55 protein-coding genes, 1 pseudogene and 2 riboswitches are annotated in these 56,564 nt (G+C 70.4%); of the genes and pseudogenes, 36 read left to right on the plus strand and 20 right to left on the minus strand.

The genetic code is table 11. The annotated features are described in order from the left end of the window. Positions 1-189 precede the first annotated feature (189 nt). Positions 190-1,665: a hypothetical protein gene (locus tag ACIRP2_RS04540; protein ID WP_404246461.1), complete on the minus strand. Its 1,476-nt coding sequence runs from the start codon at positions 1,663-1,665 to the stop codon at positions 190-192. A 138-nt stretch (positions 1,666-1,803) separates the two neighbouring features. After that, positions 1,804-2,001, minus strand: coding sequence for a hypothetical protein (locus ACIRP2_RS04545; RefSeq protein WP_404246463.1), 198 nt, complete (start codon positions 1,999-2,001; stop codon positions 1,804-1,806). Positions 2,002-2,161: 160 nt separating this feature from the next. Here ACIRP2_RS04545 and ACIRP2_RS04550 point away from each other — a divergent pair, with 160 nt between their 5' ends. Continuing rightward, on the plus strand, positions 2,162-3,136 hold the full coding sequence (locus ACIRP2_RS04550) for a carbohydrate kinase family protein (RefSeq protein ID WP_404246465.1): 975 nt from the start codon (positions 2,162-2,164) through the stop codon (positions 3,134-3,136). 15 nt (positions 3,137-3,151) lie between these two features. On the opposite strand, the gene ACIRP2_RS04555 is transcribed toward ACIRP2_RS04550, so the two are convergent. Further along, positions 3,152-4,534, minus strand: coding sequence for a cysteine desulfurase/sulfurtransferase TusA family protein (locus ACIRP2_RS04555; RefSeq protein ID WP_404246467.1), 1,383 nt, complete (start codon positions 4,532-4,534; stop codon positions 3,152-3,154). Positions 4,535-4,803: 269 nt separating this feature from the next. Between ACIRP2_RS04555 and coxB the strand changes: the two genes are divergently transcribed. From coxB to ACIRP2_RS04575, 4 genes are all read left to right on the plus strand, one after another. Continuing rightward, on the plus strand, positions 4,804-5,766 hold the full coding sequence (coxB, locus tag ACIRP2_RS04560) for a cytochrome c oxidase subunit II (protein WP_404246469.1): 963 nt from the start codon (positions 4,804-4,806) through the stop codon (positions 5,764-5,766). Next, positions 5,763-7,499: a cytochrome c oxidase subunit I gene (gene ctaD, locus ACIRP2_RS04565; RefSeq protein ID WP_404246471.1), complete on the plus strand. Its 1,737-nt coding sequence runs from the start codon at positions 5,763-5,765 to the stop codon at positions 7,497-7,499. Before coxB ends, ctaD begins: the two co-directional genes overlap by 4 nt. Further along, positions 7,496-7,894, plus strand: coding sequence for a cytochrome c oxidase subunit 4 (locus ACIRP2_RS04570; protein ID WP_404246473.1), 399 nt, complete (start codon positions 7,496-7,498; stop codon positions 7,892-7,894). The genes ctaD and ACIRP2_RS04570 overlap by 4 nt, the downstream gene beginning before the upstream one ends. A gap of 118 nt (positions 7,895-8,012) precedes the next feature. After that, positions 8,013-9,269: an Ig-like domain-containing protein gene (locus tag ACIRP2_RS04575; RefSeq protein WP_404246475.1), complete on the plus strand. Its 1,257-nt coding sequence runs from the start codon at positions 8,013-8,015 to the stop codon at positions 9,267-9,269. Positions 9,270-9,323: 54 nt separating this feature from the next. Here the strand turns inward: ACIRP2_RS04575 and ACIRP2_RS04580 are convergent, their stop codons facing one another. Then, positions 9,324-9,722, minus strand: a complete 399-nt coding sequence (locus ACIRP2_RS04580; protein ID WP_404246477.1) for a hypothetical protein — start codon at positions 9,720-9,722, stop codon at positions 9,324-9,326. Between the two features lie 187 nt (positions 9,723-9,909). Between ACIRP2_RS04580 and ACIRP2_RS04585 the strand changes: the two genes are divergently transcribed. The 6 genes from ACIRP2_RS04585 (at position 9,910) to ACIRP2_RS04610 (ending at position 17,039) form a co-directional block, all read left to right on the plus strand. Then, positions 9,910-10,530 carry a heme-copper oxidase subunit III gene (locus ACIRP2_RS04585; protein WP_114244128.1) on the plus strand — a complete coding sequence of 207 codons (621 nt, stop codon included), beginning with the start codon at positions 9,910-9,912 and terminating at the stop codon, positions 10,528-10,530. A 62-nt stretch (positions 10,531-10,592) separates the two neighbouring features. After that, complete coding sequence (locus tag ACIRP2_RS04590; RefSeq protein ID WP_351078264.1) at positions 10,593-11,402, plus strand: c-type cytochrome; 810 nt, start codon at positions 10,593-10,595, stop codon at positions 11,400-11,402. Continuing rightward, positions 11,399-12,451: a Rieske 2Fe-2S domain-containing protein gene (locus ACIRP2_RS04595; RefSeq protein ID WP_351078261.1), complete on the plus strand. Its 1,053-nt coding sequence runs from the start codon at positions 11,399-11,401 to the stop codon at positions 12,449-12,451. The genes ACIRP2_RS04590 and ACIRP2_RS04595 overlap by 4 nt, the downstream gene beginning before the upstream one ends. Then, complete coding sequence (locus tag ACIRP2_RS04600; protein WP_376209755.1) at positions 12,448-14,097, plus strand: cytochrome bc complex cytochrome b subunit; 1,650 nt, start codon at positions 12,448-12,450, stop codon at positions 14,095-14,097. The genes ACIRP2_RS04595 and ACIRP2_RS04600 overlap by 4 nt, the downstream gene beginning before the upstream one ends. 124 nt (positions 14,098-14,221) lie before the next feature. Beyond that, positions 14,222-15,286 (plus strand): anthranilate phosphoribosyltransferase, encoded by a 1,065-nt coding sequence (gene trpD / locus ACIRP2_RS04605; protein WP_404246480.1) that lies wholly within the window; start codon positions 14,222-14,224, stop codon positions 15,284-15,286. An 83-nt stretch (positions 15,287-15,369) separates the two neighbouring features. Further along, a riboswitch (SAM riboswitch) is annotated at positions 15,370-15,487 on the plus strand. A gap of 175 nt (positions 15,488-15,662) precedes the next feature. Continuing rightward, a complete protein-coding gene (locus ACIRP2_RS04610; protein WP_404246482.1) occupies positions 15,663-17,039 on the plus strand; it encodes an aminotransferase class V-fold PLP-dependent enzyme in 1,377 nt (458 codons plus the stop codon). 82 nt (positions 17,040-17,121) lie between these two features. Here ACIRP2_RS04610 and ACIRP2_RS04615 read toward each other — a convergent pair whose 3' ends face one another. Beyond that, positions 17,122-17,403: an Lrp/AsnC family transcriptional regulator gene (locus tag ACIRP2_RS04615; RefSeq protein WP_093543818.1), complete on the minus strand. Its 282-nt coding sequence runs from the start codon at positions 17,401-17,403 to the stop codon at positions 17,122-17,124. After that, positions 17,400-18,152, minus strand: coding sequence for a rhomboid family intramembrane serine protease (locus ACIRP2_RS04620; RefSeq protein ID WP_404246484.1), 753 nt, complete (start codon positions 18,150-18,152; stop codon positions 17,400-17,402). Before ACIRP2_RS04620 ends, ACIRP2_RS04615 begins: the two co-directional genes overlap by 4 nt. Positions 18,153-18,317: 165 nt before the next feature. Between ACIRP2_RS04620 and ACIRP2_RS04625 the strand changes: the two genes are divergently transcribed. The 5 genes from ACIRP2_RS04625 (at position 18,318) to ACIRP2_RS04645 (ending at position 23,802) form a co-directional block, all read left to right on the plus strand. Further along, positions 18,318-18,560: a hypothetical protein gene (locus ACIRP2_RS04625; RefSeq protein ID WP_404246486.1), complete on the plus strand. Its 243-nt coding sequence runs from the start codon at positions 18,318-18,320 to the stop codon at positions 18,558-18,560. Between the two features lie 37 nt (positions 18,561-18,597). Beyond that, the gene (locus tag ACIRP2_RS04630) at positions 18,598-19,959 is read left to right on the plus strand and encodes an NYN domain-containing protein (protein WP_404246488.1); all 1,362 of its coding nucleotides are present in this window, start codon (positions 18,598-18,600) and stop codon (positions 19,957-19,959) included. A gap of 285 nt (positions 19,960-20,244) precedes the next feature. Beyond that, on the plus strand, positions 20,245-21,273 hold the full coding sequence (locus ACIRP2_RS04635) for an NlpC/P60 family protein (protein ID WP_404246490.1): 1,029 nt from the start codon (positions 20,245-20,247) through the stop codon (positions 21,271-21,273). 238 nt (positions 21,274-21,511) lie between these two features. Continuing rightward, positions 21,512-22,543, plus strand: coding sequence for an NlpC/P60 family protein (locus tag ACIRP2_RS04640; protein WP_404246492.1), 1,032 nt, complete (start codon positions 21,512-21,514; stop codon positions 22,541-22,543). Positions 22,544-22,560: 17 nt separating this feature from the next. Then, the gene (locus tag ACIRP2_RS04645) at positions 22,561-23,802 is read left to right on the plus strand and encodes a hypothetical protein (RefSeq protein WP_404246494.1); all 1,242 of its coding nucleotides are present in this window, start codon (positions 22,561-22,563) and stop codon (positions 23,800-23,802) included. Here ACIRP2_RS04645 and ACIRP2_RS04650 read toward each other — a convergent pair. After that, positions 23,759-25,067, minus strand: a pseudogene (locus tag ACIRP2_RS04650) (glycosyltransferase 87 family protein). The gene ACIRP2_RS04645 and the pseudogene ACIRP2_RS04650 overlap by 44 nt on opposite strands. Before the next feature lie 106 nt (positions 25,068-25,173). Here ACIRP2_RS04650 and ACIRP2_RS04655 point away from each other — a divergent pair. Further along, positions 25,174-26,316 carry a glycosyltransferase family 4 protein gene (locus ACIRP2_RS04655; RefSeq protein WP_404246496.1) on the plus strand — a complete coding sequence of 381 codons (1,143 nt, stop codon included), beginning with the start codon at positions 25,174-25,176 and terminating at the stop codon, positions 26,314-26,316. Between the two features lie 119 nt (positions 26,317-26,435). Here ACIRP2_RS04655 and ACIRP2_RS04660 read toward each other — a convergent pair whose 3' ends face one another. Beyond that, entirely contained in the window at positions 26,436-26,903 is a 468-nt protein-coding gene (locus ACIRP2_RS04660; protein ID WP_404246498.1) for a spore-associated protein A, read from the minus strand. A 132-nt stretch (positions 26,904-27,035) separates the two neighbouring features. Next, on the minus strand, positions 27,036-28,832 hold the full coding sequence (locus tag ACIRP2_RS04665; RefSeq protein ID WP_404246500.1) for an AMP-dependent synthetase/ligase: 1,797 nt from the start codon (positions 28,830-28,832) through the stop codon (positions 27,036-27,038). A 280-nt stretch (positions 28,833-29,112) separates the two neighbouring features. Between ACIRP2_RS04665 and ACIRP2_RS04670 the strand changes: the two genes are divergently transcribed. The 6 genes from ACIRP2_RS04670 to ACIRP2_RS04695 all read left to right on the plus strand — a co-directional run bounded on the left by ACIRP2_RS04670 (position 29,113) and on the right by ACIRP2_RS04695 (position 34,198). Beyond that, positions 29,113-29,919 (plus strand): metallophosphoesterase, encoded by an 807-nt coding sequence (locus tag ACIRP2_RS04670; RefSeq protein ID WP_404246502.1) that lies wholly within the window; start codon positions 29,113-29,115, stop codon positions 29,917-29,919. A gap of 107 nt (positions 29,920-30,026) precedes the next feature. Continuing rightward, positions 30,027-30,476 carry an SRPBCC family protein gene (locus ACIRP2_RS04675; RefSeq protein ID WP_404246504.1) on the plus strand — a complete coding sequence of 150 codons (450 nt, stop codon included), beginning with the start codon at positions 30,027-30,029 and terminating at the stop codon, positions 30,474-30,476. A gap of 4 nt (positions 30,477-30,480) precedes the next feature. After that, positions 30,481-31,803 (plus strand): ArsA family ATPase, encoded by a 1,323-nt coding sequence (locus ACIRP2_RS04680; RefSeq protein WP_404246506.1) that lies wholly within the window; start codon positions 30,481-30,483, stop codon positions 31,801-31,803. Positions 31,804-31,886: 83 nt separating this feature from the next. Beyond that, complete coding sequence (locus ACIRP2_RS04685; RefSeq protein ID WP_404246508.1) at positions 31,887-32,345, plus strand: DUF5304 domain-containing protein; 459 nt, start codon at positions 31,887-31,889, stop codon at positions 32,343-32,345. A gap of 74 nt (positions 32,346-32,419) precedes the next feature. Next, on the plus strand, positions 32,420-33,361 hold the full coding sequence (locus ACIRP2_RS04690) for an ROK family glucokinase (protein ID WP_376209780.1): 942 nt from the start codon (positions 32,420-32,422) through the stop codon (positions 33,359-33,361). Between the two features lie 78 nt (positions 33,362-33,439). Beyond that, entirely contained in the window at positions 33,440-34,198 is a 759-nt protein-coding gene (locus tag ACIRP2_RS04695) for an endonuclease/exonuclease/phosphatase family protein (RefSeq protein ID WP_404246510.1), read from the plus strand. Between the two features lie 192 nt (positions 34,199-34,390). On the opposite strand, the gene ACIRP2_RS04700 is transcribed toward ACIRP2_RS04695, so the two are convergent. Together ACIRP2_RS04700 and ACIRP2_RS04705 are read right to left on the minus strand one after the other, a co-directional pair. Next, entirely contained in the window at positions 34,391-35,095 is a 705-nt protein-coding gene (locus tag ACIRP2_RS04700) for a hypothetical protein (RefSeq protein ID WP_404246512.1), read from the minus strand. Beyond that, on the minus strand, positions 35,088-35,867 hold the full coding sequence (locus ACIRP2_RS04705) for an alpha/beta hydrolase (protein ID WP_404246514.1): 780 nt from the start codon (positions 35,865-35,867) through the stop codon (positions 35,088-35,090). Before ACIRP2_RS04705 ends, ACIRP2_RS04700 begins: the two co-directional genes overlap by 8 nt. 194 nt (positions 35,868-36,061) lie before the next feature. Here ACIRP2_RS04705 and ACIRP2_RS04710 point away from each other — a divergent pair, with 194 nt between their 5' ends. From ACIRP2_RS04710 to ACIRP2_RS04730, 5 genes are all read left to right on the plus strand, one after another. Continuing rightward, positions 36,062-36,805: a lysophospholipid acyltransferase family protein gene (locus ACIRP2_RS04710; protein ID WP_351078209.1), complete on the plus strand. Its 744-nt coding sequence runs from the start codon at positions 36,062-36,064 to the stop codon at positions 36,803-36,805. 51 nt (positions 36,806-36,856) lie between these two features. Beyond that, positions 36,857-38,080: a MacS family sensor histidine kinase gene (gene macS, locus ACIRP2_RS04715; protein ID WP_404246516.1), complete on the plus strand. Its 1,224-nt coding sequence runs from the start codon at positions 36,857-36,859 to the stop codon at positions 38,078-38,080. Beyond that, positions 38,077-38,769: a response regulator transcription factor gene (locus ACIRP2_RS04720; protein WP_361442366.1), complete on the plus strand. Its 693-nt coding sequence runs from the start codon at positions 38,077-38,079 to the stop codon at positions 38,767-38,769. The genes macS and ACIRP2_RS04720 overlap by 4 nt, the downstream gene beginning before the upstream one ends. A gap of 143 nt (positions 38,770-38,912) precedes the next feature. Next, positions 38,913-39,941, plus strand: coding sequence for a 6-phosphofructokinase (locus ACIRP2_RS04725; RefSeq protein ID WP_404246518.1), 1,029 nt, complete (start codon positions 38,913-38,915; stop codon positions 39,939-39,941). 146 nt (positions 39,942-40,087) lie between these two features. After that, positions 40,088-41,089 (plus strand): 2-hydroxyacid dehydrogenase, encoded by a 1,002-nt coding sequence (locus ACIRP2_RS04730; protein WP_404246520.1) that lies wholly within the window; start codon positions 40,088-40,090, stop codon positions 41,087-41,089. Between the two features lie 40 nt (positions 41,090-41,129). Here the strand turns inward: ACIRP2_RS04730 and ACIRP2_RS04735 are convergent, their stop codons facing one another. Then, on the minus strand, positions 41,130-43,061 hold the full coding sequence (locus tag ACIRP2_RS04735) for an anthranilate synthase family protein (protein WP_404246522.1): 1,932 nt from the start codon (positions 43,059-43,061) through the stop codon (positions 41,130-41,132). Positions 43,062-43,153: 92 nt separating this feature from the next. After that, on the minus strand, positions 43,154-43,240 hold the full coding sequence (locus tag ACIRP2_RS04740) for a trp operon leader peptide (RefSeq protein ID WP_402284672.1): 87 nt from the start codon (positions 43,238-43,240) through the stop codon (positions 43,154-43,156). Between the two features lie 73 nt (positions 43,241-43,313). Here ACIRP2_RS04740 and ACIRP2_RS04745 point away from each other — a divergent pair, with 73 nt between their 5' ends. Then, positions 43,314-44,660, plus strand: coding sequence for a class II 3-deoxy-7-phosphoheptulonate synthase (locus ACIRP2_RS04745; protein ID WP_376285928.1), 1,347 nt, complete (start codon positions 43,314-43,316; stop codon positions 44,658-44,660). 168 nt (positions 44,661-44,828) lie between these two features. Beyond that, on the plus strand, positions 44,829-45,137 hold the full coding sequence (locus ACIRP2_RS04750; protein ID WP_404246524.1) for a bacterioferritin-associated ferredoxin: 309 nt from the start codon (positions 44,829-44,831) through the stop codon (positions 45,135-45,137). 198 nt (positions 45,138-45,335) lie between these two features. Here the strand turns inward: ACIRP2_RS04750 and bfr are convergent, their stop codons facing one another. Then, the gene (gene bfr / locus ACIRP2_RS04755; RefSeq protein WP_383969698.1) at positions 45,336-45,815 is read right to left on the minus strand and encodes a bacterioferritin; all 480 of its coding nucleotides are present in this window, start codon (positions 45,813-45,815) and stop codon (positions 45,336-45,338) included. Positions 45,816-45,969: 154 nt separating this feature from the next. Here bfr and ACIRP2_RS04760 point away from each other — a divergent pair, with 154 nt between their 5' ends. Further along, entirely contained in the window at positions 45,970-46,602 is a 633-nt protein-coding gene (locus ACIRP2_RS04760; protein ID WP_404246527.1) for a sulfite oxidase-like oxidoreductase, read from the plus strand. Positions 46,603-46,632: 30 nt separating this feature from the next. Here the strand turns inward: ACIRP2_RS04760 and ACIRP2_RS04765 are convergent, their stop codons facing one another. From ACIRP2_RS04765 to thiO, 6 genes are all read right to left on the minus strand, one after another. Beyond that, positions 46,633-47,232 carry a DUF4396 domain-containing protein gene (locus ACIRP2_RS04765; protein WP_404246529.1) on the minus strand — a complete coding sequence of 200 codons (600 nt, stop codon included), beginning with the start codon at positions 47,230-47,232 and terminating at the stop codon, positions 46,633-46,635. A 140-nt stretch (positions 47,233-47,372) separates the two neighbouring features. Beyond that, positions 47,373-48,230: a deoxyribonuclease IV gene (locus tag ACIRP2_RS04770; RefSeq protein WP_404246531.1), complete on the minus strand. Its 858-nt coding sequence runs from the start codon at positions 48,228-48,230 to the stop codon at positions 47,373-47,375. A 6-nt stretch (positions 48,231-48,236) separates the two neighbouring features. After that, a complete protein-coding gene (gene pknB, locus ACIRP2_RS04775) occupies positions 48,237-50,153 on the minus strand; it encodes a Stk1 family PASTA domain-containing Ser/Thr kinase (protein ID WP_404246533.1) in 1,917 nt (638 codons plus the stop codon). A 152-nt stretch (positions 50,154-50,305) separates the two neighbouring features. Continuing rightward, entirely contained in the window at positions 50,306-51,100 is a 795-nt protein-coding gene (locus ACIRP2_RS04780) for a thiazole synthase (protein ID WP_376209808.1), read from the minus strand. 2 nt (positions 51,101-51,102) lie between these two features. Continuing rightward, positions 51,103-51,369, minus strand: coding sequence for a sulfur carrier protein ThiS (thiS, locus tag ACIRP2_RS04785; RefSeq protein WP_404246536.1), 267 nt, complete (start codon positions 51,367-51,369; stop codon positions 51,103-51,105). Further along, a complete protein-coding gene (gene thiO, locus ACIRP2_RS04790) occupies positions 51,366-52,547 on the minus strand; it encodes a glycine oxidase ThiO (protein WP_404246538.1) in 1,182 nt (393 codons plus the stop codon). Before thiO ends, thiS begins: the two co-directional genes overlap by 4 nt. Beyond that, a riboswitch (TPP riboswitch) is annotated at positions 52,545-52,658 on the minus strand. (Overlaps the previous gene by 3 nt.) 51 nt (positions 52,659-52,709) lie before the next feature. Between thiO and ACIRP2_RS04795 the strand changes: the two genes are divergently transcribed. The 5 genes from ACIRP2_RS04795 to metF all read left to right on the plus strand — a co-directional run bounded on the left by ACIRP2_RS04795 (position 52,710) and on the right by metF (position 56,546). Next, complete coding sequence (locus tag ACIRP2_RS04795) at positions 52,710-53,054, plus strand: hypothetical protein (protein ID WP_404246540.1); 345 nt, start codon at positions 52,710-52,712, stop codon at positions 53,052-53,054. Positions 53,055-53,082: 28 nt separating this feature from the next. Further along, entirely contained in the window at positions 53,083-54,336 is a 1,254-nt protein-coding gene (locus tag ACIRP2_RS04800) for an NAD(P)/FAD-dependent oxidoreductase (RefSeq protein WP_404246542.1), read from the plus strand. Positions 54,337-54,407: 71 nt separating this feature from the next. Further along, a complete protein-coding gene (locus tag ACIRP2_RS04805) occupies positions 54,408-54,773 on the plus strand; it encodes an Rv2175c family DNA-binding protein (RefSeq protein WP_351078164.1) in 366 nt (121 codons plus the stop codon). Between the two features lie 102 nt (positions 54,774-54,875). Continuing rightward, complete coding sequence (gene thiE / locus ACIRP2_RS04810; RefSeq protein WP_404246544.1) at positions 54,876-55,529, plus strand: thiamine phosphate synthase; 654 nt, start codon at positions 54,876-54,878, stop codon at positions 55,527-55,529. 99 nt (positions 55,530-55,628) lie between these two features. Next, the gene (metF, locus tag ACIRP2_RS04815) at positions 55,629-56,546 is read left to right on the plus strand and encodes a methylenetetrahydrofolate reductase [NAD(P)H] (protein WP_376280304.1); all 918 of its coding nucleotides are present in this window, start codon (positions 55,629-55,631) and stop codon (positions 56,544-56,546) included. The last annotated feature ends 18 nt before the right edge of the window (positions 56,547-56,564 follow it).

Consider the following 56,564-nt stretch of genomic DNA (forward strand, 5'->3'; position numbering starts at 1 on the left):
CGTGCCCCTCCGGGCGCCCGGCGCCCGCCCGTCCCCGCGGAACCGGACCCGGGGCGGGGGGGGGCCCCCCCGGGCGGGGGGGGGGCCCCCCCCCCCGCCCCCCCCCCCCCCCGCCCCCCCCCCCCCCCCCCCCCCCCCCCCCGGCCCCCCCCCCCCCCCGCCTCTGTGTCGTGTGTACGGGGCCGGACGTCAGTCGCGGGGCACGTCGCCGCCCGACGCCGCGTCGACCACGGTCCGGTCGCCGAGCGGCGCGTCCAGCGTCACCGTGCGGGTCAGCTCCTTGGCGATCATGACGCAGACCTTCTTCCCGGCCGGCTTCGCCTCCGCCACCGTCACCCGCACCGACTTCCCGTCCTCGCTCGCACTCGCCGTGTACGTGCTGCACGCCCCGCCCCAGAACGTCACCGACAGCGTCCGCCCGTCGGCGCTGTACGACAGGATCTGCCGCGAGGTCTTCGCCGTGTCCCCCGGGGGCGGGGTCGTCGCCGACGGTGCCTCCTTCGTCAGATACGCGGGGTCCACGGCGATCTGCGACACGGTCCCGCCCGTGCCGCCCGTGGCCGGCCGCAGCGAGAAGAGCCAGGACGGTACGAGCGTCTGCTTGCCCGCCACGTACCGCGCCGTGAGGCCGAACACGGCCCTGTCGACCGTCACGGTCGTCGTCGGCCGTTCCGCCCCGGTCCGCGCTCCGCAATGGATCTGCGGCGACTTCAAGCCGTCCTGCAGCGGTACGGGGGTGGCGCACCCACCGATGTCCGCGCGCCCGTCCGTCCGGGACGTTGCCCCGTTCAGCTGCTTCAGCGCCTCGCCCGCGCTGATCACCGGATAGCTGTCGCCCTTCTTCAGGGCCTTCAACTGCCCGCTGCCGCCGACCACTTCACCGTCCGAGCCCACCTGGATCCCGGTCGACCAGCCATAGGTGGGAAGTCCGTCCACCACCGGGTCGGCGTTCACCACCCTTACCGAGCCCATGAGTTGCCGGGTGTCCAGTGCGGCGTCGTCCTGCCCCACCGCCTTCAGGATCGGTGCCGCGGCGGCCCTGGCGGCGCCCTCGCCCACCGGGGAACCGCTGCCGCCGGGGACCGTCTTCGTGCCCGAGCAGGCCGAGACGCCCTCGCAGTTGTCCGTACCGCCGGAGCCGTACCGGGCGAAGCTCCAGGTGCCCGGCGCCTGCTTGTTCACCCGGAGGGCCGGGCCGGAGCCGTCCTTGTCCGACCCCACCTTCCAGGACGTGCCCTCCGTCCGCGGTGTGCCCTCGAGGCCCAGCGCCTTCGCCAGCCGGGACACCTCCGCCGCGGAGACGGTGCCCTCGGCGTGCTGCACCGCAGCCGTGCCCGGCCCGTCGGGAAGCTTGCCGGCGGCGCGATAGGCCACCCGGCCGCCGTGCGGGTCGGGCTCGCCCGGTGCGATGCCCGGTGAGGACCCGTCGGGCGCACCCGGGCCGCCCGCGGGCTCGTCCAGGGCCAGCAGGTCAGGGGTGCGCCCCCCGTCGGCCGCCGTGCTGCTGCTGCTGCCACCGCTCCGGCCGTCGCCGTCCGCCGCGGTCGCGGCCCAGTACGCGCCGCCGCCCCCGGCCAGCAGTACGGCTGCCGCCACCGAGGCCACGGCGAGCGGCGAGCGCCGCCGGGGGCCGGTCACGTCGTTGTCGGGTCGCTCGGTGCTCACCGGATCGCTCCTTCGCCTGCTTTGCCGTCACAGACCGTCACCGGCCTGCCCTCCGTCCCGCGGGTGGGGACATCGGTGGGACGGGGCACACGGGCACGCGGTTCCACCGGGGGCGGGGCCGCGACCGGAGCGCCGGGCTCAGTCGCCGTACTCCGACATGGCGTCGATCAGCCGCGCGGAGGCCGGAGGCACGGTCACCCCGTGAATGAGGGACGGTGCGACCGGAACGGGCGCGGGCTTCGCGGGAGCCACCCAGTGCGGAGCCATGCGGGCGCAGTCACCGCGCAGCTCGGCCAGACTGATCTCGGACTCGCGTGGAGCGTTGTGGTTCGACATACGCGCACCGTAGACATCACACGCCTCGGGAAGAAAGCCCTACTATCGGGTAGTTTTGCCCCCTTCAGGGAGAGTGCGAGAAACGGGTAGCGTGAACTGTCACGCCGCCCCGGGAACACCGTCACCCGTTCCCCCCGATCTCCGCAGGAGCAGTCTCCCCGTGCGAATCGCAGTCACCGGCTCCATCGCCACCGATCACCTCATGACCTTCCCCGGCCGTTTCGCCGACCAATTGGTCGCGGATCAGCTGCACACGGTCTCGCTGTCCTTCCTGGTCGACAACCTCGATGTGCGCCGGGGCGGTGTCGCCGCCAACATCTGCTTCGGCATGGGCCTGCTGGGCACCCGCCCGATCCTGGTCGGTGCCGCGGGGTCCGACTTCGACGAGTACCGCGCGTGGCTCGACCGCCACGGCGTCGACACCGGGTCGGTGCGGATCTCCGAGGTCCTGCACACCGCCCGCTTCGTCTGCACGACGGACGCGGACCACAACCAGATCGGTTCCTTCTACACGGGCGCCATGAGCGAGGCGCGGCTCATCGAGCTGAAGTCCGTCGCCGACCGTGTCGGCGGCCTCGACCTCGTCTCGATCGGCGCGGACGACCCGGAGGGGATGCTCCGCCACACCGAGGAGTGCCGCTCGCGCGGCATCCCGTTCGCCGCGGACTTCTCGCAGCAGATCGCGCGGATGGACGGCGACGAGATCCGGATCCTCCTGGACGGCGCCACGTACCTCTTCTCCAACGAGTACGAGAAGGGGCTCATCGAGACCAAGACCGGCTGGACCGACGCGGAGATCCTGGCCAGGGTCGGTCACCGGGTCACCACGCTCGGAGCCCGCGGCGTGCGGATCGAGCGGGTCGGCCACGAGCCGATCGAGGTCGGCTGCCCCGAGGAGGAGATCAAGGCCGACCCGACCGGTGTCGGCGACGCCTTCCGGGCCGGATTCCTCTCGGGTCTCGCCTGGGGCGTCGGCCTGGAGCGCGCCGCCCAGGTCGGCTGCATGCTCGCCACCCTGGTCATCGAGACGGTCGGCACCCAGGAGTACACCCTGCGCCGCGCCCACTTCATGGACCGCTTCACCAAGGCGTACGGTCACGACGCCGCCGCCGAGGTCCGCGCGCACCTGGGCTGATCCCGAGGGGGAGTCTCAGATCAGCCGGCGGACCACATGGGCCGAGCCGCGGTCCGCCGGCTCCTCGCCCACGTACTCCTGCCCGCGCATCGCGCACCAGGCCGGGATGTCCAGCCGTGCCGCCTCGTCGTCGGAGAGCACGGTCACCGTCCCGCCCAGCGGTACGTCCCCGATCACCTTCGCGAGCTCGATCACGGGGATCGGGCAGCGCTTCCCGAGGGTGTCGACCACCAGGGACGCGGAGGCGGCGGGAGAGGGGGGAGTCGAGACGGGCGCCCCCAGCCTCTCCCGTACCCCTGCCACCACCCGGGGCAGTACGTCCAGGAAGCGGTCGACGTCCTCGTCCGTGGTGCCGGTCGGCAGCGACACCCGTACGTTCCCCTCCGACAGCACCCCCATGGCCCTGAGCACATGGCTCGGGGTCAGCGTGCTGCTGGTGCAGGAGGAACCGGACGACACGGAGAATTCGTACCGGTCCAATTCATGGAGCAGGGTCTCTCCGTCGACATAGAGACAGGAGAACGTCACCAGATGCGGCAGTCGCCGCACCGGATCGCCGACCACCTCCACATCGGGCACCAGCTGCGGAACCCGGGCCCTGATGCGGTCCACCAGGGCCCGCAGTCGCACGGACTCGGCCGCCGCCTCCGCCCGCACCGCCCGCAGCGAGGCCGCCGCGGCCACGATCGCCGGGATGTTCTCGAACCCCGCGGCCCGCCCCGACTCGCGCTCGTCGGCCGGCCCCTGGGCCGCGAACCGCACCCCCTTGCGCACCGCCAGCAGCCCGACCCCCGAGGGCCCGCCCCACTTGTGCGCGCTCGCCGCCAGCAGCGACCAGCCGTCCGGCACCGGCCCCCAGCCCAGCGACTGGGCGGCGTCCACCAGCAGCGGCACCCCCGCTGCCCGGCAGATCTCCGCGACCTCGGCCACCGGCTGCTCGGTGCCGACCTCGTGATTTGCGGACTGCAGACAGGCCAGCGCGGTGTCCTCGCGCAGCGCCTGCGCGTACGCCGTCGCGCTCACCGCCCCCGACCGGTCCACGGCGACCTCGGAGACCGATCCGCCCCGGGCCTCGTGGGCGGCGGCCGAATGGAGCACGGAGGAATGTTCGACCGCGGAGAAGACCAGATGGCGGCCGACACGCCGACGCCCCGCGAGGGCCCCGGAAATTCCCGAGTGCACCGCACGCGTCCCCGAAGGAGTGAACGTGAGCTCGTCCGGACGGCACCCCGCGGCCTCCGCGGCGGCCTCCCGGGCCGCGTCCAGCAACAGCCGGGCCCGGCGTCCCTCGCGATAGAGCCTGGCCGGGTCGGCCCACCCCTCGTCCAGCGCGGCAAGCAGCGCCTGGCGGGCGACGGGGTGCAGGGGAGCGGAAGAAGCGGCGTCGAAGTAGGGCACGTGGCCACGCTAGCCCGCGCCGGGCCGCCGCCGTCGACGGGCCGGCGGCGCGACCAGGAGAGGGGGCGTCAGATGGCTGCCGGAGGCCCGTACTCCACCCCTTCGGGGTGTCGGACGGCGCGTTGGGCACCCTCCCCGCGCGACCCCAAATAGCGTCCAGTAGGGTTTGGTCCGCATAAACATCCAAACCCCTGCCCGCGTCAGGGCGGCGACCGACCAGAAAGACGGCCGCGCCGACCGCGCGGGCGAGACTCTCGGGAAGGCGCTACGTGAGTCCCAACGGCTCCGACCGCTCGTCGCGGCGCCCGATGCGGCGGAAGCTGCCGCAGGTGCTGACTGCGGGCCTGGTCCTGGCGACCGCCACCGGTTGCACATACAAGGACTTCCCCCGTCTTGGTATGCCTACCCCGGTAACGGAAGAGGCGCCACGGATCCTTTCCCTCTGGCAGGGCTCGTGGGCGGCAGCGCTCGCCACGGGCGTGCTGGTCTGGGGTCTGATCCTGTGGAGCGTCATCTTCCACCGGCGCAGCCGCACCAAGGTCGAGGTTCCTACGCAGACCAGGTACAACATGCCCATCGAGGCGTTGTACACCGTGGTCCCTCTGATCATCGTCTCGGTGTTGTTCTACTTCACCGCGCGCGATGAATCGAAGCTCCTCACGCTCTCCCCCAAGCCCGCCCACACCATCAACGTGGTCGGCTACCAGTGGAGCTGGGGATTCAACTACATCGAGAACGTGGACGGCTCGACCGCCACGGGCAACAAGATCCCCAAGGAACTCGACGCCATCCCGGACAGGTTCCGGAAGGACTTCCCCAAGGGTGCGGAAGGCGTCTACGACTACGGCATCCCGGGAACGCGGAACCCGCAGAACGGCAATCCGGGTCCGACCCTGTGGCTGCCGAAGGGCGAGAAGGTCCGCTTCATCCTGACTTCGCGTGACGTCATCCACTCCTTCTGGGTGGTGCCGTTCCTCATGAAGCAGGACGTCATTCCGGGCCACACCAATGCCTTCGAGGTGACTCCCAACCAGGAGGGCACCTTCATGGGCAAGTGCGCCGAGCTCTGCGGCGTCGACCACTCCCGGATGCTCTTCAACGTCAAGGTCGTCTCCCCGGAGCGCTACCAGGCGCACCTCAAGGAGCTGGCGAAGAAGGGCCAGACGGGCTACGTGCCGGCCGGCATCGAGCAGACTGACCCGGCCAGGAATGCGGAGACGAACAAACTGTGAGCATCCTCAACGAACCTCAGGGTGCCGCGGCAGCAGACGACTCGTACGAGGACGAGCTGCCGGTCCGGCGCAAGCAGCCGGGAAACGTCGTCATCAAGTGGCTGACCACCACTGACCACAAGACGATCGGCACGATGTACCTGGTCACATCGTTCGCGTTCTTCTGCATCGGCGGTCTGATGGCGCTCTTCATGCGCGCCGAGCTGGCCCGTCCCGGCACGCAGATCATGTCGAACGAGCAGTTCAACCAGGCGTTCACGATGCACGGCACGATCATGCTGCTGATGTTCGCGACGCCGCTGTTCGCCGGGTTCGCGAACTGGATCATGCCGCTGCAGATCGGCGCGCCCGACGTGGCGTTCCCGCGGCTGAACATGTTCGCGTACTGGCTGTACCTCTTCGGCTCGCTCATCGCGGTGGCCGGGTTCCTCACCCCGCAGGGTGCGGCCGACTTCGGCTGGTTCGCCTACTCCCCGCTCTCGGACGCGGTCCGTTCGCCGGGCGTCGGCGCCGACATGTGGATCATGGGTCTGGCCTTCTCCGGCTTCGGCACGATCCTCGGCTCGGTCAACTTCATCACCACGATCATCTGCATGCGCGCTCCCGGCATGACGATGTTCCGCATGCCGATCTTCGTCTGGAACGTCCTGCTGACCGGTGTGCTGGTCCTGCTGGCCTTCCCGGTCCTCGCCGCCGCGCTCTTCGCGCTGGAGGCGGACCGCAAGTTCGGTGCGCATGTGTTCGACGCGTCCAATGGCGGCGCATTGCTCTGGCAACACCTCTTCTGGTTCTTCGGCCATCCAGAGGTGTACATCATTGCCTTGCCATTCTTCGGAATCATTTCCGAAGTGATTCCGGTGTTCAGTCGGAAGCCGATGTTCGGCTATATCGGCCTGATCAGCGCGACGATCGCCATCGCGGGCCTCTCCGTGACCGTGTGGGCGCACCACATGTACGTCACCGGCGGTGTGCTGTTGCCGTTCTTCTCGTTCATGACATTCCTCATCGCGGTACCGACCGGTGTGAAGTTCTTCAACTGGATCGGCACGATGTGGAAGGGATCGTTGTCCTTCGAGACACCGATGCTCTGGGCCGTCGGCTTCCTGATCACCTTCACCTTCGGTGGTCTGACCGGCGTGATCCTGGCGTCGCCGCCGATGGACTTCCACGTCTCGGACTCGTACTTCGTCGTCGCGCACTTCCACTACGTCATCTTCGGCACCGTGGTCTTCGCGATGTTCTCCGGATTCCACTTCTGGTGGCCGAAGTTCACCGGCAAGATGCTGGACGAGCGGCTCGGCAAGATCACGTTCTGGACGCTGTTCGTGGGCTTCCACGGCACGTTCCTGGTGCAGCACTGGCTGGGTGCCGAGGGCATGCCGCGTCGTTACGCGGACTACCTCGCCGCGGACGGTTTCACCGCACTGAACACGATCTCGACAATCTCCTCCTTCCTGCTCGGTCTGTCGGTGCTGCCGTTCTTCTACAACGTGTGGAAGACCGCCAAGTACGGCAAGAAGATCGAGGTCGACGACCCGTGGGGCTACGGCCGTTCGCTGGAGTGGGCGACCTCCTGCCCGCCGCCGCGGCACAACTTCCTCACGCTGCCCCGGATCCGTTCCGAATCCCCGGCGTTCGACCTGCACCACCCGGAGATCGCGGCGCTCGAACAGCTGGAGCACCACTCCGAGGATGACAAGGCCCTCGCTGGTGGCAAGGAGGCCGGCAAGTGAAGATCCAGGGCAAGATGTTCATCTGGCTGAGCGTCTTCATTCTCGCCATGGCCATCACCTACGGCGTGTGGTCGAAGGAGCCGGCCGGTACCACCGCGCTCGTCCTGGCCTTCGGCCTGAGCATCATGATCGGCTTCTACCTCGCCTTCACGGCGCGGCGGGTCGACGCCATGGCCCAGGACAACAAGGAAGCCGATGTCGCGGACGAGGCCGGCGAGGTGGGGTTCTTCTCCCCGCACAGCTGGCAGCCGCTCTCGCTGGCGATCGGCGGCGCCCTGGCCTTCATGGGCATCGTCTTCGGCTGGTGGCTGCTCTACTTCTCGCTCCCGGTCATCCTGATCGGTCTGTTCGGCTGGGTCTTCGAGTACTACCGCGGTGAGAACCGCACCCAGTGATTTCGCGTCACCGCTCCACCTGACGGGGGGCCTGTACTTCTCCACCAAAGGAAGTACAGGCCCCCCGTTTGGAGTCACATAGCGCGCTGATAGGGATGAATCTTCATAGCGTGTGTTCATGAACCACACGCCGCGCTTCCGCCCCGTAGTGAGCAGCACTCTGCTGGTCGTGACCCTGGTCGCAGGTGTGACCGCATGCGGAGGGTCCGACGGCCACCCGCTCGCGGCGAAACCGTACGACGCCGTGGACGAGATCTCCGCCAACGTCTCCGACGGCGACGAGAAGGTCGACTCCGACAAGTCGCTCGAACTCACCGTCGACGACGACGACGGCCGGATCACGGACGTCACGGCCGTGGACGCGGCAGGACGCCATCTGGCGGGCGAACTCGACGCCGACGGGAGGCGCTGGCACGCCACCTCCCCGCTCGCCGCGGGTACCCGCTACACGGTCCGCGTCAGCATGGAGGACGGCGACGGCGATCCGGGCACCCGCACGCTCTCCTTCGGGACCACCTCCGCCAAGAAGTTCCTGAAGGTCGCCTTCGGCCCTCAGGCGGGCACCTACGGCGTCGGACAGCCCATCACGGCGGAACTCAGCGCTCCGATCAAGGACAAGGCGTCCAGGGCCATCGTGGAGCGCGCCCTGCGGGTCCGTTCCACGCCCGCCGTGACCGGCTCCTGGTACTGGGTCGACGACAAGACCCTCCACTACCGTCCCAAGGAGTACTGGCCCGCCAAGGCCACCATCGACGTCACCAGCGGCCTGGCCGGAGTCAAGGTCGCCGGGAGCCTCTACGGGGCCCCCACGAAGGCGCTGAGGCTCACCACCGGCGACCGCATCGAGGCCATCACCGACGCCGCCGCGCACACGATGACGGTCAAGCGCGACGGGAAAGTGATCAACACCATTCCGGTGACCACCGGCAAACCGGGCTTCGCCACCCGAAACGGCGTCAAGGTCGTGCTGAGCAAGGAGTACGCCGTACGTATGCGCGGTGAGACGATCGGCATCTCGCAGAACTCGTCCGACTCGTACGACCTGATGGTCTACTACGCGACGCGCGTGACCTGGAGCGGCGAGTACGTCCACGCGGCCCCCTGGTCCACCGGTTCACAGGGGTACGCGAACGTCAGCCACGGCTGTACGGGGATGACCACCGGCCTGGCCGAGTGGTTCTACAACACCGTGCGCACGGGCGACATCGTCCAGGTCGTCGGCAGCCAGGGCGAGATGATGACGCCGTTCGACAACGGCTACGGCGACTGGAACCTCTCCTGGGCCAAATGGCTGAAGGGCAGTGCGCTGCAGAAGAGCGGCACCCCGGACCACACGGACACGATCCAGGCGGCGCGACTGCGCCCCGAGGTCTGACCGGCCCGGGTGCGCCGCCCCTCGGCGGGGCCGCGGACGGCTCCGCGGCGGGCCTCAGGCCGTGCAGAGCCTGTTGCGCAGCAGAGCGGCCAGGGCGTCCGCGAACTCGACCGGTTCGACCGGCAGGGTCGCCGCGGCGTCCGCACGGCTCCACGTGGCCAGCCAGGCATCCTGCGGGCGCCCCATCAGCAGCAGGACGGGCGGGCAGTGGAAGATCTCGTCCTTGATCTGCCGGCAGACGCCCATGCCGCCCGCGGGCGCCGCCTCGCCGTCCAGCACGCAGACGTCGATGCCGCCGTTGTCCAGTGCTTCCAGGACGGCGGGCAGGGTGGCGCACTCGAGGAACTCCACCGGTGGCACGTCGGCAGCCGGCCTGCGCCCGGCTGCCAGCCTCACCTGCTCACGGGTGTTGGCGTCGTCGCTGTAGACCAGGACCGTGGCGGTCGGCTGCATTGTTCCTCCGTGACATCCGTGTCTTCGGGGCTTTCCGGGCATGAACCGATGCGCGGATCGTACTCCGCCCGATGGCCTGTCAGCACCGCCCGGGACGGCGGTTTCATGGGCCGTTCGGGGAGGGCACACCCTGTTGACACACCGAACGGCACCCCCCGGAGTGAGGGCGGGATAAGGGACCGACATAATGTCGGTCGTGGCGACAGCAACGACAGTAGAAACCGGGCACGCGCACCCGTCGGTCAATCGACCGAACCTCACCAGCGTCGGAACCATCATCTGGTTGAGTTCCGAGCTGATGTTCTTCGCGGCCCTCTTCGCGATGTACTTCACCCTGCGATCGGTGACGGGACCGGACCACTGGAAGGAAATGGCTTCGGCCCTGAACTTCCCGTTCTCCGCGACGAACACCACGATCCTGGTGCTCTCCTCACTCACCTGCCAGCTCGGCGTCTTCGCCGCGGAGCGGGGCGATGTGAAGAAGCTCCGTACCTGGTTCGTGATCACTTTCGTGATGGGTGCGATCTTCATCGGAGGCCAGGTCTTCGAGTACACCGAGCTGGTGAAGAAGGACGGCCTCTCGCTGTCCTCGGACCCGTACGGCTCGGTGTTCTACCTGACGACCGGCTTCCACGGGCTGCACGTGACAGGCGGGCTCATCGCCTTCCTGCTCGTTCTGGGCAGGACGTACGCAGCCAAGAGGTTCACCCACGAACAGGCGACCGCCGCCATCGTCGTGTCCTATTACTGGCACTTCGTCGATGTCGTGTGGATCGGCCTCTTCGCCACGATCTACATGATCAAGTAATCGGGCTCGAACCCGAACCACATCCAGCATCGACGCAGAAGATCCTGACACCGGGGTAATCCGTGAAAAAGCTCTCCGCACGACGACGCCATCCGTTGGCGGCGGTCGTCGTACTACTCCTCGCGCTGGCGGCCACTGGGGGGCTGTACGCCGCGTTTGCGCCCGCGAGTAAGGCGCAGGCCGACGACACCGCCCAGTCCCTTGCCATCGACGAGGGCAAGAAGCTGTACTCCGTCGGTTGCGCCAGCTGCCACGGAACCGGCGGTCAGGGCACCACCGACGGGCCGAGCCTGGTCGGCGTGGGCTCCGCCGCCGTGGACTTCCAGGTCGGTACGGGACGCATGCCGGCGCAGCAGCCGGGTGCCCAGGTACCGAAGAAGAAGGTCATCTACAGCCAGGCCGAGATCGACCAGCTCGCGGCGTACGTCGCGTCGCTCGGCGCCGGTCCGGTCGTTCCGACCAAGAGCCAGGTCAGCCCTGAAGGCGCGGACATCGCCAAGGGTGGCGAACTGTTCCGCACCAACTGCGCGCAGTGCCACAACTTCACCGGCCAGGGCGGTGCGCTGACGAACGGCAAGTACGCGCCCAGCCTCGAAGGCGTGAGCCCGAAGCACCTCTACGAGGCCATGCAGACCGGTCCGCAGAGCATGCCGTCCTTCCCGGACACGACGATGCCCGAGCAGCAGAAGCGGGACATCATCGCGTACGTCCAGACCGTGAACGGCGCCCAGACCGAGAACCCGGGCGGTCTCACGCTGGGCGGCCTGGGGCCGGTCAGTGAGGGCCTGTTCGCCTGGATCTTCGGACTCGGCGCACTGATCGCAGTTGCCATTTGGGTCGCGGCCCACACCGCTAAGGCCAAGAAGTCATGAGTAGCCAAGAGATTCCAGACGAGAACCTGCCCGCTGAGCAGGGCACCGCGCACGGCGCGGTAGAGGTCGCGGACGACCCGTTCGCCGACCCGGGGCTGCCGGCCCACAAGCCGCGCATCCAGGACATCGACGAACGGGCCGCGAAGCGCTCCGAGCGCGCCGTCGCGTTCATGTTCACGCTGTCCATGCTGGCGACGGTCGGCTTCATCGCCTCGTACGTCATCTTCCCGGTCGACAAGATCGTGTACATCTGGCCCTTCGGCCATGTGAGCGCGCTCAACTTCTCCCTGGGTCTGACCCTGGGCGTGGCCCTCTTCACGATCGGCGCGGGTGCCGTCCACTGGGCGCGCACCCTGATGTCCGACGTGGAGGTCGCCGACGACCGGCACGCCATCGAGGCCGAGCCCGAGGTCAAGGCGAAGGTTCTCGCCGACTTCGCGGCAGGTGCCGAGGAGTCCGCGTTCGGCCGGCGCAAGCTGATCCGCAACACCATGTTCGGTGCGCTGGCCCTGGTGCCGCTCTCCGGTGTGATGCTGCTGCGCGACCTCGGCCCGCTGCCGGAGAAGAAGCTCCGCAACACCCTGTGGGCCAAGGGCAAGCAGCTCATCAACATGAACACGATGGAGCCGCTGCGTCCCGAGGACGTCGCCGTCGGTTCGCTGACCTTCGCCATGCCCGAGGGCCTGTCGGAGGACGCGGAGGACTTCCAGAATCAGATCGCCAAGGCCGCGCTGATGATCATCCGCATCGAGCCGAAGAACATCAAGGACAAGCGCGAGCGCGAGTGGGCCCACGAGGGAATCGTGGCCTTCTCCAAGATCTGCACGCACGTCGGCTGCCCGATCAGCCTGTACGAGCAGCAGACGCACCACGTGCTCTGCCCGTGCCACCAGTCCACCTTCGACCTGTCCGACGGCGCCCGCGTCATCTTCGGTCCGGCCGGTCACGCCCTTCCGCAGCTGCGGATCGGTGTGAACAGCGAGGGCAACCTCGAGGCGCTCGGTGACTTCGAAGAGCCCGTCGGTCCTGCATTCTGGGAGCGCGGATGAGTACTGCGACCACGAACACACCCGGTGCCGCGGCACCGGGGAATCGCAAGGCGCCCGCCGGTGAGCGGGTGGCCGACTGGGCCGACGGCCGACTCGGGATCTACTCCCTGGCCAAGGCCAACATGCGCAAGATCTTCCCGGACCACTGGTCCTTCATGCTCGGTGAGATCGCCCTCTACAGCTTCATCATCATCATCCTCACGGGTGTGTATCTGACGCTGTTCTTCCACCCGAGCATGAACGAGGTCGTGTACCACGGCTCGTACGAGCCGATGCAGGGCATTCGGATGTCCGAGGCCTACGCCTCGACGCTGGACATCAGCTTCGACGTCCGCGGTGGTCTGCTGGTCCGGCAGATCCACCACTGGGCCGCGCTGATCTTCCTGGCCGGCATGTTCGTGCACATGATGCGCGTCTTCTTCACGGGTGCGTTCCGCAAGCCGCGTGAGATCAACTGGCTGTTCGGCTTCCTGCTGTTCGTGCTGGGTATGTTCACCGGCTTCACCGGCTACTCGCTCCCGGACGACCTGCTGTCCGGTACGGGTGTCCGCTTCACCCAGGGCGCGATCCTGTCGATGCCGATCGTCGGCACGTACATCTCGATGTTCCTGTTCGGCGGAGAGTTCCCCGGTCACGACTTCGTCGCCCGGTTCTACTCGATCCACATCCTGCTGCTGCCGGGCATCATGCTCGGTCTGCTGGTGGCGCACCTGATCCTGGTCTTCTACCACAAGCACACGCAGTTCGCGGGTCCGGGCCGCACCAACAAGAACGTCGTCGGCATGCCGCTGCTGCCGGTGTACATGGCGAAGGCCGGTGGCTTCTTCTTCCTGGTCTTCGGCATCATCGCCGTCATCGCGGCCATCGCCTCGATCAACCCGATCTGGGCCATCGGCCCGTACCGGCCGGACCAGGTGTCCACCGGCGCCCAGCCCGACTGGTACATGGGCTTCGCCGAGGGTCTGATCCGAGTGATGCCCGGCTGGGAGATCAACCTCTGGGGTCACACGCTGGTCCTGGGTGTGTTCATCCCCCTGATGGCCTTCGGACTGGTGCTCGCGATCATCGCGGTCTACCCGTTCGTCGAGTCCTGGGTCACCGGGGACAAGCGCGAGCACCACATCCTGGACCGCCCGCGCAACGCTCCGACCCGGACGGCCTTCGGCGTCGCCTGGATCACCGAGTACGTCATCGTCTTCATCGGCGGTGGCAACGACCTGTGGGCCACGCACTTCCACCTGTCGCTGAACGCCATCTCCTGGTTCGTCCGGATCTTCATCTTCGTGGGCCCGGTCATCGCGTTCATCGCCACCCGGCGGATCTGCCTCGGCCTCCAGCGCCGCGACAAGGAGAAGGTGCTGCACGGACGCGAGTCCGGCATCATCAAGCGCCTGCCGCACGGTGAGTTCGTCGAGATCCACGAGCCGCTCGGTCCCGAGCAGCTGCACACGCTCACCGCGCACGAGCAGTACAAGCCGGTCGAGATCGGCCCGACGGTCGACGAGAACGGTGTCGAGCGCAAGGTGCCCGCTCTGCAGAAGCTGCGGGCCAGGCTCAGCAAGGGCTACTACGGCGAGGACAACCAGATCGCCAAGCCCACCGTCGAGGAGTACAAGGAGATCACCAGCGGCCACGGTCACCACTGATCGCCTGAACTGATCGCCACAGCAGGAGCCCCGTCCATCCGATGGACGGGGCTCTTCGCTGTCCGCGGCGCTCGATAGGGTGGGCCTTACCCCTTTTATCGGCTGTGGACCCCAGGAGCGGACCATGAACGTTGTGACCCCGGTCGGCGGCGACAGCGTGGCGGACCGTTCCTGGCCCGGCCTGCTGAACCCCCTGCTGCGCGGCGAGAGCCTGACCGCGGAGGACACCGCGTGGGCGATGGACCGCATCATGAGCGGCGAGGCGAGCGATGTGCAGATCGCCGGTTTCGCGGTGGCCCTGCGTGCCAAGGGCGAGACGGTCGACGAGGTGTCGGGCCTGGTGCGTGCGATGTACGAGCACGCCAACACCATCCATGTGCCCGGCCGCACGGTCGACATCGTCGGCACCGGCGGCGACCTCGCCAAGACGGTCAACATCTCCACGATGTCGGCGATCGTCATCGCGGGCACCGGCGCCAAGGTCGTCAAGCACGGCAACCGCGCCTCCTCCTCCGCGAGCGGTTCCTCCGACGTGCTGGAGAAGCTCGGCGTCAATCTGGAGCTCAGCGCGCAGCGGGTCGTCGAGGTCGCCGAGGAGGCGGGCATCACCTTCTGCTTCGCTGTGAAGTTCCACCCCGCCCTGAGGTACGCGGCCAAGGCCCGCAAGGAGCTGGGTGCCCAGACCACCTTCAACATCCTCGGACCGCTCACCAACCCGGCCAGGGTGCGGTCCCAGGCCATCGGCGTGGCCGACCTGCGGATGGCGCCGATCGTCGCGGGCGTCCTCGCGGAGCGCGGCAACTCCGCCCTGGTCTTCCGCGGTGACGACGGCCTGGACGAGCTGACGACGACCGCCACCTCGCGCGTCTGGGTGGTCCGGGACGGATCGGTGCGCGAGGAGGCGTTCGACCCGCGCGACGTCGGCCTGGAGCTGGTGCCGGCACAGGCGCTGCGCGGCGCCGACGCCTCGTACAACGCGGATGTGGCCCGCCGGGTGCTGGCAGGCGAGCACGGACCCGTGCGGGAGGCCGTACTGCTCAACTCGGCGGCCGCACTGGTCGCCCTGGACCCGACGGACGGCTCGCTGAACGAGCAGATCGCGGCCGGGATCGCGAAGGCCGCCGAGTCCATCGACTCCGGTGCGGCGCGGCAGGCGCTGGAGCGCTGGGTGGCGGTCAGCAACGCCTGAGCGGACGGCAGGTGACGTGGGGCGCGGTCCGGATCCTGGACCGCGCCTTGCGCGTTCCCGCACGTATGGCAAGATGCTGCGCAGGTCATGAGTGACAGCGACTACGGCCCCGGCCCGCTGTCCGGCAACCCTCCGTCCGTGGCGGGGTGCCCCGGGTGAAGACCAGGCCGTGGGCAGCGAGGCCCGCGGCAAGCGCGGGCCCCTCGGCATCTGTGAATGCCAACCCCCGGGGTCCTGGTCCCTAGGGAGTCTCTTGTGAGCACGCGAATGCGATAGGGCTTCTCAGCCCTCCTCCGCACACCCCTTTTCACTCTCCGCTGCGCTGTGGCGTAACCGCCGGCGCATGCAATTCGCCTGCCTCTTACGGGAGTTCGCCATGTCTGTCTTCACCGCTGCCGCCGATCAGTCGCTTTGTGCCCCTCTGCCGGTTCTGGGTAAGGATGTAACGGTTCCGCTGGTCACGGGTGGTGAAGTCACCTATGCGGCTCTCGACTACGCCGCCAGTGCCCCGGCTCTCCAGCGCGTCTGGGACGACGTCGCCGCCTACGCGCCCTACTACGGCAGCGTCCACCGCGGTGCCGGGTACCTCTCGCAGCTCTCCACGGACCTCTTCGAGAACAGCCGCGCGACCGTCGCCGAGTTCCTCGGCTGCCGCGCCGACGACCAGGTGATCTTCACCCGGTCGACCACCGACTCCCTCAACCTGCTGGCCGCCGTCGTCCCCGCCGACTGCCAGGTCTTCGTGTACGAGACCGAGCACCACGCATCGCTGCTGCCGTGGCGCGACGCCCGGGTGACCTATCTGAACGCCCCGCGCACCCCGGCGCAGGCCGTCGAGACGCTGGAGCGCGCGCTCGCCGACCGCGACCCCTACGGCCCCGCGCTGGTCTGTGTGACCGGTGCCTCCAACGTCACCGGCGAGCTGTGGCCGGTCAGGGAGCTGGCGGCCGCCGCGCATGCGCACGGTGCCCGGATCGTGCTGGACGCCGCGCAGCTCGCCCCGCACCACCCCGTCGACATCGCCGAGCTGGACGTCGACTGGGTGGCCTTCTCCGGACACAAGCTGTACGCGCCGTTCGGTTCGGGTGTGCTCGCGGGCCGGGCCGACTGGCTGCAGGACGCCGAACCGTACCTGGCCGGCGGCGGTGCCTCCCGCAAGGTCGCCCGCCGCACCGACGGCGGGGTGGATGTCGAGTGGCACTCCACCGCGGCCCGCCACGAGGCCGGTTCCCCCAATGTCATCGGCGTGTACTCCATCGCCTCCGCCTGCAAGGCGCTCACCGAGGCGGGCTTCGACGACCTCGTCGCCAGGGAGCAGCACCTCGTGGCCGCGGTCCGGGCCGGTCTCGCCGACGTCCCCGAGGTCAAGGTGCTCTCGCTGTTCGGTGACGACGCCCCGCGGGTCGGCGTGATCTCCTTCGTGGTGGAGGGCTGGAACAGCTCGCACTTCGCCGCCGCGCTCTCCGCCGAGTACGGCATCGGGGTCCGCGACGGCCTGTTCTGCGCCCATCCGCTGGTCCGCACCCTGCTCGGCAGTGACCCGCAGGAGGTCGGCGAGTGCGGCGCGCCGGAGGCCGGACCGGGCGAGCGGTCCCTCAACGCGATCCGCGTCAGCTTCGGCGCCGGTACGCCGGACGAGCACATCGAGCGCTTCCTGGGGGCGGTCAAGGAGCTGGTGAACGAGGGCGCCCAGTGGAAGTACCGCACCGAGGGCGGCCGCTGCGTCCCGGACCGGGGAGCGGCACAGCTCTGACGGGTGCGTCATGCTTCGGCGGGGGACGGGCCTTCCGGCGTCCGTCCCCCGCCGAAGCGCTACGCCGCGACAGCGGGCATGTCTACGCGTCGAGGCCGATGGCGAAGGCGGCCTCCAGGTCGTGCTGCGAGTACGTACGGAAGGCCACGTGCGTGTCGGTGGCCTCGACGCCGGGGATCTTGCTGATCCGGCCGGGGATGACGTCCGCCAGGTCGTCGTGCTTGGCCACCCGGACCATGGCGATCAGGTCGTACGTACCGGTGACCGAGAAGACCTCGCTGACACTGTCCAGCGCGGCGATGGCCTCGGCGATCTCGGGAATCCGGTCCACGCTGGTTTTGATGAGCACGATCGCGGTGATCACGGCTGGCTTTCTCCCTCGGTGGCCGTGGCTGGAGTCTTCACTCTATCCGCACGCCGATAACGTCCCCAGGCGTAGAGGAAGCCGAGGGCGAAGCCGACCACATGGGCCAGATAGGCCACACCGGGCCCCCCGCTGCCCGCGCTCTGGACCGCCAGCCACTGCAGGACGAACCAGAAGATCAGCACGATCCAGGCAGGGAAACGCAGCGGCAGGAAGAAGAGGAACGGGAACAGGCTGGTGACCCGGGCCCTGGGGAACAGGTACAGGAAGGCCCCGAGCACCGCCGAGATCGCTCCCGACGCGCCGACGAGGGTCTGGTCGGACGTGGCGTGCGCGGCGGCGTAGGCGACCAGGGCGAGATAGCCGCACGCGAGGTAGAAGAAGGTGAACTCGGAACGGCCCATGCGCTCCTCGGCCATCGCCCCGAACACGTACAGGAAGAGCATGTTGCCCAGCAGATGCAGCCAGCTGCCGTGCACGAAGAGGGCGGTGAGCGGGGTGAGCAGGGCGTGCGCGGAGCCGTCCCACAGCTCGCTCGGGATCACGCCCCACCGTTCGAAGTACCCGGCCTGGGCGGCGAGCAGGGCGTCGGCGGTGGCATAGGAGGAGTCGAAGCCGGAGAGCGGGCTGATCAGGAAGATCAGACAGCACAGGGCGATCAGGGCATAGGTCACCACCGGTCCGCGCGAGGTGACCGTCCGTAGGAGTCCGCTGGTCAATCCGGAGTCCGGAGCCCGCCGATCGATCATGAACAGAGCATGACGCAAGCGGAGGGAACGGGACAGAGCGCCTCGCCGTGTCGGGGGGACGGGGTGAGGCCGTAGGGTTACGGCAGGACATCCGCAGTTCGACGGCGCACCGCGAGATCCTTGAAGCAGGCGGCACGACGAGGCTCGACGAAAGAGGACGCAACGATGACGACGGTTCCGCAGATGACCGAGGGGACCCGCTGGCGCTGCACGCTCTGCGGAAACCTCACGCGCTTCGACGTGACACGCTCCTCCAAGGTCGTCGAATACGTCCATCTCGACCTTGCCGGGGAGTCCACCGTCGAGGAACGCGAGGTGGTCAGTGAGACCATCGAGTCGGTGCGATGCCGTTGGTGCAACGCGGTGGACCAGATCGAACTGGTGGACAGGCCGGGTGCCGACTCCTGACGGAGCCGTGCGGACAGACAATTTGGGGTGACGGATGGTGGAGCAGCCCGCTAGCGGCGCAGAGTCGGCCGAGGCGGCCGGCGACGCCGTCGAGGCGCTCGACCGCCCGCTGCCCGAAGGCGTACGACGACGGGTCGTCGCGCTGGTCTCGGACGCGTTCGGCGGGCTGACGATCACCGAACTCCCGGCTCAGTTGAGACAGTACGCCCGCTTCACCCCGACCCGGCGCGCCAAGTTCGCCGGCAACGCGATGGCCGCCGCCCTGGAGGGCGACGCGCTGTTCCGGCAGCGCATCGGCGATCGGCTCAGGGAGGAGCAGCCGGAGCTGACCACCGCGCTGGAGGCCGGTGCGCCGCCGGCCGCCGCCGACCCCGTCGACGTGGCCGCCGCAGCGTACGTGCTGCGCCCGACCGGCTGGGTGAAGCTGGTCGCCGCCGCAGGCGAGGAGGCCCAGCGTGCCGACGCCGAGCGTGCCGACGAGGAGAGCCGCCGCGAACTGGAACGGCTGCGCGAGGAACTCGTCCACGCCCGCTCCCAGACGAAGAGCGAGACCGAGCGGCTGCGCGTCGAGCTGGACGGGGCCCGCAAGGAGGCCGAATCCCTTCAGCGCAAGCTGCGCAGCGCCGTCAACGACGTCAAGCGCGGCGAAGCCGCGTTGCGCCGCAGCCGGGCCGAGACCGAGACCGTACGGTCCGAGGCGGCCGCCCAGGTCTCCGCGGCGGAGAGCGAGACCCGCCGGCTCAAGGCGCGGCTCGGTGAGGCCGAGGCGTCCGTCGAGGCGGGCCGCAGGGCCGCCAGGGAGGGCCGCTCGATCGAGGACATGCGGCTGCGACTGCTGCTGGACACCGTGCTGGACGCGGCCGGCGGGCTCCGCCGCGAACTCGCGCTGCCGCCCTCCTCGATCCGCCCCGCGGACAGTGTCGACGCGGTCGAGCCGGGCAGGATGTCGCCCAAGGACATTGCCGCCAGGGCCCTTTCGGAGACCGATCCGGCTCTCCTCGACCAGCTGCTCGCGCTGCCGCAGGCGCATCTGATCGTGGACGGTTACAACGTCACCAAGACCGGCTATCCGCAGCTGCCGCTGGAGAAGCAGCGGCTGAGGCTGCTGGGCGGTCTCGCGGTACTCGCGGCACAGACCGGTGCCGAGATGACCTGTGTCTTCGACGGGGCCGAACTGGCGGCCCCGGTCCTGCTCGCGCCGCCGCGGGGGGTCCGGGTGCTGTTCAGCAAGCCCGGTGTCACCGCCGATGAACTCATCCGTCAACTGGCCCGTGCCGAACCGCCGGGCCGACCCGTCGTAGTGGTCTCCACCGACCGCGAAGTGGCCGACGGAGTGGCGAAGGCGGGGGCCAGGCCCGTTGCGTCCGTCTTGCTCCTGAAGCGCCTTTCACGCGTCTAGTGACGCTTGCCGGAACTCGGTGGAAATCAGGGAACGGATCGTCAGGCCACCGCTACACCCCGTGTGATGTGGGTAAAGAAGTACCTCCTGTGATGAGATTTTTCTTGCGAGGATTTGAACTGATCACAACTTGGTCACTAGGGTCGGGCCTCGAACCTTCGCACGGTTGATCACCCATCCGGGGTGACGGCGAAGGCACCGCCGAGTCCGTGACGTGCACGGAGCCGGGGCTCTCAGTCCCCCCACAGCCCGGTAGGCGGCTCGAGGAAGAAGGAGCTCGCCTCCGTGGCGTCCCACCGTCGTCCCAAGCAACCGAGCCGCGCCCGTGTGACCGTGCTCACCGCAGCCGCCACCGCGGCCGTGGCCCTGTCCTCCCAGGCGGCCCAGGCCGACCCGAAGCCCTCCAAGAGCGAGGTCAAGGCGAAGGTCGAGAAGCTCAGCCACGACGCCGGCGAGGCCAATGAGCAGTACTACGGCGCCAAGGAGAAGCAGCAGAAGCTGGAGAAGGAAGTCAGGGCGCTGCAGGACAAGGTGGCCCGCGGTCAGCAGGAGCTCAACAAGCTCCGCAACGGCCTCGGTTCGCTCGCCGCGGCGCAGTACCGCTCCGGTGGCATCGACCCGTCGGTGCAGCTCTTCCTCTCGTCCAACCCGGACAGCTTCCTCGACGAGGCCTCGGCCCTCGACCAGTTGACGGCCAAGCAGACCGAGATCCTGGGGAAGATCCAGGAGAAGCAGCGGGTCCTCGCGCAGGAGCGCAAGGAGGCCCAGGACAAGCTCGGTGACCTCGCGGACGTGCGCAAGACGCTCGGCGCGAAGAAGCAGAAGCTCCAGGACAAGCTGGCCGAGGCGCAGCGCCTGCTCAACACGCTGACCGAAGCCGAGCGCGCGAAGATGCGCGAGGACGAGCAGCGTGCCAGCCGCGCCGCCGGCGACCGGGTCGAGCTGGGCAAGGAGGTCCCCGCCTCCGCCTGGGGCGCCGCCGCCCTGAACGCCGCCTCCACCCAGGTGGGCAAGCCGTACGGCCGTGGCGGTACCGGCCCCGGATCCTTCGACTGCTCCGGACTGACCCAGTGGGCCTACGCCCAGGCCAACGTCAGCATCTCCCGGGTCACGTACACCCAGGTCAACGACGGCGTCCACATCGGACGCAGCGCACTGAAGCCGGGTGACCTGGTCTTCTTCAACAACACCTCGCACGTGGCGCTCTACGCGGGCAACAACACCGTCCTGCACGCCCCGTACCCGGGCACGTTCGTCCGCTACGAGTCGATGAACACCATCGGCAGCTTCCAGTTCGGCGTGCGCGTCGGCTGACGACGCCCGAACGGGCGAATTCCCGCGCCCCGCACGGACCGTGCGCCCCGACGGAGACCACAGGTCACCGCCGGGGCGCAGTTGTTTTCGCCGCTCCGCCGTCCGGCGCGGCCCTTGGTCGCTCCGTAACCGCCCGACTACTGTCTGCCTGCCGTGCAGCTCCCGGTCTTCGGTCCGCCCACCCCGGGCGGCAGGGGCTGCGCACGTCTGCGTACAGCGGAAGGGAGTGCGGCGTCCTGTGGTGTCCCATCGCCGTTCCACACAGCCCGGCCTCGGCCGGGGCGCCCGGGTCACTGTTCTGTCGGCCGCGGCGGCGACCGCGGCCGCCACGCTCGGGGCGGCCACCGCGAACGCCGACCCGCAGGACGGCCCCGGGGCCGCCAGGGCCACGGTCGACCGGCTGTACGGCGAGGCCGAGCGGGCCACCGAGCAGTACAACGCGGCCGGTGAGAACGTCGACCGGCTGCGCGGCGAGGTGAACCGGGCCCGGGACCGGGCGGCCCGCGGTCAGGAACGCCTCAACCGGATGCGGACGGCGCTCGGTTCGGCGGCGAGCGCGCAGTACCGCTCGGGCGGCCTCGACCCCTCGCTCGCCCTGCTGCTCTCCTCCGACCCGGACAGCTATCTCGACCGGGCCGCCACGCTGGAGCGCCTGACCGAGCGCCAGGTGGCCGAGCTGCGGGAACTCCGCAAGACCCGGCGCACACTCGCACAGACCCGCGCGGAGGCCGACCGGGCGCTGGCAGAGCTGGAACGGAACCGGGCGGCCGCCACCCGCCACAAGCGCACCGTCGAACGCAAACTCGCCCAGGCCGAACAGTTGCTGCACGCGCTGCCCCGTGCCGATCGGGCGGCCTTCGAACGCGCCTCGCGCTCCGGGCGCGACGACGTGTTCCCGGCGACGGCCGATCTGCCGGCCGGCTCGGCACGGGCGGCCGTCGCCGTCATGGCGGTCCGCCGGGCACTGGGCCACCCGTACGTCTGGGGTGCCAACGGACCCGCCGGATTCGACTGTTCCGGGCTGATGCAGTGGGCGTACGCCCAGGCCGGGGTGAGCCTGCCGCGCACCTCGCAGGCCCAGCGGTACGCGGGGCGCATGGTGCCGCTCTCCGAGGCCCGCCCCGGCGACCTGGTCGCCTACCGCGCGGACGCCGGCCACATCGGGATGTACGTCGGGAACGGCCAGGTGATCCACGCCCCGTATCCGGGTGCCCCGGTGCGCTACGACCCCGTCGGCATGATGCCCGTCTCCTCGGTCACCCGTGTCTGACCCGTACCCTCGACCGGGTGACGGACAGGCGGGGACGCATCGCGGGACGGCGCACGGTGGGAGCTCTGCTCGCCGGGCTGCTGCTCGCCGCCGCCTGCGCGGCCCCCGACGACGGGGCCGCCCCGGAATCCACCGCCCGAGGTGTCCGTGCCGTCCTGGACCGCCGGGCCGCCGCCGTCCTGCACCACGACCCGGACGCCTATCTGGCCGCCGTGGACCCGAGGGCCACCGGGCTGCGCACGGCCCAGCGGCGGGAGCTGGACAACCTCGCGGACGTACCGCTGACCTCATGGACGTACCAGCTGACCGACGTGACGGAACAGGGCAGCGACCAGGTCACCGCGGACGTCCGGCTGCGCTACCGGATCGCGGGGTACGACGCCGCCCCGGTCTCCGCGGACCGGGTGCTCGACCTGCGACGGGACCGGGCTGACGGCCGCTGGTACATCGTCGGCGACCGTGCGGCGGCGGACGGCGGCGGGCTGCTCTGGCAGCAGGGCGACGTCCAGGTGGTACGCGGAAGGCACAGTCTCGTCCTCGGGGTCGGCCGCACGCAGGAGGAGCTGCGCCGTATCGCGGGCACCGCGGACCGCGCCGTGCCCGCCGTCTCCGGCGCGTGGCCGCGGCAATGGGCCGGGCGCGTGCTGGTGCTCGTACCGCACACCGTGGAGGACATGGCGGGTCTGCTGGGGGCACCGGCGGCGAACTACCGGGGCATCGCGGCCGTCACCACCGCACGGACCGGCGGTCCGGACCGGGCCCCCGCGGACCGGGTGATCGTCAATCCGCAGGCGTACGGCATGCTCGGCACCCTCGGGCAGCGGATCGTCCTCACCCACGAGATCACCCATGTCGCCACCCGCACCAGCACCTCCGCCGCCACCCCGACCTGGCTCTCCGAGGGCTTCGCCGACTGGGTGGCCTACCGCGCCGAGGGCCGCACGGCCGTGCAGGCCGCGCCCGAGCTGGCCGCCGCCGTCCGGCGCGGCGATCTGCCCGCCGAACTCCCCACGGACGAGGACTTCGGCTTCGCGGGCGACTCCACGCGCCTGGCGAGGGCGTACGAGGGCGGCTGGCTGGCCTGCGAGCTGATCGCCGACCACTGGGGCGAGGAGAAGCTGCTCGCGTTCTACCGCGCCGTCGGAGGGCACTCGGGGCGGGACGGGGCGGTGGAGCAGGCCATGCAGGAGGTGCTCGCCACGACCCCGCAGGACTTCACGGCACGGTGGCGGGAGTCCCTGCGTTCCCTGCTCGGCTGAGCGCGGCGCGGGATTCAGGAGCCGACGAACTCCGACTCCCGGCCGGTGTCCGGCCGAGGAGACGGTGCTTCGTGGCCCTCGCGCGCGGTCCGGGACGCCGTCTGCCGCCACAGCCGCCGGCAGGCGATCAGTGTCGCCGCGACCAGCAGGCCGTTGCGCAGGAACATCAGCGTCACGCCTGTCGCGTCACCCGCCACCACATGGACGAACCCGAACGGGAACTCCCACTGCGTGAAGCCCGTGGCGAGCAGCACCAGACCGGTCGGCAGCACTATCCGGCTGTCGCGGAAGACCATGCAGACCGCCGCCAGGCCGACCAGCCACAGCATGTACTGAGGACTGATCACCCGGCTGGTGGTGGTGAACAGCAGCACCGCCGTGAACGCCGCGTCGGCCGGAGTGCTCACCCGGAAGTCGCGGGCCCGCAGCCGCCACACCAGCAGCCAGCCGAAGGCGGCGACGGACAGTCCGAGGGCGAGCGTGCTCACCAGCGGCACGTACGGCCCCAGGAACTCCATCGAGCCGTAGTGCAGTTCCACCCGGCCCTGCCAGCCGAACCGCCGCCACACCTGGAAGACCAGTGCCCCGAGCGACTCGACCTCGGTGCCCCGGTCGCGCTGGAAGCCGAGGAAGGCCAGCGCACCGGGCATCGCCAGGGCACAGACCAGGAGCAGCCCGGCCGCCGTCACCGCCGCGGCCGTCCACGCCCGGCGCGTCCCGGGCCCATGCGGGGTACCGGCCAGGACCAGCACCGGCCACACCTTGAGCAGCGCACCGACCGCGGCCAGCGCCCCCAGGACCCTCGGCCGACACGCCCCGGCCAGCAGCGCCGCCACCGCCACCGCCGTCACCATCACGTCGTAACGGGCATACGCGGTCGTACCGAGCAGTGGCACCCCCGCCACCCAGACCCAGGCGCCCGCCGCCCACCGTCCGGCCCGGCGGCCCGCGTACAGCAGCAGCCCCAGCACCAGCCCGTCGCACAGGAATGCGAGGACGAAGAAGGCCGGGGCGTACTCCAGGAAGGGCAGCAGGGCGGGGGAGAGGACGGCCAGCGCGGCAAGAGGCGGATACTGCCAGGTGACGTCGGACCGGGGGTACGTACCGCTCTTCAGGACCTCGGACCAGCCGTGGTAGATCACCGAGACATCACTGGTCACGTCCGGGCCCGGCAGCGCGATCACCTTGGTGACGCAGAGCAGCAGCGCGACCCTGGTGAGGACCCAGACCGCGAGTACGGGCCGCACGCCGGCCGATCCCTTCATGACCGCCTCGTCCGTTCGTCGGTGGGTGCTCGTACGAGGGGCCATGATGCCCGCCATGTCGGTGCGCGTACCGTTCCGACCCGAATGCCCGGTACTGTCGGACCGGATGGACAAGACCCTGATCGTGACCAACGATTTCCCGCCCCGCCCCGGTGGCATCCAGGCATTTCTGCACAATATGGCATTGCGTCTGGACCCCGGACAGATCGTCGTATATGCCTCCACCTGGAAGCGTGGCCCCGAAGGCGCCGCCGCCACCGCCGCCTTCGACGCGGAGCAGCCTTTCACCGTCGTCCGCGACCGCGCGACGATGCTGCTGCCGACCCCACGAGTCACCCGGCGTGCGGTACAACTGCTGCGCATGCACGGCTGCAGGTCCGTCTGGTTCGGCGCCGCGGCCCCGCTCGGGCTGATGGCACCGGCGCTGCGCAGGGCCGGCGCCCGCCGACTGGTCGCCACCACGCACGGGCACGAGGCGGGCTGGGCCCAGCTGCCCGCGGCCCGCCAACTGCTGGGCCGGATCGGCGAGACCACGGACACGATCACTTATCTGGGTGAGTACACCCGCTCCCGGATCGCCACCGCGCTCACCCCGGAGGCGGCGAGCCGCATGGTCCAGGTGCCGCCCGGCGTCGACGAGAAGACCTTCCACCCGGACTCCGGCGGGGACCTGGTCAGGGCCCGGCTCGGGCTCTCGGACCGGCCCGTCGTCGTCTGCGTGTCACGGCTCGTGCCGCGCAAGGGCCAGGACACGCTGATTCTCGCGATGCCCGCGATCCTGGCGCAGGTGCCGGACGCGGTGCTCCTGATCGTCGGTGGCGGACCGTACGCCAAGGAACTCGAGCGGCTGGCGGCCCGAACGGGGGTGGCCGACTCGGTGCGCTTCACCGGGCCGGTGCCGTGGGAGGAGCTGCCCGCCCACTGCGGCGCGGGCGATGTCTTCGCCATGCCGTGCCGCACCCGTCGCGGCGGCCTCGACGTGGAGGGCCTCGGCATCGTCTTCCTGGAGGCGTCCGCGACCGGTCTGCCGGTGGTGGCGGGCGATTCGGGCGGCGCGCCGGACGCCGTGCTCGACGGCGAGACCGGGTGGGTGGTGCGCGGCGGCTCCGTGGAGGAGTCGGCCGACCGGATCGTCACTCTGCTCCGCGACCCGGAACTCCGGCGGCGGATGGGGGAGCGGGGGCGGGCCTGGGTGGAGGAGAAGTGGCGCTGGGACCTGCTGGCCGAGAGGCTCAGGGCGCTGCTCTGAGGCGGCTTCGGCCGGTTCCGTTCAGGCCCGCCCGAACCGGCCCCGCCCTGTGAGCGGCGGTGTGCTCGTACCGGGGCCGGACAGCGGTGTCGCTGTCCGGCCGGTGGAGGCGGGTTGCCTCAGCCGCAGTTGCCCCAGCTCATGCGTCCACCCGTGGCGTTGATGCCGGCCTGTCCGTCCGGACCGGTGTTGATCGTGCCCCAGTACTTCACGCACTTGCCCGCGGCGCTGCCCCGGACCGGGCCGGCGTAGCTGGTGTAGTTGCCCTGATCCACGTACGAGTTGCCGTTCTGGATCATGAGCTGGGCCGTCGTGAAGGTGGCCGAACCGGTGTACGAGGTCTTGACGGTGACGACGCAGTTCTTGCCGTTCCCGCTGCTGTACATCAGATAGACCGTGCCGGCGACCGTGCCACTGCTGAACTTCACCGGAGCGGAGGCGACGACGGAGTAGCTGTAGCCGTCGGCGCCGCAGACCGCGGCCGGGCTGGCCGCGGTGGCCGCGGCCTGGGCCGTGGCGGGCACCGCCACGAAGGCGGAGGCGGCCATGGCCATGATGAGGCCGGCCCGCTTGAAGGCAACGCGCATGGGAGTCCCCCCTGGACTGTGGATCAGCGGTGTGATCCAGACCCTCGCACTGGCCGATTAGCGACACAAGGTCGCGTTTCAGCCAATGGATTTCGGCCTCGGTTGACGGCTGGGGGTTCCGGCAGCCGGCCGTCAGCCCCGGTAGATCGCCTCGATCTCGTCCGCGAAGTCCTTCGCCACCACATTCCGCTTCAGCTTCAGCGACGGCGTGATGTGGCCGGCGTCCTCGGTGAACTGGGAGACCAGGACGCGGAACTTGCGCACCGACTCCGCCTTGGACACCGCCGCGTTCCCGTCGTCCACCGCCTGCTGCACCTCGGCGAGCAGCTCAGGGTCCTCGCGCAGCGACGCGACCGTCGAACCGGCCGGCTTGCCGTGTTCGTCGGCCCAGCGGCCCAGGAACTCCTCGTCCAGGGTGACCAGCGCGCCCACGAACGGCCGGCCGTCGCCGACCACCATGCACTCGGCGACCAGGGCGTGCCCGCGGATGCGGTCCTCGATCACCGCCGGAGCGACGTTCTTGCCGCCCGCCGTGACGATGATCTCCTTCTTGCGGCCGGTGATCGCGAGATAGCCGTCCTCGTCGAGCGTGCCGATGTCGCCCGTGTGGAACCAACCGTCGGCCAGTGCCTCGGCCGTCGCCGCCTCGTTGTTCCAGTAGCCGGTGAACAGGTGCTCGCCGTGCAGCAGCACCTCGCCGTCGTCGGCGATCCGGACGACCGAGCCGGGCAGCGGCTGGCCGACCGTGCCGATCTTCTGCCGGTCCCACGGGTTGAAGGCGGTGGCCGCGCAGGTCTCGGTGAGGCCGTAGCCCTCCAGGACGGTGAAGCCGATGCCGCGGTAGAAGTGGCCGAGCCGCTCGCCCAGCGGCGCGCCACCGGAGATCGCGTACTCGCCGCGTCCGCCGAGCACGGCCCGCAGCTTGCCGTAGACCAGCCGGTCGAAGAGCTTGTGCTTGAACTTCAGGCCCATGGACGGGCCCTGGGGGGTGCTCAGCGCGCGGCTGTAGGCGATCGCGGTGCTCGCCGCCCGGTCGAAGATCCTGCCCCTTCCGTCGGCCTGCGCCTTGGCGCGCGCCGCGTTGTAGACCTTCTCGAAGACGCGCGGCACACCGAGGATCAGCGTCGGGCGGAAGGAGGCCAGTTCATCGGTGAGGTTCTTGATGTCCGGTACGCAGCCGAGCTTGATCGGGGCCATCACCGAGGCCACCTCGACCAGCCGTCCGAAGACATGCGCGGCAGGCAGGAAGAGCAGCACCGAGCACTCGCCGGTACGGAAGAGGGGTTTCAGCCGCTCCACCACGTTGCCGCACTCCGCGAAGAAGCTGCGGTGCGTGAGCACACAGCCCTTCGGGCGGCCGGTGGTGCCCGAGGTGTAGACGATGGTCGCCGGGTCGTCCGCCTTGGCGCTCGCCATGCGCAGGTCCAGGTCCGCGTCCGAGACGTCCTCGCCGATCGCCGACAGGCCGCGGACCGCGTCGTCGTCGATCCGCCAGATGCCCTTCAGGGCCGGCAGGTCGGCCTGGACCGAGGCCACGGAGGCCTGGTGCGCCTCGGACTCCACGATGCACAGGGCGGCACCGGAGTCACCGAGGATCCACTGGATCTGCTCCGGCGAGCTCGTCTCGTACACCGGCACGGTGACCGCGCCGGCACTCCAGATCGCGAAGTCGAGCAGTACCCACTCGTAGCGCGTACGGGACAGCAGAGCCACCCGGTCGCCCGCCTCGATCCCCGCAGCGATCAGCCCCTTGGCGACGCCTCTGACCTCGGCCAGGAACTGTGCGGCGTCGACATCGGCCCACCCGCCCGCCACCTTGCGGCTCATCACCGCGACATCGGGATGCTGAGCGGCATTGCGGCGGATGAGATCCGTCAGGTTGCCGTCCGAAGGGACCTCGTACAGGGCCGGAAGGCTGAACTCGCGCAAGACTGCTGCTCCTCATCGGGCTCCGGTGCCACGGCTCTGTGCGACGCACCGGCTGCGGTCCAAGAATGGCAAGTGCTCAGTGGGGTGAGCACGACTGGACTGCCCGGACGTTACCCACCAGTACTCGGTTCCCGATAGGGGGTTCCGGCCAGATGTCTTATGCGTCACATACAACCGTGATCCTTGGGCGCACAGTAGTCCACCGCCGTGACGAGCCGGCGGTCGTCGCAGGTCCGGCGGCCTCTGTCCAGGTGGACGGCGGAGTCCTAGGGTGGTCGCCATGCCAGCCGGACCGAACAGCGAAGGAACCGCGACCGCGCGGCGCACCCGCCTCCATGTGATCAGTGACGTGCACGGCAACACCGAGGCCCTGGCCCGCGCCGGGGACGGCGCCGACGCCCTGATCTGCCTGGGTGACCTGGTGCTCTTCCTTGACTACACCGACCACTCGCGCGGTATCTTCCCCGATCTCTTCGGCGTGGAGAACGCCGACCGGATCGTCGAGCTGCGCACCGCCCGCCGCTTCGAGGAGGCCCGCGCGTTCGGCCGCGGCCTGTGGGCGGGCAAGGACCGCAACGCCGCGATCGTCTCGGCGGTGCGCAAGCAGTACGCCGAACTCTTCGCGGCCTTCCCCACCCCGACGTACGCCACCTACGGCAACGTCGACATTCCCGGCCTGTGGCCCGAGTACGCACAGCCGGGCACCACGGTCCTCGACGGCGACCGGATCGAGATCGGCGGCCGGGTGCTCGGGTTCGTCGGCGGCGGCCTGAAGACCCCGATGAACACCCCGTACGAGATCAGTGACGAGGAGTACGCGGCCAAGATCGAGGCGGTCGGCCCGGTCGACGTGCTGTGCACCCACATTCCGCCGGACGTGCCGGAGCTGACGTACGACACGGTGGCGCGCCGCTTCGAACGCGGCAGCCGGGCGCTGCTCGACGCCATCCGCAGGACCCGTCCCCGGTACGCGCTGTTCGGCCATGTCCACCAGCCCCTGGTCCGCCGCATGCGCATCGGTGCCACCGAATGCGTGAACGTCGGCCACTTCGCGTCCACCGGCAGGCCGTGGGCCCTGGAGTGGTGAACGCACCGGCACCGGACCCTGGGCCGAGGCGGCGCGCACACGCGATAGCCTTCAGACGGCAGGCATCTGCCGACGCACCGGTACACCGCACTGGAGGAGCCACGGCGATGGCTGAACACACCAGCTCGACGATCACGATCGAGGCGGCACCGGCCGACGTCATGGGAGTGATCGCCGACTTCGCCCGCTATCCGGAGTGGACCGGTGAGGTCAAGGAGGCCGAGGTCCTCGCCGTCGACGACCGGGGCCGCGCCGAGCAGGTCCGTCTCGTCCTGGACGCCGGAGCCATCAAGGACGACCACACCCTCGCGTACACCTGGATCGGCGACCACGAGGTCAGCTGGACCCTCGTCAGGTCCCAGATGCTGCGCGCCATCGACGGGTCCTACGCACTCGCCCCGCTGGGCGACGGCGACCGTACCGAGGTCACCTACCGGCTGACCGTCGACGTCAAGATCCCGATGCTCGGCATGATCAAGCGCAAGGCGGAGAAGGTCATCATCGACCGGGCCCTGGCCGGCCTGAAGAAGCGCGTCGAGTCCGTACCGAAGGCCTGACCGGGTGCGTACGGTTCTCGTCACCGGCCCCGGCGGCGCCGGCCGTACCACCGTCGCGGCGGCGACCGCACTGGCCGCGGCCCGCCGGGGCCGGCGCACCCTGCTGCTCTCCACCGACGCCATACCCGGCTTCCCCGACGGCACGGAACCCGCCGAGGTCACCGACGGCCTGTGGTCCGCCCGCATCGACTCCGGCGAGCACTTCCGCAGCGAACTCCTCGCCCTCCAGGACCAGGCGTCCGGGGTGCTCGACCTGCTCGGCGGGAACCGGCTGGACGGCGAGGAACTCACCGAACTCCCGGGCAGCGCCCAGCTCGCCCTCCTGCACACCCTGCGCCGCGCCGCCGAGGGCGACTGGTCGCACGAGGGCTACCAACTCCTCGTCGTCGATCTGCCGCCGCTGCGCGAGGCGCTGGCCGTGCTCGCCCTCCCCGAACAGCTGCGCCGCTATCTGCGCCGGCTGCTGCCCCAGGAGCGCCAGGCCGCACGCGCCCTGCGCCCGATGCTCGCCCAGCTCGCCGGCGTCCCCATGCCGGCGCAGTGGCTGTACGAGGCCGCCGCCCGCAGGGACGCGGAGCTGGCCGACGTCCAGGCCCTGATCGAGGACCGCAACACCACGCTCCGGCTGGTCGCCGAACCCGGCCCCGCCGCCGAGGACGCCCTGCGCACCGCCCGCACCGGACTCGCCCTGCACGGACTGCGCGTCGACACCCTCGTGGTGAACCGGGTCCTGCCCAGGCACTCCGGCGACCCCTGGTTCGCGGCACTGGCCGCGCAGCAGGAGAAGACCGTCGACCACTGGTACGAGGAATGGGTGCCCGCGGCGGCCCTGTGCGAGGTGCCCCACCTCGGCCGCGACCCGCGGGGCCCGGACGACCTCGTCCTCCTCGACACCGGGGCCGGCTGCACCGTCTTCGAGGAAGCGGGTACCGGGGGCGGTCGCTTCGAGGGCGACGGACTCGCCGCGGAGCTGGAGGACCGGAGCCCCGGCCGGGCCGACGACCCCTGGTGGATCGAGGACCCGAACGCCCCGGGGGGCATCGACGAGCTGCGTACCCTGCTGCCCGGCGACCGGATCGTGGCCGTCCCCCCGTCCGACGGCGACTCCGTCCTGGTCTGGTGCCTGCCCCTGCCCGGCGCAGTGAAGACGGACCTCCAGCTGGTGCGCCGCGGCAACGAACTGCTCCTCACCGTGGGCCCGTTCCACCGGATCGTCCCCCTGGAGTCCGGGCTGCGTCGCTGCACCGTCTCCGGCGCCGCACTCACCGACGGGGTGCTCAGGGTCAGGTTCACGCCGGACCCCGGACTGTGGCCGCGGACGAGCTGAACGGCGCGACACGGTTCGGGTAACGTCGGTAGTACGCGGCCCGTACGCCGGGCCGCAGCCGAACCACGTCGCAGGAGTCCGCCATGAGCGAAGCCACCGATCGTCCCGTCGACGACGACGCGTGGGCGAAGGCCTGCGCCGAGGACCTCGAAGCGGAGAGGGCCCGCCGCCGCGCCCGGTACGGCCCGCCGCCCGGCTCCGCCGCCGAGGAACTGCGCAAGCTGGTCGACGCCGTGACCGACAAGGTCTCGTCCCTCGGGACGCCGCTCTTCGGCGCGACGGCCCAGGGCACCGTGCAGCAGATCATCAAGCAGGCGAAGTCCGCCGTCGAGCCCGTCATCGAGCGCAATCCGGACGTCTTCGACCACATCGCCGCGGCCGGCAGCGAACTCCTCGCCGCCTACCGTTCCGCCGTGGAAGGCCAGGAACGCCGCTGGACCCGGGGTGCCGAGGACTCCGCGTCCACCGACAAGAGGGCCGACGACCCCACCGACCCCCGCGACGAGGGTCCCGCCGCGGGCGAACACATCGACCTGGACTGACCGGCACGGATGGGTCGGGTCCCCGGCTCGGGTACCGTTGGCCACAGCGGGGCTCGACCGAAACTGAGGGATTCATGGGACTCACCATCGGCGTCGATATCGGCGGCACGAAGATCGCAGCTGGAGTGGTCGACGAAGAGGGCCGGATCCTCTCGATGTTCAAGGTGCCGACCCCGCCGACGGCTGAAGGCATCGTGGACGCGATCGCGGCGGCCGTGTCCGGCGCGGGCGAGGGCCACCAGATCGACGCGGTCGGCATCGGCGCCGCCGGGTACGTCGACGACAAGCGCGCCACCGTGCTGTTCGCTCCGAACATCAACTGGCGGCACGAGCCGCTGAAGGACAAGGTCGAACAGCGCGTCGGCCTGCCGGTCGTCGTCGAGAACGACGCCAACGCCGCCGCCTGGGGCGAGTACCGCTTCGGCGCCGGACAGGGCCACGACGACGTCATCTGCATCACGCTCGGCACCGGTCTCGGCGGCGGCATCATCATCGGCAACAAGCTGCGCCGCGGACGCTTCGGTGTGGCCGCCGAGTTCGGCCACATCCGGGTCGTCCCGGACGGGCTGCTCTGCGGCTGCGGCAGCCAGGGCTGCTGGGAGCAGTACGCGTCCGGGCGCGCTCTGGTCCGGTACGCGAAGCAGCGTGCCAACGCCACCCCCGAGAACGCCACGATCCTGTTGTCGCTCGGCGACGGCACGGTGGACGGCATCGAGGGCAAGCACATCAGCACGGCCGCCCGGCAGGGCGACCCGGTGGCGATCGACTCGTTCCGCGAGCTGGCCCGTTGGGCCGGGGCCGGACTCGCCGACCTCGCCTCGCTCTTCGACCCGTCCGCGTTCATCGTCGGCGGCGGGGTGTCGGACGAGGGCGACCTCGTCCTCGACCCGATCCGCAAGTCGTTCCGGCGCTGGTTGATCGGCGGCGAGTGGCGCCCGCACGCCCAGGTGCTCGCGGCCCAACTGGGCGGCAAGGCAGGTCTGGTGGGCGCGGCGGACCTGGCCCGCCAGGGCTGAGCTACCGACAGCCGGACGGAGCCGGACGCCCGTCGCGCCCCATGGGGAGCGGCGGGCGTCCGTCGTATCGTGAGACGCATGGTCCCGACGCCGCTGCCCGACTCCCGTACCGAGCAGGATGGTTCGGCAGTCATCCGGGTGCTCAGCTACAACATCCGGTCGATGCGCGACGACCGCGAGGCGCTGGCCCGCGTCATCAGCGCCTGCGCCCCCGACCTCGTCCTCATCCAGGAAGCCCCGCGCTTCTTCCGCTGGCGCAAGCGCGCCGCCTGGCTCGCGGCCCGCACCGACCTGGTCGTGCTCAGCGGCGGCGGCACGGCGGCCGGGCCGTTGCTGCTCTGCTCGTTGCGGGCCGCCGTGGAGCGGACGGAGGATGTCCTGCTGCCGCTCACGCCCGGACTGCACCGAAGGGGCTTCGCCACCTCGGTGGTACGGATCGCGGGCACCCGGATCGGACTGCTGAGCTTCCATCTGAGCCTGCAGCGCGAGGAACGCCTGGCCCAGTCGGGGATGGTGCTGGAACGGCTGGACGCGATGGGCGTCGAGCACGCCATCGCGGCCGGTGACCTCAATGACGTACCCACCGGGCCCGCATTCCGACGGCTGGCCGGACGGCTCCAGGACTGCTGGGCGGTCCGGCCGTGGGGCGCCGAGAACACCTTCCCGCCGGACCGTCCGCAGCGGCGCATCGACGCGGTCTTCGCGACGCACGGGATCGAGGTGCTCGGCTGCGGCGTCCCCACAGGGCTGCCCGGTGTCGCCGAGGCGGATCTGCGGGCGGCCACGGACCATCTGCCGGTACTGGCGGCCCTACGAGTGCCCGCGACCAGGCCCTGAGCCGCGCGGCCGGCCGCCGCGCGGCGCCTTCGGGCGGGCCGTGTGCCTGCCCGGTGGGCCCCGCCGGGGGCAGGGCGGCGTCCGAGGCCACCCGGCGTCAGCGGGCGGCCACGGGCGGACCGTGCCCGCGGCAAGGCGACAAGGCGCCCTCCGCGGCCGGGTGACGCCGTCGCCCCTCGGGGCCGTCCGTCCTCAGACCACCGCTCCGCGCCCGGGGTCGTCGTCGTCCTCGTCGCCGTCGTCCATGCGCGCCACCAGGGTGACGAAGCCGCCCAGGAAGCCGCCGACGCAGACCGTCGTGAGCCACCAGGTCAGTTCCCACCGCAGCAGCACCGCGACCAGCATCAGCACCGGACCGCCGACGACCGCGAGCCAGGCGAACTTCGCCGTGACGTCGGCCTCCGGCAGCGGCGGCGGCTCCGGGGGGACGAAGTGCCCCTCGTCGCTGTCGTCGAGATCACTGTCCTTCGGCTCCGCGACCTCGTAGTCGCGCGGACCGGCGACGCCGGGCGCGAACACGATCGAGCTGCCGAGCGGCCTCTCCGGCGGCTTCGGCGTCTTCTTGCCGATCCCCTTGTCCGGATCCAGGACGCCCGACTGGTCGTCCTCCAGCAGCGCGAGGTCCTCGATCGACCTGAACGGCTTGGCGCCCGGCGGGTCCGGCGGCTCCTCCCCGTATCCCGCGACGATCGCCTGCCACGCGGCGTCCTCGTCGATCGACGGATCGGCGGACCGGTCCCCTTCGGCGTCCGCCGGCACCGGCTGGGCAGCGGCGTCCTGCGCACCCGTACCGTCGTCGGGAACGGCCGTTCCCTCCGCGGGCAGGGCAGCGCCCTCCGCGGGAAGGGGCTCGCGCTCCTCCCCGCCGCCCGCGCGCTCCGCGTCGTGCTCAGCCACCTGACGTGCTCCCCTTCATTCCGACGCTCGGAGCGAGGCGGCCGATGAACGAAAAGCTCTCGTCGAAGATCCGCTCCGCATCGTGGTCCAACGTCGCCACGTGGTAGCTCTGTTCCAGCAGGATCTCCTCGACGTCCGTCGACGACACCCGGCTGAGGATCCGGGCCGAGTCGGCGGGCGGCACCACGTGGTCCTGCGGGCTGTGCAGCAGGACGATCGGCTGGGTGACCTGGGGCAGTTCGGCGTCGACCAGACGCAAGAAATTCCGCAGCGAATGCGCCGCGTGCAGCGGCACCCGGTCGTACCCCACCTCGTCGGAGCCCTTCAGGGCGATGTCGCTCGCCAGCCCCTTCGTCGTTCGCACCAGGTGGCGGGCGACCGGGAGCGCGTACGCCGACAGACCGTGCACCTTGTTGGCCGGATTGACGAGCACCAGGCCGCTGATCGCGTCCCCGTGCTTCGCCGCCAGCCGCAGGGTCAGCGCGCCGCCCATGGACAGGCCGAAGACGAAGACCTGGCTGCACCGCTCCAGCAGGGCGCGCAGCTCCCGGTCCACCTCCGCGTACCAGTCCTGCCAGCCGGTGAGCTGCATGTCCTCCCAGCGGGTGCCGTGTCCGGGCAGCAGCGGCAGCGAGACGGTCAGCCCGCGCTGCGCCAGATGGTCCGCCCAGGGGCGCAGCGACTGCGGGGAACCGGTAAATCCGTGACAGAGAAGGACGCCGACCTCTCCGCCCTCGTGGCGGAACGGCTCGGCTCCAGGCAGGACCGGCACCGGGGTCTCCTGTTCATGAGGCTCGAAGGGGAGCGAAAGGGGGAGTGCAGAAGGATTACTTCACCGTACGCGACCGGACTGACACCGACCAGGGTCGTCGCGGTCCGGGCGGTCGCCCCGGTCCTGTGCCGGGCGGGAGCACGGACGGCCGCACGGGTTAAGGTCAGTCGGACAGCACACAGGAGGCACCCGAGTTGATCTACGGCGCAATGAAGTTCTCCATCGGCGGGTCGTTGAAGCTCGCCTTCAGGCCATGGGTGGAGGGCCTGGAGAACATTCCCGCGCAGGGACCGGCGATCCTCGCGAGCAACCATCTGTCGTTCTCCGACTCGTTCTTCCTGCCGGCCGTCCTGGACCGCAAGGTCACCTTCATCGCCAAGTCCGAGTACTTCACCGCGCCCGGCGTGAAGGGCAAACTGACCGCCGCCTTCTTCAAGGGCGTCGGTCAGCTCCCGGTGGACCGCTCCGGTGCCCGCGGTGCAGGCGAGGCGGCCATCAAGGCGGGCATCGAGGTCATCGAGAGCGGCGGGCTCTTCGGCATCTACCCGGAGGGCACCCGCTCGCCCGACGGCCGTCTCTACCGCGGCAAGCCCGGCGGGCTCGCACGGGTGGCGCTGGCCACCGGAGCGCCGGTCATCCCCGTCGCGATGATCGACACGGAGAAGATCCAGCCGCCCGGCCAGGTGATGCCCAAGCTGATGCGCCCGGGGATCAGGATCGGCAAACCGCTCGACTTCAGCCGTTACCACGGCATGGAGGGGGACCGCTTCATCCTGCGCTCGGTCACCGACGAGGTGATGTACGAGATCATGAAGCTCTCCGGCCAGGAGTACGTCGACATCTACGCGACCGCCGCCAAGCGGCAGATCGCGGACGAGGCGAAGCGCCGCGCGGAGGAGGCGAAGCGCGCGGGGAAAGAGTCCGGAACGCAAGGGTGACGGAACGGTTCGGCGCGCCACCGCGTCGATTCCGTCCGGGGGGTGGGGGACGTGGCCAGGCGCGAGCGGGTCGTACGGATGTCGGTCGAGCAGCCGCTGTGGCGTGCGCTGACGGCGTATCGCATTCTGACGATGCTCTACGCGATCCTGCTCGCCGTCTTCGGGCGGGACAGGTACGACCGGCCGTGGGTCGCCATCGCCTTCCTGGTGGTGATGGCGGCGTGGACGCTCGGCACCCTCCCGAAGGTCGCGGGCGCCGCCGCCTGCACCAAGCGATTCCTCGGCGCCGACCTGACACTCGCGCTCGTCGGCATCCTCGTCACCCCGCTCGCCGACTTCGAGGCCCAGCACGTCGACGGGCCGACGCTGCCGTCCATCTGGACCGCGGGTTCCGTACTGGCCTTCGCGATCAAGGGCGGCTGGCGCTGGGCGGCCGTCGCCTCCTCGTTCGTCGCCGTCGCCAACATCATCGAGCGCGGTCAGCCCAGCCGGGACACCTTCCACAACGTCCTGCTGGTCTGGGTCGCCTCCATCGCCATCGGCTACGTCGTCGAGGTGGCCAGGGCCAGTGAGCGCACCCTGGCCCGTGCCCTGGAGATCGAGGCCGCCACCCGCGAGCGGGAACGGCTGGCCCGCGACATCCACGACAGCGTGCTCCAGGTCCTCGCGATGGTGCAGCGCCGGGGCACCGCGCTGGGCGGCGAGGCCGCCGAACTGGGCCGAATGGCCGGTGAGCAGGAAGTCGCCCTGCGCACCCTGGTCTCCAGCGGTCTGCTGCCCGCCACCAGGGTCTCCGAGGACGCCGCCGAAGGCGCCGTGGTCCGCAGCGTCGAGGTCGACGACGAACCGTCCGGGCAGACCGACTACGATCTGCGTGCCCTGCTCGCCCCGTACGCCGGTTCCCGGACGAGCTTCGCGGAGCCGGGAGCTCCGGTGCTGCTCGCCCCCGCCGCCGCGCGGGAGCTGGCGGCCGCTGTCGGTGCCGCCCTGGACAATGTCAGGGTCCACGCGGGAGAGAACGCCCAGACCTGGATCCTGGTGGAGGACTGGCCGGACGAGGTGATCGTGACGGTCCGGGACGACGGGCCCGGCATTCCGGAGGGCCGGCTCGCCCAGGCCGAGGGGGAGGGACGGATGGGGGTCGCCCTGTCGATCCGGGGAAGGCTGCGTGACCTGGGTGGCACGGCGGAGTTGATTTCGGTGCCCGGCCAGGGCACCGAGGTCGAGTTGAAGGTACCGAAGGTTTCACGGGGGAAGGCGGGATCAGCCGGATGAGCACGGAGAACACCCAGGGCGCCGAGGGGCGGACCATCAGGGTGATGGTGGTCGACGACCATCCGATGTGGCGCGACGCGGTCGCCCGCGATCTTTCCGAGTCGGGTTTCGAGGTGGTGGCGACCGCCGGTGACGGACCGCAGGCCGTACGCAGGGCGAAGGCGGCCGTGCCCGATGTCCTCGTGCTCGACCTCAATCTGCCCGGCATGCCCGGGGTACAGGTCTGCAAGGAGCTCGTCGGCTCCCATCCCGGCCTCCGGGTGCTGGTGCTCTCGGCGAGCGGTGAGCACGCCGACGTACTGGAGGCGGTCAAGTCGGGCGCCACCGGCTATCTGCTCAAGTCGGCCAGTACGCAGGAGCTGACCGAGGCCGTGCGGTCCACGGCCGTCGGCGATCCCGTCTTCACGCCGGGCCTGGCCGGACTGGTCCTCGGCGAATACCGCAGGCTCGCCTCCGACCCCGCACCCGTCGCCTCGGACGAGCCCAAGGCCCCGCAGCTCACCGAGCGCGAGACCGAGGTGCTGCGGCTGGTGGCCAAGGGGCTCTCGTACAAGCAGATCGCCGAGCGCCTGGTCATCTCGCACCGCACCGTCCAGAACCACGTCCAGAACACCCTGGGCAAGCTCCAGTTGCACAACCGGGTGGAGCTCGTGCGATACGCGATCGAGCGCGGCCTGGACGACGCCTGAACGCGCCGGAGCGTGCAGTTCCGCATCTGTGAGACCAACCGCCCCGTAACGCAACGGATTTGACCTTCCGCCCCATCCCCGAGTGACCTGGATCACGATTAGCGTGATGGTCGGGGGGCTCACTTCGGCGAAGGGATGCTGCCATGCGGGTCGGAGTACTGACCGGGGGCGGGGACTGCCCCGGGCTCAACGCGGTCATCCGCGCCATAGTCCGCAAGGGCGTGCAGGAGTACGGCTACGACTTCATCGGATTCCGGGACGGCTGGCGCGGCCCGCTGGAGGGCGCGACGGTGCCGCTCTCCATCCCCGCGGTGCGGGGCATCCTGCCGCGGGGCGGCACCGTACTCGGTTCCTCGCGCACCAATCCGCTCCGCGCGGAGCACGGCGTACGCCGGATCAGGGACAACCTCGCCACGTACGAGGTCGACGCGCTCGTCACGATCGGCGGCGAGGACACCCTCGGTGTGGCGGCGACCCTGTCGGACCGGCACGGCATCAAATGCGTAGGCGTTCCCAAGACCATCGACAACGACCTCTCCGCCACCGACTACACCTTCGGCTTCGACACGGCGGTCGGCATCGCCACCGAGGCGATCGACCGGTTGCACACCACGGCCGAGTCCCATATGCGGGTCCTCGTCGTCGAGGTGATGGGCCGTCACGCGGGCTGGATCGCACTGCACTCGGGCCTGGCCGGCGGTGCGAACGTCATCCTCATCCCGGAACAGCGCTTCGACGTCGAGCAGGTCTGCGCCTGGGTGGTCTCCCGCTTCAGGGCGAGCTACGCGCCGATAGTGGTGGTCGCCGAAGGGGCCGTTCCCCAGCAGGGCGAGATGATCCTCAAGGACGGATCGCACGACTCCTTCGGGCATGTCCGCCTCTCCGGCGTCGGTGAGTGGCTGGCCGAGCAGATCGAGAGCCGCACCGGCAAGGAGGCCAGAACGACCGTCCTCGGCCACGTCCAGCGCGGCGGCACGCCCAGTGCCTTCGACCGCTGGCTGGCCACCCGCTTCGGCCTGCACGCCATCGACGCCGTGCGGGACGGCGACTTCGGCACGATGGTGGCCCTGAAGGGCACCGACATCGTGCGGGTGCCGATCTCGGAGGCGACGGCCCGGCTGAAGACGGTCGACCCGGCCCTCTACGCGGAGGCCGGTGTCTTCTTCGGCTGAGCGGCGGGGGCCGGACGGTGCGCCGGGGGAGAGGTCGGCAACAGGGGCGTCCCCGGAGCGGACCGGGCGGCGTGGCGGGGACATGGGCCGTATATTCGCGATGACCGGCCCATGTCCCCTGATCCATGCGATGTACGGGAGAAGTCGTGGAAATCCTGGCATTCGGTGTGCAGTCCGACGAGAAGCCGCTGATCGAGAAGGCCTTCGCCGGACAGCACGAGGTCCGTTGCCTGGACGTCTTCCTCACCAGGGACACCGCACCGATCGCGGCGGGCTACGAGATCATCTCCACCAGCGTCAACGCGGACCTGGGCAGCGCCGTGCTGCAGACCATCGCGGCGGGTGGCACGCAGATGATCGCCCAGCGCTCCACCGGCTTCAACAACATCGACCTCGATGTGGCCGAACGGCTCGCGCTGCGGGTCGCCCGGGTCTCGTACTACTCGCCCCACTCGGTCGCGGAATTCGCCTGGACCCTCGCGATGGCGGTCAACCGCCGGATCATCCGCGCCGCGATCCGCACCCGCGACTTCGACTTCCGGCTCGACGGACTCCTCGGCCGGGACATGCGCGGCCGCACGGCCGGAGTGATCGGTACGGGCAGGATCGGTGAGGCCTTCACCCGGATCGCCCACGGCTTCGGCATGAAGCTGCTCGGCTGGGACGCCGTCCGGAACCCCGCCTGTGTCGGCCTCGGCATGGAGTATGTCGAGAAGGAACGGCTCCTGGCCGAGTCCGACCTGATCAGCCTGCACGTCCCGCTGCTGCCCACGACCCACCACATCATCGACGAGGACGCCCTGGCGAACATGAGGGACGACGCGATCCTGATCAACTCCAGTCGTGGCGGACTCATCGACACGGCGGCACTGGTCACCGAGCTCCGCGCGGGCCGTCTGCTGGGCGTAGGACTCGACGTGTACGAGGCGGAGGCCGGGCTCTTCTTCCTCGACAAGTCCCTGAAGGGCATCGACGACGACACCCTCGCCCGGCTCGTCACCTTCCCGAACGTCGTCGTGACCTCGCACCAGGCGTACTACACCCAGGACGCGGTGGCCCAGATCATCGACGCCACCGTCCAGAACGTCGCCGACTATCTGGCCGGCCGCCGCAGCGACAACGTCCTCGTTCCCGTGCTCTCCCGGTGAGCCGGGACCCCGGAGCTCCGCCGGGACCCCGGCCGCCCCTTCAGCCGGCCACCGGCAGCCCCGCCAGCAGCCCGGCCACGATCGCCACCCCGCGCAGCGTCAGCACGGACTCCGGGTGGAACTGCACCGAGGCGAAGCCCGGCCCGCGCAGCGCGTGCAGTTCCCCGGTCTCCGCGTCCAGGCTCACTTCGATGCCGTGCGCCGCCAGTTCGGTGACCGCCCCGTCGTCGCAGCGCGCGGTGAAGCTGTTGTAGAAGCCGACCGTCTCCGGCCGCCCGAACAGATCGATCCGGGTCTGCGCACCCTGGTACGGCACGGCCTTGCGGACGATGTCCAGCCCCAGTTCCGCCGCGATCAGCTCATGCCCGAGACAGACCCCCAGCAGACCGTGCCGGTGGTCACGGACCAGCTCCGCGGCGAATCCGCGCAGCAGCCGCATCTTCGGATCGGCCGTGTCGCCCGGATCCCCGGGGCCGGGGCCCAGCACGACCGGGCCCTCGTGCGCCCGTACGCGTTCGCGCAGCCCCGGCTCGTCGTAGTGGTGCACCGAGACCTCCAGACCCGAGGAACGCAGCAGATGGGCCAGCATCGCGGTGAACGTGTCCTCCCCGTCGATCACCAGAGCGTGGCCGGACAGCTCGTGCGTACGCTCCTGCATCCGCAGCCAGAACGGCGCGAGGCCGCCGCGCCGGGCTTCCAGCGCCGCCTGCACCCGCGGGTCGCCGGCCAGCTGCGGGCACGCGGACCCGCCCTGCGGCCGGCCCGGCCGCACCCCCAGCGCGGCCAGTACCCCGGCCGCCTTCGCGTGGGTCTCGGCGACCTCGCTGTCCGGATCGGAGTGACGCACGAGCGTCGCCCCGACCGGCACCCGCAACCGCCCGTCGGCCGAGATGTCGGCGGTACGGATCAGGATCGGCGAGTCCAGGGTCTGGCCCCCGCCCGGCTCCTCCCGCAGCAGCGCCAGGGCGCCCGCGTAGTAGCCGCGCCCGCCGGGCTCGTAGCGTTCGATGACCCGGCAGGCGTTCTGCACGGGCGAGCCGGTGACCGTCGCCGCGAACATGGTCTCCTTCAGCACCTCCCGCACGTCCAGCGAGGAGCGCCCGCGCAGCTCGTACTCCGTATGGGCGAGATGGGCCATCTCCTTGAGCCGCGGTCCGACCACCACGCCGCCCATGTCGCCGACGGTGCACATCATCTTGAGTTCCTCGTCGACCACCATGGAGAGCTCGTCCCGCTCCTTGAGGTCGGAGAGGAAGGCCAGCAGACCCCCGACGGTCGGGCCCTCGGCGGGATAGCGGTACGTGCCGCTGATCGGGTTCATCACGACCGTCCCGCCGGACATCCGCACATGTACCTCGGGACTCGCACCGACGAGCGTCCTCCCGCCCGTCACCCGCGGTCCCGGGGCGGCGGGCTCGTCGTCGCCCGTGTGCACGACGAAGGTCCAGTACGCGCCCCGCTCACCGGCCAGCAGCCGCCGGAAGAGGGCCAGCGCGTCCGACCGCCCGAAGCCGGGGATCTCGCCCCGGAAGGTCCGCCGGATGACGAAGTTCGCGCCCTCGCCCTGTCCGATCTCGTCCTCGACGACGCGCCGGACGATCCCCGCGTACTCCTCGTCGGAGACATCGAAGGCCCCGCCCTCGACGCGTACGTCATGGGCCGGCAGACGGTCCAGCACCTCGGCGAGCGGCAGCTCGTACGCCTCCTCCGCGACCAGCACGGACAGCGGTGTGCCGTCGTCACGCACGTCGAAACCACGCTCGGCGATCTGCCGGAACGGCACCAGGGCGAGCGAGGGCAGCGGACCGACCGGGAGGTCGGCGAGCCGGTCCACCGCACGTACCCGGCCGATCAGCACCTCGACCGTGTCGTGGTCGTGACCGGGGGTACGCCTGCGCAGCAGCGCGAACGGCGGGGAGTCGGCACGAAGAAGCCTCTCGATGACGAGGTCCGTGCGGTGGGGCTGAGACATCGTGGTGTTCCTTCCGGATGGAGGGAACGGCTCCCGAAACGCAGAGAAGGCCGCCCCTCGGGCGGCCTTCGCGTGGTCTGTCGCGCGATCGATCAGTGGGCCGCCGGATGAGCGGTCCACCACCAGTTCTGGGTCGTCTGCGCGAACATGCTCCGAACCCTAACGGATGCCCGGGTCATCCGAGCGCGCGTCTCAACTGTTGAGCGTACGGATGGACGCGTCGCCGGACCCCGTAATGTTGTCGATGTGACCGTGAACGCCAATACCTCCGTCGCCGGTGGCAACACCTGGCGAGACCTTCCCGCGGCGCAGCAGCCCGAGTACCCCGATGCCGAGGCTCTGCGCGATGTACTCGCGGACCTCGCGTCGTATCCGCCGCTCGTCTTCGCGGGCGAGTGCGACCAGCTGCGTGCCCGCATGGGAGCCGTCGCCAAGGGCGAGGCGTTCCTGCTGCAGGGCGGTGACTGCGCCGAGGCATTCGACGCCGTGTCGGCCGAGCACATCCGGGCCAAGCTCAAGACGCTGCTCCAGATGAGTGCCGTTCTGACCTACGCGGCCTCCGTGCCCGTGGTCAAGGTGGGCCGGATCGCCGGCCAGTACTCCAAGCCGCGCTCCAAGTCGACCGAGACCCGCGACGGCGTCACCCTGCCGACCTACCGCGGCGACTCCGTCAACGGCTTCGCCTTCACCGAGGAAGCCCGCGTTCCGGACCCCGAGCGGCTGAAGCAGATGTACCACGCGTCCGCTTCCACGCTGAACCTGGTCCGCGCCTTCACCACCGGCGGTTACGCCGACCTGCGCCAGGTGCACGCCTGGAACCAGGACTTCGTGAAGTCGTCGCCGTCCGGTCAGCGCTACGAGGCGCTGGCCCGCGAGATCGACAACGCGCTGAACTTCATGAAGGCGTGCGGTACGGACCCGGCCGAGTTCAAGGCGGTCGAGTTCTACGCCTCGCACGAGGGCCTGCTGCTGGACTACGAGTCGGCGCTGACCCGCATCGACTCGCGCACCGGCCGGCTGTACGACACCTCGGGCCACATGGTCTGGATCGGTGAGCGCACCCGCCAGATGGACGGCGCGCACATCGAGTTCGCCTCGAAGATCCGCAACCCCATCGGGATCAAGCTCGGCCCGACGACCACCGTCGACGAGGCGCTCGGCTACATCGAGCGCCTCGACCCCGAGCGCGAGCCCGGCCGGCTGACCTTCATCGTCCGCATGGGCGCCGACAAGGTGCGCGACAAGCTTCCCGACCTGGTCGAGAAGGTCACCGCCTCCGGTGCCACCGTGGCCTGGGTGACCGACCCGATGCACGGCAACACCTTCGAGGCCGCCTCCGGCCACAAGACCCGTCGCTTCGACGACGTCCTGGACGAGGTGAAGGGCTTCTTCGAGGTGCACAAGGGCCTCGGTACGCACCCGGGCGGCATCCACGTCGAGCTCACCGGCGACGACGTCACCGAGTGCGTCGGTGGCGGACACGAGATCTTCGTGGACGATCTGCACCAGCGCTACGAGACGGCCTGCGACCCGCGGCTCAACCGCAGCCAGTCCCTCGACCTGGCGTTCCTGGTCGCCGAGATGTACCGGGACCAGTAGGCATCACCGCAGGTGGTGTGCGTACGACTGTGGGGCACGGATCGATGTGATCCGTGCCCCACAGGGCGTTCGGAGGCTTTCACGGGTTCTCGGCGCCGGGTAAGGTTAGGTTAGCCTCACCGATCACGGGGTGGCAGCAACGACCGATCCCGCCGGGAGGTGAACCGCGTGTACGTCTGCTCGTGCTTCGGCATCACGGAGAAGCAGGTCAAGGAACATGCGGACGCCGGGGCGTGTACGCCCCGGCAGATAGCCTCCGCCTGCAAGGCGGGCACGGACTGCGGTGGCTGCGTCCGCGCCATCCAGGCGATGCTCGGCCGCGGCGCCTGCCCGCGCCGCGAGCTGCTGGACCGGAGGCGGACGCCGGGCACGGCCGACGACCTGGCCGCGGATGCCGTCCCCGCGTCCGATCCGGAGACCACTCCCGGCATCGCGCCGGGCATGACCCCGGGAATCCGGCTCTCCGAAGCGGCCTGACCCGGGAGTCCTGGGGCACGCGGGCCCGGCGTGAACCGGACGAGGGGTCCTGGCGCTGTGGCCGGAAAGGTTCACCGGCCCGCGACGCACGGCACCTCGCCGCGTTGACGCGTCACCCGAGTGCGTCCGGCGCGAGGGCGATCCTTCGCCTCGCACCGGACGCCGCGAGCTTCCCGGCAGACCCTTCCGGCCACAGCACTAGCTGTCCGGCTGCTCGATCTGCTGCGCGATGTAGAGCGGTTCGCCGAGCTTCTCGACCAGCTCCAGCTGGGTGTCGAGGTAGTCGATGTGGTGCTCCTCGTCCTCCAGGATCGACTCAAAGATGTTTGCGGACGTGATGTCGCCCTTGCCGCGCATCAGCTCGATCCCGCGCTTGAGGCGGTCGATCGCCTCCACCTCGACCTGGCGGTCGGCCTGGAACATCTCGGTGACGGTCTGCCCCACCCTCACATGGAAAAGCCGCTGGTAGTTGGGCAGTCCCTCAAGGAAGAGGATGCGGTCCGTGAGGATCTCGGCGTGCTTCATCTCGTCGAACGACTCGGAGCGGGTGTACTTCGCGAGCTTCGTCCAGCCGAAGTTGTCCTGCATCTTTGCATGCAGGAAGTACTGGTTGATGGCAGTCAATTCGGCGGTCAGCTGCTCGTTCAGGAACTCAAGGACCTCGGGGTCGCCCTGCATCGCAGAGGCTCCTTCCAACCGGTGGACGGGGCAAGTTGGCCGCATCCTCGCATCGCACCCGGTGATCGTCCAGTAAGTACATGCTTAGTACGAGTTGTACGAATTGCCCCTGCCTTGGTCGGGACCACCCCTGCCTGTCTGTCACCATGGAGGCATGGGTCAGCCGGAAAGCCGGGAAAACCGCGCGTCAGAGCAGTCCGAGCTTCCGCCGGGACAGCGACTCCAGCGTGGTTGGCCGGTCACCCACTACGGACCGGTTCCCAAGTTCAAGCCCGACCGCTGGGAGTTCCGGGTCTTCGGTGCCACGGCGGACGGCGAGAAGCACTGCTGGAACCATCAGGAGTTCTCGGAGCTGCCCTTCACCTCGGTGGTCGCCGACCTGCACTGCGTCACCAAATTCAGCATGCTCGGCGCCGAATGGGGCGGGGTCCTCGCCCGTACGGTCCTGGAACTCGCGCCCCCCGCGCCGAACGTCACTCATGTGATGGTCTGGGCCGAATACGGGTTCAGCTCGAATCTGCGGCTCTCCGACTTCGCCTCGGACCGAACGCTTTTCGCCACCCACAAGGGCGGCGAGCTGCTCACCGCCGAGCACGGCTTCCCGCTCCGGCTCGTGGTGCCGCACCTCTATGCCTGGAAGGGGCCCAAGTGGGTCCGCGGCATCGAGTACATGACCGCCGACCGCCGGGGCTTCTGGGAGGAGCGCGGCTACCACAACATCGGCGACCCGTGGCGCGAGCAGCGTTACTCGTACCAGGAGGAGCCCGGGGACGGTCCCGGGCTCTGACCTGGCGGTCGCCGGCCCGGTCGCCCGTCCTCAGTGGTGGTACCGGTGCACCACCGCGTGGCCCTTGCCCCGGCCGATCATCCATTTGTTGACCGGTGTGGTGACGACGAAGGCGATGCCGAGCGAGAGCACGAGCGCCCCCCAGAACAGCGCATCGGCGAGGGTCGCGTCCATGGCGCCCGGCCACAGCGCGATCACGCCGTTGTCGATCAGCTCCATCACCGCGATGGAGAGGGTGTCGGCGGCGAGGGCGACCCGGAGAGCCGTACGGAAATCGACGCCCGCCCTCCGGATGGAGCGCAGTGTCAGGGTGTAGCCGAAAAAGAAGGCCAGGACGATGGCGAGCACCATCGTCGCCATGTTGCCCCAGCCGAGCGCGGTGCCGATCACCATGCCGAGGATCTCGCCGATGGCGCATCCGGTGAGGCAGTGCAGGGTGGCGCGGGCGGCCATGGCCCAACCGACCTCGCCCGGGTGATGGCCGGCGTGGTCGACGTGGCCCGTATGACCGGCGTGGCCGGTGTGGTCGCTGTCGGCAGCGGGGCCCACGTGGCCGGTGTGGTCGACGTGGCCTGGGTGGGGTGCGTGCTCGCTGTGCTGGTCGAGCGCCTCCGGCCGGCCGTGGTTCATGTGCGGGCCATGGTTCGTGTGTGGCGTCCCGTGCTGCATGGCGATCCCCCAATGCCGAGTAGCGGTTCCTGGTGACAGGAACCGTATACCCCCACGGGGTATTCCTCAACGGTGAGGGCAGCGAGGGCGGGGTGAGGCGCTCAGTCCCGGTCGCGCAGCCCCTTCAGCCGGGCCACGTCCGCCGCATGGCCTTCCTTGCCGCCCGGCGTCTCGATGATCAGCGGCACGCCCGCGGTCGCCGGATGCGAGAACAGCGCCCGGAACGGCTCCTCGCCGATGTGCCCGGCGCCGATGTTCTCGTGCCGGTCCTTGTGGGCGCCCACCACGTCCTTGGAGTCATTGGCATGGATCAGTTTCAGCCGGCCCTCGCCGACCGTCTCCACCAGCAGGTCCAGGGTCTGCCGCATGCCGGCGGGGCCCGCCAGATCGTGGCCCGCCGCGTAGATGTGGCAGGTGTCGAGGCAGACACCGAGCCTGGGGTGGGCGTCGAGTGCGTCGAAGTACGGGCCGAAGTCCCAGGTCCGCGAGCAGAGCGAGAACCCCTGCCCGGCGGTCGACTCCAGCAGGAGGTACGGATCGTCGTCGTGTGTCAGCTCGTCCAGGAGTGGCCTCAGGTGCGTGCGTACCTGGTCGAGGGCCTGCTCGCGCGGCCGACCGCCGGTCGCCGATCCGGTGTGCACCACGACGCCCAGGGCGCCGATCTCGCGGGCCCGGCGCAGCGAGTGGCGCAGCGATTCCACGGACCTCTCGACAGTGGCCCCGGTGTGCGAACCGAAGTTGATCAGATACGGGGCGTGGACGTAGGCGGGTATGGATGCGGCGGCGCACTCGGCGCGGAACTGCTCGTCCTGGGCCGGGTTGCCGACGGGCGTCGCCCAGCCGCGCGGGTTGGCGACGAAGACCTGGACGGCCTCCGCCCCCATCTCGCGGGCATAGGAGAGGCCCACCTTGGCGAGGCCGCCGGCCACGGGAACATGGCCGCCGACGGGGTTGCGCATGTGGATCTAGAGTCCCTTGGTCTTGATGGTGATGGTGCTGCCCTCGGGGGCCTGCTTGCCGCCGTCGACGGACTGGCTCGCGATCGTGTCGCTGAAGGAGAGGAACGGGCGGTCGACCTTGACTTCGAAGCCCGCGTCCTCCAGCTCGCTCCTGGCGTCGTCGAGATTCTTGCCGGTGACGTCGGGGACATCGATCATCCGTGGCCCCTTGGAGACCGTGAGCGTGATGGTGTCGCCCTCGGCGGCCCGGCTGCCCTCGGCCGGCGACTGATGCGCGATGTCGCCCGCGACCTCGGGGGAATTGACCCGGTCGGGCAGTACCTCGGCCTTCAGTCCCTCCTCGTCCAGCGCGGCGGTGGCGTCCTCGACGGACAGCCCGGTGACATCGGGGACATCGACCGGAGCGCCCTTGCTGACCACCAGGGCGACCGCGGAGTCCGGGTGACGCTCGGTGCCCGCCTCGGGGTCCGTACGGATCACCTCGCCCCGGTCCGTCTCCTCGCTGAACTCCTTGGTGACCATGCCGGGCACCAGGCCGGCCTTCTCCAGCTCACGTCTGGCATCGGCGAGCGCGAGGCCCTCGACATCGGGCACCTTCACGATCTCGGGGCCGCGCGAGACGACCAGCGTCACCGCGTCGTTCCCCCGGATGCGGGCGCCGGAGCCGGGGTCGCTGCTGATGACCTTGCCGCGCGGCACGGTGTCGCTGTAGTCCCGCTCGACGCCCTTGAGCTCCAGGCCCGCGTCCGAGAGCCGCTTCTGGGCGGTCTTCTCCGTCTGTCCGAGCAGTGAGGGGACCCGGGTGAACTGTCCGGAGTTGATGTACCAGATTCCGGTGCCGACCCCCAGCGCCAGCAGCACGGCGACGACCGCGGCTATGACGGAGCGTCGCGGATCGAGTCGGCGCCGACCCTCCCGTGCGGGCTGCGTCGGTATCGGCGGCGGTATTTCCAGCCGGCTGGTGTGGTGGGCGACGCCCTGGTCGGCCGGGAGCAGCCGGGGGATCACGCTCGTGCGGTCCTCGGCGGCGTCGTGCGCCTCGGCGAGGGCCTGCGGCGGTACGGCGTCGAGCTGGGCGTCGGTGAGTCCGGAGCGGGCCTCCCGGGTCTCGGCGAGCAATGCCACCGCGTCGAACGGGCGCGTCTCGGGGTTGCGGGCGGTGGCGCTCGCCACCAGGTCGTCGAGCTCGACGGGGAGGCCCGCGACGGCGGCCGACGGGGCCGGGACGTCCGCGTTGAGGTGCTGGTAGATGACCTGGGCGGGGGTGTCACCGGCGTGCGGCTTGGACCCGGTCAGCATTTCGTACAGGACGACACCACAGGCGTACACGTCGGTGCGGGTGTCCGCCGTGCCGTGCTCTATCTGCTCGGGGGCGAGATAGGAGACGGTGCCCAGGACGGACCCGGTGGTGTTGGTGACGGCGCCCACGGCCCGCACGAGCCCGAAGTCGGCGACCTTGACCCGGCCGTCGTCCCCTATGAGGACGTTCTCCGGCTTCATGTCGCGGTGCACGAAGCCCGCCCGGTGCGCGGCGCCGAGGGCGGCGAGAACGGGTTCCAGGATGTCCAGTGCCGCCCTCGGCTGAAGGGCGCCGCGATCGCGCAGTACGTCGCGCAGGGTGCAGCCCGCGACGTACTCCATCGCGAGGTAGACGTACTGCCCCTGGGCGCCCTGGTCGAAGACCGCGACCACATTGGGGTGCGCCAGCCGGGCCACGGACTTGGCCTCGCGGATGAAGCGCTCCACGAACGAGGCGTCGGTGGCGAGTGCCGGGTGCATCACCTTGAGGGCGAGCACCCGGTCGAGCCGGGTGTCCACGGCCCGGTAGACCGTGGCCATGCCGCCCACGGCGATGCGGGCATCGACGCGGTAACGGCCGTCGAGCAATTGCCCGACGAGAGGGTCCTGGAGGGTCGTATCCACGCATGCGAGTCTACGAGCAGCCACGGACACGACCCACTGGCCGGGGCACAGCCGGGGCAGTACTGCAGCCGAGCCGTGACAGGGACATGCGCTCCGAGGCGTCCTGGCGGGTCACGGTCGCGCCCCGCCGGGCCGCGGTGGGGTCCGGCGGGTCAGAACGCCGGACGTTCCGGGTCCAGCACCGCGCGCCCCTCCACCGGAGACGAAGCCTCGGCGAAGTGCCGGCGCGGGATCCGGCCCGCGCGGTACGCCAGCCTCCCGCCCTCCACCGCGTGCCGCATCGCCGCGGCCATCAGCTCGGGTTCCTGGGCCCGGGTCACCGCGGAGGCCAGCATCACCGCCGCGCACCCCAGCTCCATCGCGAGCGCCGCGTCCGACGCCGTTCCGGCGCCCGCGTCGAGGATCACCGGCACCCGGGCCTGCTCGACGATCAGCTGGAAGTTGTGCGGGTTGCGGATGCCGAGGCCGGAGCCGATGGGGGAGCCGAGCGGCATGATCGCCGCGCAGCCCACGTCCTGGAGCCTGCGGGCCAGCACCGGGTCGTCATTGGTGTAGGGCAGCACGGTGAAGCCGTCGTCCACCAGGGTCTCGGCGGCGTCCAGGAGCTCGATCGGATCGGGCAGCAGGGTCCGCTCGTCGGCCACGACTTCCAGCTTGATCCAGTCGGTGCCGAGCGCCTCGCGGGCCAGTCGGGCGGTCAGCACGGCCTCACCCGCGGTGAAGCAGCCCGCCGTGTTGGGCAGCACGCGGATGGAGAGCCGCCGGAGCACGGAGAGCACCGAGCCCTGCACGGTCGGATCGAGGCGGCGCATCGCGACGGTGGTCAGTTCGGTACCGGAGGCGGTCAGCGACCGTTCGAGCACGTCGAGGCTGGGTGCCCCGCCGGTCCCCATGATCAGCCGGGAGCCGAAGGCGGTGTCGCCGAGGGTGAAGAGGTCGTCGGACACGGTCAGCCTCCCTGGACCGCGGTCAGGACCTCGACGCGGTCCCCGTCACCGAGCACGGCGGCGGACCACCGGCCGCGCGGGACGACGGTCTCGTTGACGGCGGCCGCGACGCCGGAGTGCGCGGCGGTCAGGGTGGCGACGAGGGCGTCCAGGGTGGTGCCCGCGGCGAGCGGGCGGACCTCGCCGTTCACGGACACGGACACGGACAGGGGTGCGGGGCCGGGCTCTGGGGTGGAATCCGGCACGGAGAGGGGCGTGGGCTCGGTCATGCGGGCTGCTCCTGACGTACGGGGGCGGCGGGCGAGAAACGGAACGGGGTGAAGGGGCGGGCCGGCTCGGGCAGCTCGCCACCGGTGAGGAGTTCCGCCATGACGTCACCGGTGATGGGGGTGAGCAGCACCCCGTTGCGGTGGTGGCCGGTGGCGAGGTGGAGGCCGGGCAGGGCGGTGGGGCCGAGCAGCGGCGCGTTGTCGGGAGAGGCGGGGCGCAGGCCGGCGCGGGTCTCGGTGAGCGGCAGTTCGGTGACGCCCGGTACCAGTTCGTGGGCGTCCCGCAGCAGTTCGTAGACGCCGCCCGCGGTGACGGTGGTGTCCCAGCCCATCTCCTCGCTGGTGGCGCCGACGACCAGTTCGCCGTTCTCGCGCGGTACGAGATAGACATGGCTGCCCCGGACCACGGCCCGGACCGTCCGGGTGAGGAAGGGCGCGTACGCGGCGGGCACCGTCAGCCGCAGCACCTGCCCCTTCACCGGACGGACCGGCGGCACGACCTCGTCCGGCAGTCCCGGGAGCCTGCCGCTCAGACTGCCCGCGGCGAGCACGACCTGGTCGGCGGTGAGTTCCGTGCCCCCGGCGAGCACGGCTCCGGCGGCCCGGTCGCGGATCACCGTCAGGCGCTCCGCCCAGCCGCGGTGGAAGAGCACCCCGGCCCGCTCGCAGGCGGTCAGCAGAGCGGCGGCCAGCCGGCGGGGATCGACCTGGTGGTCGCCGTCGACCCGCAGACCGCCGCGGACGCCCGGCGCGAGCATCGGCTCCAGGCGGCGGCATTCGCGGCCGGTGAGCCACTCCGACTCCAGGCCGGAACGCTGTTGCAGGGCGTGCAGTTCCCGCAGATGGGCGCGGTCGTCGGAGTCCAGCGCGACGGCCAGCGTGCCGCAGGCGCGGAAGCCGGTCTCCCGCCCGCTCGCCGCCTCCAGTTCGGCCGCGAAGCCGGGGTAGCGGGCGGCCGAGGCGACATTGAGGCCCAGCAGCATCTCTTCGCCGTAGTGGAGTTCGGTGACCGCGGCCAGCATGCCGGCCGCCACCCCGGCGGCCCCGCCGCCCGGTTCGGGGTCGACGACCGCGATGCGCAGTCCGCGTTGCGCGGCCCGCCAGGCGGTCACCAGACCGATGATCCCGCCCCCGATGACGAGGACGTCGGATCCGTTTCCGTTCCGTGCAGAACGCATGGGCGTCCAGCCCCTCCCTTCGCCGGCATGACCCGGATCAGGTTCGTACGGTCGGAGGCCGTCCCAGCCTCCCTCTCAGCCCGGTGCGTCCGGGCTCCCGCGAGTGCTTTACGTTGGCCACCCTAAACCCCGTCCCTCCGGACCAGTAAGGGAGTGGCCACCGTGGCCCGTTCGCTCGACGGACTCGTCCTCGCCCCGGTCGCCGACCAGGCGCCCGGCCAGGTCGGCACCCGTACCCGCTTCACCTACCACGAGGAAGCCGGCCGGATCTGGGCCGAGTACGCGGGCGGCGACGTGGTGCGCGGCCATCTCGTCGGCACCCGGGACGGTGACACCCTGGACTTCCGGTACGTCCAGCTGAAGCAGGACGGCACGACGTCCAGCGGCCACTGCGTCTCCACCGTCGTCGACCTCCCGGACGGCCGGGTCCGGCTGGACGAGCGGTGGGCATGGGAGTCGCAGGAGGGCAGTGGGACGAGCACCGTCGAGGAACTCACTCTTTCCTGACGGTCCGTCAGATGTTTATGGTGTACGGGTGAGCGATCAGCAGCAGACAGAGCAGCCGGACCGGCGGGCAGAGCGCCGCGCCGTCATCGTCGGTGCGGGCATGGCCGGGGTGCAGACCGCGGTGGCCCTGCGGGAGCAGGGCTTCACCGGCCCCGTCACCCTGATCGGTGCCGAACCGCACCAGCCCTACGACCGGCCCCCGCTGTCCAAGGCGGTACTGCTGGGCGAGGCCGAGGGCTCCGCGTTCGACGTCGACTTCGAGGCACTGGACATCGAACTGCGGCTGGGGTGCGAAGTCACCGGTGTGCGGCCCGGGGAGCACGAGCTGGACACGCCGTCAGGGCCTGTTCCCTACGACGTCCTGGTGGTCGCGACCGGCGCCGAGCCGATCGTCCTGCCCGGTACCGAAGGCGTCCCCGGTGTCCATCTGCTGCGTACCCTCGACGACGCGGCACGACTGCGGCCCGTCCTCGACGAGCGGCACGGCGTCGTGGTCGTCGGAGCGGGCTGGATCGGCGCGGAGTTCGCCACCGCTGCCCGCGCCGCGGGTTGCGCGGTCACCGTCGTCGAGGCGGCCGACCGGCCGCTCGCCGGCGCGATGCCCGCCGAGGTCGCCGCCCCGATGGCCGCCTGGTACGCCGAGAGCGGCGCCGAACTCCTCACCGGGGCCCGGGTCGAGCGCATCGAACCCGGCCGTGTGATCCTCGCGGACGGCCGCGCGATCCCGGCCGGAGCGGTCGTCGTCGGCATCGGCGCACGGCCCGCCACCGGCTGGCTGGCCGGTTCCGGCATCACGCTCGGCCCCGACGGATCGGTGACCGCCGACGATGCGCTGCGCACCTCGCAGCCCGATGTGTACGCGGTCGGCGACTGCGCCTCGTTCCCCTCCGCCCGATACGGCGAACGGCTTCTCGTCCACCACTGGGACAACGCCCTCCAGGGCCCGCGCACCGCCGCCGCGAACATCATCGCGGCAGGGGCCGACGACGGTCCGGCGCCGCGGACGTACGACCCCGTGCCGTACTTCTGGTCCGAGCAGTTCGGCCGGTTCGTGCAGTACGCGGGCCACTGTGCGGCGGCCGACACCCTGCTGTGGCGCGGCGATCCGGCGGAGCGCTCCTGGTCGGTGTGCTGGCTGCGCGACGGCGTTCTGGTCGCGGTCCTCGCCGTCGGCCGCCCGCGCGATCTGGCGCAGGGGCGCAGGCTCGTCGAGGCGGGGGCGCGGCTCGATCCGGCACGGGTCGCGGATCCCTCCGTACCGCTGAAGTCGGCGACCCTCTGACGGCCTACCCCGCACCCCCGTACGGTCGGCCCGGCTACCGACTGTCGGTCCGGGATGGCACGCTTGTCCCCGTGACCGAGATTGACGCAAAGATCGATGCTCTCGTCCCTGCCTGGCTCCACCTCCCCGACATCGCGGAAATGCTCGATGTCGAGGTGACGCGCGTGCGGCAGCTGGTCAAGGAGGGCCAGCTCATCGCCGTACGACGTGGTGAGAACCGGGCGCTGCAGGTGCCTGCCGCCTTCATCGCGGGCAACAAGGTCGTCAAGGGCCTCTCCGGCACCCTGACGCTGCTGCGGGACGACGGCTTCACCGACGAAGAGATGCTGGAATGGCTCTTCACCCCCGACCCGACCCTGCCCGGTACCCCCGCCCAGGCGCTGAGCGAGAATCGCGGCACGGAGGTGAAGCGCCGCGCCCAGGCGCTCGCCGTCTGACCGCCGGCCGTAGGTGAGGTGCGGGCCCCGCGGTGTCGCGCGGCCCGCACCCCGCACCGTCCCGACAACCGCTCCACGACGCTCTCCAGGGGGAACCGCACCATGTCCACGCCTCGCGCGCAGCTGTCCGACGCCCGGCTGTATCTGTGCACGGACGCCCGCAAGCGGCAGGGCGACCTCCCGGCCTTCCTGGACGCCGTCCTCTCCAGCGGGGTGGACATCGTCCAGCTGCGCGACAAGGGCATGGAGGCGGCCGAGGAGCTCGACCACCTGGCAGTCCTCGCCGAAGCCTGCAGGCGCCACGGCAAGCTCCTCGCGGTGAACGACCGGGCCGATGTCGCCCACGCCATCGGCTCCGACGTGCTGCATCTCGGCCAGGGAGACCTGCCGGTGCCCGCCGCCCGCGCCGTCATCGGCGAGGAGGCGGTGATAGGCCGCTCCACCCACGCGGAGTCCGAGGTCGACGCGGCCGTCGCCGAGCCGGGTGTGGACTACTTCTGCACCGGCCCCTGCTGGCCCACCCCGACCAAGCCCGGCCGGGCCGCCCCCGGTCTGGACCTGGTGCGCTACGCCGCCTCGCTCGGCACGCGCCGCCCATGGTTCGCCATCGGCGGGATCGACGCCGGCAATCTCGACGAGGTGCTGGACGCCGGAGCCCGCCGGGTGGTCGTCGTACGGGCGATCACCGAGGCCGCCGACCCCGCCGCCGCCACCGCCGAGCTCGCCGGGCGCATCCGGGCACGCGCCGGAGCATGATCCGGCCAGGTGTCCGAGGAGTGGACAAACAACCAGTCAATTCGGACAATTGACGCTGGTCTGGTCCTGTGGTCGTCGCGCTCTGGTTAACCTGCCCATATGGCCCTTGGCACATCTTCCACCAGGACGGATCACGCGCGTACGGTGCGTGAGCTCCTTGCGACCGGCAAGACCTCGTATTCGTTCGAGTTCTGGGCGCCGAAGACCGAGAAGGGCGAGCGGAATCTCTGGAACGCGCTCCGCCGCGTGGAGGCGGTGGGGCCGAGCTTCGTCTCCGTGACCTACGGTGCCGGCGGCTCCACCCGGGCCGGGACGGTCAAGGCCACCCAGCAGATCGCCGCCGACTCCACCCTCACCCCGGTCGCGCACCTCACGGCGGTCAACCACTCCGTCGCCGAGCTGCGCAACATGATCGGGCAGTACGCCGATGCCGGGATCCGGAACATCCTCGCCGTGCGCGGGGACCCGCCGGGCGACCCGATGGGCGAGTGGGTCGAGCACCCGCAGGGGGTGCGGTACGCGGCCGATCTCGTCCGGCTCATCAAGGAATCCGGCGATTTCTGTGTCGGCGTCGCGGCATTTCCCGAGATGCATCCCCGCTCGACCGACTGGGACACCGACATCCGGCATTTCGTGGACAAGTGCCGCGCCGGTGCCGACTATGCCATCACCCAGATGTTCTTCAATCCGGAGGACTATTTGCGGATGCGTGACCGCGTCGTCGCGGCGGGTTGCGAAACCCCGATCATCCCCGAGGTCATGCCGCTGACCAGCGTCAAGCAACTGGACCGATTCGCGCAGCTCAGCAACGCGTCTTTCCCTTCCTCTCTGAAAGAACGCATCCTCGCCGCCAAGGACGATCCCGCCGCTGTACGCTCCATTGGAATCGACTTCGCAACGCGGTTCTGTGCGAGGCTGCGCTCCGAGGGTGTGCCCGGACTGCACTTCATCACGCTCAACAACTCGACGGCGACGCTCGAAATCTACGAGAATCTCGGACTGCACAAGCAGTCGTGACCGGCCGTACCCGCCACG

The organism is Streptomyces sp. NPDC101194, assembly GCF_044767885.1.
Classification (GTDB): Bacteria; Actinomycetota; Actinomycetes; order Streptomycetales; family Streptomycetaceae; genus Streptomyces.

Coding starts and splice junctions, on each gene's coding strand:
- ACIRP2_RS04545 (WP_404246463.1), bottom strand. CDS start 2,001: ATGTCGAACCACAACGCTCCACGCGAGTCCGAGATCAGTCTGGCCGAG.
- ACIRP2_RS04575 (WP_404246475.1), top strand. CDS start 8,013: ATGAACCACACGCCGCGCTTCCGCCCCGTAGTGAGCAGCACTCTGCTG.
- ACIRP2_RS04580 (WP_404246477.1), bottom strand. CDS start 9,722: ATGCAGCCGACCGCCACGGTCCTGGTCTACAGCGACGACGCCAACACC.
- ACIRP2_RS04585 (WP_114244128.1), top strand. CDS start 9,910: ATGTCGGTCGTGGCGACAGCAACGACAGTAGAAACCGGGCACGCGCAC.
- ACIRP2_RS04595 (WP_351078261.1), top strand. CDS start 11,399: ATGAGTAGCCAAGAGATTCCAGACGAGAACCTGCCCGCTGAGCAGGGC.
- ACIRP2_RS04600 (WP_376209755.1), top strand. CDS start 12,448: ATGAGTACTGCGACCACGAACACACCCGGTGCCGCGGCACCGGGGAAT.
- trpD (WP_404246480.1), top strand. CDS start 14,222: ATGAACGTTGTGACCCCGGTCGGCGGCGACAGCGTGGCGGACCGTTCC.
- ACIRP2_RS04610 (WP_404246482.1), top strand. CDS start 15,663: ATGTCTGTCTTCACCGCTGCCGCCGATCAGTCGCTTTGTGCCCCTCTG.
- ACIRP2_RS04620 (WP_404246484.1), bottom strand. CDS start 18,152: ATGATCGATCGGCGGGCTCCGGACTCCGGATTGACCAGCGGACTCCTA.
- ACIRP2_RS04625 (WP_404246486.1), top strand. CDS start 18,318: ATGACGACGGTTCCGCAGATGACCGAGGGGACCCGCTGGCGCTGCACG.
- ACIRP2_RS04655 (WP_404246496.1), top strand. CDS start 25,174: ATGGACAAGACCCTGATCGTGACCAACGATTTCCCGCCCCGCCCCGGT.
- ACIRP2_RS04660 (WP_404246498.1), bottom strand. CDS start 26,903: ATGCGCGTTGCCTTCAAGCGGGCCGGCCTCATCATGGCCATGGCCGCC.
- ACIRP2_RS04670 (WP_404246502.1), top strand. CDS start 29,113: ATGCCAGCCGGACCGAACAGCGAAGGAACCGCGACCGCGCGGCGCACC.
- ACIRP2_RS04675 (WP_404246504.1), top strand. CDS start 30,027: ATGGCTGAACACACCAGCTCGACGATCACGATCGAGGCGGCACCGGCC.
- ACIRP2_RS04685 (WP_404246508.1), top strand. CDS start 31,887: ATGAGCGAAGCCACCGATCGTCCCGTCGACGACGACGCGTGGGCGAAG.
- ACIRP2_RS04690 (WP_376209780.1), top strand. CDS start 32,420: ATGGGACTCACCATCGGCGTCGATATCGGCGGCACGAAGATCGCAGCT.
- ACIRP2_RS04695 (WP_404246510.1), top strand. CDS start 33,440: ATGGTCCCGACGCCGCTGCCCGACTCCCGTACCGAGCAGGATGGTTCG.
- ACIRP2_RS04720 (WP_361442366.1), top strand. CDS start 38,077: ATGAGCACGGAGAACACCCAGGGCGCCGAGGGGCGGACCATCAGGGTG.
- ACIRP2_RS04725 (WP_404246518.1), top strand. CDS start 38,913: ATGCGGGTCGGAGTACTGACCGGGGGCGGGGACTGCCCCGGGCTCAAC.
- ACIRP2_RS04735 (WP_404246522.1), bottom strand. CDS start 43,061: ATGTCTCAGCCCCACCGCACGGACCTCGTCATCGAGAGGCTTCTTCGT.
- ACIRP2_RS04740 (WP_402284672.1), bottom strand. CDS start 43,240: ATGACCCGGGCATCCGTTAGGGTTCGGAGCATGTTCGCGCAGACGACC.
- bfr (WP_383969698.1), bottom strand. CDS start 45,815: ATGCAGGGCGACCCCGAGGTCCTTGAGTTCCTGAACGAGCAGCTGACC.
- ACIRP2_RS04760 (WP_404246527.1), top strand. CDS start 45,970: ATGGGTCAGCCGGAAAGCCGGGAAAACCGCGCGTCAGAGCAGTCCGAG.
- ACIRP2_RS04765 (WP_404246529.1), bottom strand. CDS start 47,232: ATGAACCACGGCCGGCCGGAGGCGCTCGACCAGCACAGCGAGCACGCA.
- ACIRP2_RS04770 (WP_404246531.1), bottom strand. CDS start 48,230: ATGCGCAACCCCGTCGGCGGCCATGTTCCCGTGGCCGGCGGCCTCGCC.
- thiS (WP_404246536.1), bottom strand. CDS start 51,369: ATGACCGAGCCCACGCCCCTCTCCGTGCCGGATTCCACCCCAGAGCCC.
- thiO (WP_404246538.1), bottom strand. CDS start 52,547: ATGCGTTCTGCACGGAACGGAAACGGATCCGACGTCCTCGTCATCGGG.
- thiE (WP_404246544.1), top strand. CDS start 54,876: ATGTCCACGCCTCGCGCGCAGCTGTCCGACGCCCGGCTGTATCTGTGC.
- metF (WP_376280304.1), top strand. CDS start 55,629: ATGGCCCTTGGCACATCTTCCACCAGGACGGATCACGCGCGTACGGTG.